Source organism: Streptomyces sp. NPDC006294, from assembly GCF_042870895.1.
Classification (GTDB): domain Bacteria; phylum Actinomycetota; class Actinomycetes; order Streptomycetales; family Streptomycetaceae; genus Streptomyces.
In genome coordinates this window covers 1-55,102 of the sequence record NZ_JBIAHV010000003.1, presented here as the reverse complement: position 1 = coordinate 55,102, position 55,102 = coordinate 1, and the positions used below count along the sequence as shown (strand labels likewise).

The window sequence follows — 55,102 nt, the reverse complement described above, 5'->3', positions numbered from 1 at the left end:
GCCGTTCCTCGCCGGTGACGGTGATGACACCGCGGTGCGACAGGTCGACGAAGCCCTGGCCGGAGGCGAGGGATCGCTGCTCACGGAACAGGTCGCCGTAGTGCGCGGCGACCCCTTCGTCACGCCCTTCGGCGGGGACCGCGCCGGGCAGGGACAACAGAGGGCTGGTCGGTGACATGGCCCCAGCCTACGACTCGGCCCGCGCCGCCTTCACAGTGCAGTCGCGGCAGCGGCCGAAGATCGCGAAATGCTTCATGTCCGTCTCGAAGCCGAAGGTGTCGCGCAGCTTCGCGGTGAACTCCGCGGCGATCTCGACATCCGCCTCGATCACGTCCCCGCAGTCGCGGCACACCAGGTGGAGATGGTGGTGCCGGTCGGCGAGGTGGTAGGTGGGCGCGCCGTGCCCGAGGTGGGCGTGCGAGACCAGGCCCAGCTCCTCGAGCAGCTCGAGCGTCCGGTAGACGGTGGAGATGTTCACACCGGACGCCGTCTTGCGGACCTCACCGAGGATGTCGTCCGGAGTGGCGTGCTCGAGGGCGTCGACGGCCTCGAGGACAAGCTGGCGCTGCGGAGTCAGCCGGTAACCGCGCTGCCGCAGATCGCTCTTCCAGTCGGTGCTCACCACGCCCCCAGTGTAGGCAGCCGGGCCCGCCGCGTCCGGCTGCCGTCCGAAGAAGGGCCTGAAAGAAGGGCCTACTTGAAGAAGGCGATGCCGTCGTCGGGCAGGTCGCCGAGGTCCTTCGCCCACGACTCGACCTGCTCGGGCGTGACGACCTTCTTCAGGTGCGCCGACATGTACGGCCGCAGCGGCACCTCGGGGGTGGCCTTCTCGCCGACCCACATCAGGTCGCTCTTGACGTAGCCGTACAGCCGCTTGCCGCCGGTGTACGGGCCGGAGGCCGCGGTGCGCGCGACGGCGTCGGTCGCCAGGTCGATCTGCGGCTTCTGGTCGGCGAGCTCGCCGTACCAGATCTCCACGATGCCCTGGTCACGGACCATGACGACCTCGACCTTGCGGTCCTTGTCGATCCGCCAGTAGCCGCTCTCGCTCTCCAGCGGCCTGACCTTGTTGCCCTCCGTGTCGAGGACCCAGGAGTGCGAGACGTACTCGACGAAGTCCCGGCCGTCGTGGCTGAAGGTCACGGACTGGCCGAAGTTGCACTTCTCGGCGCCGGGGAAGTCCGAAACACCCGCGCCTTCCCAGGTGCCCAGCAGGAACGCGAGGGGGACGAGGTCCGGGTTCAGGTCGGACGGGATCTCGATCATGAGCAGCTCTGTCGATCTCTAGGGGTCGAGTGGTGCGGGAGGTGGTGACTACCGCTGGCCCTGGTACAGCTTCTTCACGGTCAGACCGGCGAAGGCGAGGACGCCGACGCAGACCAGAACGAGCAGAGCTTCGAAGAAAACGATCACGGGGTGCTCCTCGAATGAGCGTGAAGGCGAAAGCGGGCCGGCCCCCAGCTTAGTGCGCCGGGTTCCGGCCCGTTCCGTGAGGTCGCCCTCGCGTCGATCAGCCGAGCAGCTGGTTCTGCAGGACCACCGTCTGGTGGAAGGGGACGAGCGGCGTGCCGCCCTTCCGGGAGACCACCACCAGCGCGATCGTGTCACCGGCCGTGATGTACGCGTGCCGGACGTGGACCGGGCCGCGGGGCTCGGCCTCGTCGTACACGTAGCGTTCCGTGGACGGCACCTGCGCCGCGCGGTCGTAATCCGTGTCGTACGAGGACACCTCCTCGACACCGGCCGGCCGGACCGACGTGTCGGGCGCACCCCCCAGCCGCTCCGCGAAGAAGCGGCCGGCGAGCGCCGAGGTGTGGAACCGGAGCAGGAAGATCCGTGCCGACGTGCCGTCCGGCATCGACCAGCCGCGCGCCGCGATGTGGCGCAGCCCGCCCTCGGTCAGATGCTCGCGCAGCGCCTCGCGGTCGTCGGCGGCGTACTGCCCGAGATACCGGTCGACCGGCACCCGGGCGCGCTCGCCGCCCAGGTCCGGTTCGGGCGTGGCGCCCGCCGGCGCCGGGAGCAGCAGCTGCTCCAGGCCGGCGTAGTGGATCTCGCCGGGGTTCTCCTGGACGAGGGGCAGCGGGGCGCCGGCCGGCAGCGTGGGCCGGGAGAGCGGCGGGTAGTCCCAGCGTCCGTCGCTCAGCGTGGACAGACCGGGCACGTCGGTGCGCTCCTGCCCGGTGATGCCGAGGGCGGCGCCGGTGCCGACCGCCGCGAAGACGACCGCGGCGGCCGTCCAGCGCAGCACGGCCCGCAGCTTCCGCCGGTCCCGCGGCGCGGACGGGACGGGCTCGGGAGCCGCGGCCGTGGACGGCCCGGCGGGCGGCTCTGCGGGGGCGTCAGGCGGTGTCGTGGTGGCGTTGACGTCGGTCACACGGACTCCCCGGGCGAGGCGATGTGGTCGAGCTGATCGCGGACCATCTCGGCGATCGTCTTCTTGGGCAGCGGCTTGTTGCCGTACGCGTACATCGTCACCAGCACCTCGCCCACGTGGCCGGTGCACATCATGGCGTCGAGTTCGACGTCCTCGGTCTCGGGCATCAGATGGCACTCGGCCCCGGGGTGGCCCTCGACCTTCGGACCCTTGCGGAAGACTCCGAGCGCGTCGGCCAGTGTCTTCTGGAACTCGGCCAGGTCACCGACGGCCTTGGTGTTCGCCAGCTGCGTCAGGCGCGTCTCCACCACGTACTCGGCGTCCCACGGCGGACGGTAGCTGCGCACGGCCAGGCCCTTGATACGAAGCTTCTCGACGGCCTTGTCGTGCTGCTTGCGCTGGGCGCTGGGCAGTCCCCGCGAGCCCTGCTTGAGCAGGGCGACGGCACGCTCCCCAGCGATCACGGTGTCGTTGCCGTGTTCGCCGATGTCCGGTCCCGGCATCGAGAACCCGGGCAGGGGCAGCAGCTGGGCGGCGAGACCGGTGGGCTCGAGCGGCGGGGAGTCCAGCTCGGGGTGTTCGGCGGGCTCGGCCCAGGTGGTGGTGGGCGCGGTGCGGTCCGCGTCCTTCAGGGCCGACCAGCCCCAGGCGCCCGCGCCGGCGGCCAGGGCCAGGCTCAGGACTGCGGCGCAGACCGCGGCCGGGAACCGGCGGCGGCGCCGCGCGGGAGGCTCGCAGAGTCCGTCGGGTGCGCCGGCTTCAGGCCGCCCGGCGTGCTCGTCGTGCTCGTGCTCGTGCTGTCCGGTCACAGTCGCTCCAACTGACGCTTGGCGAGCGACTTCAGTTCTTTCACGTCGATCGGCCCCGAGTTGTTCTGGTAAGTGATCACCATCACGACGTCGCCTCGCCATGCCACCGCCCGGCCCTCGTACAGGGGCTCGTATCCGGCCTCGCGATGCGGCTCGTCGAATACATAGGTGCGGCCGTTCGCGCTGCCGGGAATCGGCTCACCGTCGTTGCCCGCCCAGTCGTCCTCGACCAGGTACGACTGCTGGCCCTCGCCGAAGTGTTCCGCCCCGACCTCGGTGGTCTCCCGGAACTGCACCAGCCTGATGTCGACGTAGACCTTGCCGCCCTTCGACCAGCTGACGGTCGCGGAGCGGCGGAAGTCGTGCTCGGCCAGGTCCCGGAACATCTCGTCCTCGTACTCGAACCACGTCGCGAACGTGTACAGGTCCTTCCAGTCCGGCTTCTCCTCGTGCTTCGCGCCCTTCGGCTTCGGGAGCAGGAGCTCGCGCAGATCACCGTCGGTCTTCACCCAGCGGTTCACCGACAGGGACCGTGCCGTGGTGTTCCCGTCCGTCCGGACCGGCTTCGGCGTCCTGATGTCCGGCTGCGACAGCGCCGGCAGCGGCGTGGGCTCGCGGTGGTACTGGACGGCGTATCCGGTGACCGTCCCGGCCACGGCGCCGAGCACGGCGGCGGCGGCGATCAGCAGCGTTGTCCGGCCGCGACGGCGCACACGCGGTGCCGGTACGGCGGGTACGGCGGCCGCTCCCGGCTCGTCGAGCGGAGGCGTCGGCGGTGCCGGTGGTACCGATGGTGCCGGTGGTGCGTCGGGTGCCGGCTCCGGGTCCGGCGGCACGTTGTCGGCGTGCGTGTCCAAAAGAGGCCCCCCTGAGACCTGAGGCACGGATTCCGTATCCGCGCCTCAGTGCAGACCGCGTGCGGATGACCAGGGTTGTAACGCCGCGCATTACAGTTCGGCATATGGCGAACAAGCTCGTGATCAAGGTGACCGCCGGCGCCGACGCGCCCGAGCGCTGCTCCCAGGCCTTCACGGTCGCGGCCGTGGCCGCGGCCAGTGGCGTGGAGGTCTCGCTGTGGCTGACCGGGGAGTCCGCGTGGTTCGCGCTGCCCGGACGCGCGGCCGAGTTCGAACTGCCGCACGCCGCGCCGCTGCCGGACCTCATCGAGTCGATCCGGGCGAGCGGGCTCATCACCCTGTGCACCCAGTGCGCGGCGCGCCGCGACATCTCGGAGAAGGACGTCCTCGACGGCGTACGGATCGCGGGTGCGCAGGTGTTCGTCAGCGAGATCATGCCGGAGGGCGTGCAGGCCCTCGTCTACTGACGCGACCGGATGCTGCGCCCGCCGGCTATCGGCGCGGCCGGCTATTGGCCCGGCCGGCGGCGCTTGCCGTCGAGCTCGTCCCACCACTCGTCGGACTTCGGGTCACCGGAGGGGTCGTCCCACCAGCGGTCCTCGGGGCCGCGCCGGTTGGCGACCATGGCGGCGACCGGCGGGATGACCATGGCGACGACGCACATGGCGACGGCGGCCGGCACGGACCAGAGCCGCACGACGGCCCAGGCGGACACGAACAGGACGAGGCATCCGCCCATCAGCAGGAAGTAGTTGCGCCGCCGTCGCGCGTACATGCCCCCAGCGTACGACCGAAGGACCGCACCTCGTTCCCGGTAAGCGTCCAACCCCCAGGAGGTGCGGCCCTTCGGCCGGTCAACGGACTCAGACGGCGATCGCGACCTCGGCGAGGCCGCCCGTCTGCGCGACGACGGTACGGTCCGCCGTCCCGCCGGGAACGAGGGCGCGCACGGTCCACGTGCCCTCGGCCGCGTAGAAACGGAACTGTCCCGTCGCGGAGGTCGGGACCTCCGCGGTGAACTCGCCGGTCGAGTCCAGCAGACGGACGTAGCCCGTCACCGGCTCGCCGTCGCGGGTCACCTGGCCCTGGATCGTGGTCTCACCGGGCTTGATCGTCGAGGCGTCGGGGCCGCCGGCCTTTGCTCCACACATGCTGTTCTCCTAGAGGAAGGTCTGGCGGGTTACTTGTTGGCGCCGAGCTCGATCGGCACGCCGACGAGGGAGCCGTACTCGGTCCACGAGCCGTCGTAGTTCTTGACGTTCTCCTGACCGAGCAGCTCGTGCAGGACGAACCAGGTCAGCGCGGAGCGCTCACCGATGCGGCAGTACGCGATGGTGTCCTTCGACAGGTCGACCTGCTCGGCCTCGTAGAGGGCCTTGAGCTCCTCGTCGGACTTGAAGGTGCCGTCGTCGTTGGCGTTCTTGGACCACGGGATGTTGCGGGCGCTCGGCACGTGGCCCGGGCGCTGGGACTGCTCCTGCGGGAGGTGCGCCGGGGCGAGGAGCTTGCCGCTGAACTCGTCGGGAGAACGCACGTCGACCAGGTTCCGGGTGCCGATCGCGGCGACGACGTCGTCACGGAAGGCGCGGATGGAGGCGTCCTGCGGCTTGGCCTTGTAGTCGGTCGCCTCGCGGACCGGCACCTCGGCGACCAGGTCGCGGGAGTCGAGCTCCCACTTCTTGCGGCCGCCGTCGAGGAGACGGACGTCGCCGTGGCCGTAGAGCTTGAAGTACCAGAAGGCGTAGGAGGCGAACCAGTTGTTGTTGCCGCCGTAGAGGACGACGGTCGAGTCGTTCGCGATGCCCTTGGCCGACAGGAGCTTCTCGAAGCCCTCCTGGTCGATGAAGTCACGGCGGACCGGGTCCTGGAGGTCCTTGGTCCAGTCGATCCGGATCGCGTTCGTGATGTGGTTCTTGTCGTACGCCGAGGTGTCCTCGTCGACCTCGACGATGACGACCTTCGGGTCGTCGATGTGGGCCTCGACCCAGTCGGCGTCTACAAGGACGTCGCTGCGGCTCATGGTGGTTCTCCTCCGGGGCAGTGTGCGGCGGTGGTGATGCGCGAGGGGTTGTGCGCGAGGGGTGTGCGGGTACGCGGAACGGCGTCGATCAGCACGGGTCGGCCCCGACGAAGGTCGAAGGGCCTGGGATACGGGGCAGTGCTCCCGCTCAGACAGGGCGACAGAGCATGGCGGCGACGCGGCACAGGTCAACTGCCCGCCGCTTCGTGAGATCCGCCTGTCGCTGCTTCATGGGACCGATCGTAGGGACGAGTCGGGCACCGTGTCACCGGCGTGTCGTATGTTGAGACGCGATCGTCCACATTCCGATACGCGAAGGGGCGCGCGGCCTCCGGGCGAGCGCCGGGGAGTGGCCCGCGTCACGCCGGCTTCTGCCCAGCGGACCAAGTCGTCTCACCATGCGGCCGGGCGGGAGCGCTACGGGGCTCGGAGGGGCTCGCCGGGCCGGTTCAGCCCGCCAGCGAGACGTCCTTGCCGGTGACCGTGATGACGACGCCCTCGGGCGTGGCCTCGACCTTCTCCAGGGTCAGGCCCGCCGGTAGCCCGCCCAGCTTCCGGTCGAAGTCCGTCTTCTTGCGGATCTCGCCCTCGAGCCCGGGAATCCCCTCGCCCGGCACCTTGTCGGCGCGCACCCTGATCGTGTCCCCGTCGACGATGCTCACGGTCGAGACGACACTGCGGGTGATCTTCCCGAAGAGCGGCAGCGTGACCGAACCGGTCACCTTCACCTTGCCGTTCCCGCCGTAGGCGACGGTGACATCGTCGTCGGCGGCCTTCGTCAGATCCTGGTAGGTGATCCGGGCGGTGCCCTCGGCCCGCGCGGCGGTCGCGGTCGAATACCCCTCGTCCACCCGGACGTCGAACAGGTCCGCGGTCATCTCCTCGATCCGTACCGGCCGGCCCGCCGCCCTGGTCTCGATGCCGGTGAGCTTGATCTCGACCTCGTCGAACTCCTTGGCCAGTGCCTGCGTCAGGAACGGGAAGCCCTTGACGGACACGTCCGTCGACTCGGCCGTCCCCTCCTGGACCTTGATCCGGTCCGCGGCCTGGGACTCGGCCACATTGACCGCGATCCGGTCGGCCACGACGAAGAGACCACCGAGAACGACGGCGATGACGATCAGTATTCGCAGTGCACGCATGTGTTCGGTGTCCCCCACCTGTCTGACCACGGACGTCCGTCGCATGAACCAGTCCGGACGACACCTGCGCATTGATCGACGTCCGGCGGACGCCGATGGTTCCGAACCTGCCCGCCGGGCAGCCGGCCATGCGCCCGCCGCTACGCGAGCGCGCGGCCGATCAGATACACCGCGGGAGCCGCCACCGTCAGCGGAAGCGCCACGCCCGCCGTCATGTGGACGAAGCGGGAGGGGTAGTCGTAGCTCGCGACGCGCAGACCGATCAACGCGCAGCCACCGGCGGCGAAGCCCAGCAGGGCGCCGTCGGCGCCCGTACCGGTGAGCGCGCCGGCCACCACGCCCGCACCGGCCGCGGCCAGCAGGGACAGCACGACCGAGACCGCGCCGCCCAGCGGCAGCGCACGGGCGAGGGTGGCCACGGCGACGGCGATCGCGCCGACGACCACCGCGTCGTCCGCCGCGGCGAGATGACCGGTCGCGAGGATGGCGAAGGCCGCGGAGGCGACAGTCGCCATCAGCCCCTGCATCCGCTCGTCGGCCCCCGCGCGGCTGCGCAGCTGGAGGACGAGCGTGAGCAGCACCCACACCCCGAGCGCGCCGATGATCGCGGCGGGCGCGTTCCCGTCGCCCGAGGCGAGCAGCGCGGCGTCGGCGGCGAGACCGCCGAGGAAGGCGAGGGCGATGCCCTGGCGGGCGGGCCACATGCCGTTGAGGCGGAACCAGCCCGCCGCCGTGACGGCCTGGAGCAGCACCAGCGGCACCAGCAGCGCGTACGGCCCGAGGGCCGCACCGCCGGCGAGCAGCAGCGCCAGCGCGGCGGTCAGCCCGGCGGGCTGCATGCCCGGCGCGATGATCGGCGAGCGCCCCTCGGCACGGGCGCGCTGTGCGTCGGTGATCCGGGCGTTGCCGCCGACCGTGGGCGGGCTGTAGCCGTCGGCGGGCGCGGGCGCCGCACCGGCGGGGTCCGCCTGGGCGGGAGCCGCCTCCGGCGGCAGCGGCCGCCCCGCCGTGACGGGCCGCAGATACGCGGTCTCGTCGACGGCGGGACCGGAGGGCACGGACTGCGCCGCGCCGCTCACAACAGGCACGCCGTGCCCGTACGCGGGGTCGGCCCCGGGCTGCCCGTACACCTGCCCGTGCGCCGGGCCGGCCGGGGCTTGCCCGTACGCCGTACCGGTCGCGCCCGGTGCCGGGGCGCCCGGCGCGGGGTGCTCCGGTCGCACCACAGTCGGCTGGTACTGGGTGTCCCAGGTCTCGCCCTGCCAGGTCTGCGGCGCCTCGTCGGCGGGGTGCAGCGGCTGCTGCCCGTACGGGTCCTCGTAGGGCGGCGGGTACGGCGACTGCCCGTACGGGTACTGCTGATCGCTGCTCATGCTGTGCTGTTCACCCTCCTGCGAACGGCGGAAGCACCTCGACCGTGCCGCCCTCGGCAAGCCGTACGGTCTCATGGCTCCGGGCACCGACAGGGTCACCGTCGACGAGGAAGGAACACCGCTGCAGTACGCGCGTCAGCTCCCCCGGATGCCGCTCGCGTACCGCGTCGAGCGCCTCCGCGAGCGTGCCCGCCGCGTACGGCTCCTCCGCGACACCGGCCGCCGCCTTGGCCGCGGCCCAATAGCGGATGGTTCCCGCTGCCATAGCGGCACTCCTCTCGTTCGTGTGCGCGCCGCTCACCATGATGGTCTATCGGGCGGTGAGCCAGTCCCCCGGACGGCGCAGCGACTTCTCGCCCGCCGCGTTCTCCGCGTGCCCCATGCCCGGCTCCAGCCACAGCTCGGCCGCCGCCTCACCGGCCTCGGCTGCCGGCATCCGCGGGTGGTCGAGCGGGAAGTACGGATCGCTGTCACCGTGCACGATCAGCAGCGGCGCCGGCGTGATCAGCGGTGACCACCCAGTGGAGTCGCCGCATCGGCGCGGTACCGCGGTAGTACCAGCGGGCGGGGGCGCTCACCGCGGCGACTGCGTCCGTGCGCGCCTCAGTGCGCCCCTCGTGCTTCTGTGAGCCGTGGAGCGCCGCGTGCCGCAGCGCGACCGAGCCGCCCCCCTCCAGCCTTCGGCGTGGGAGGCGCCCCCAGAAGCCGACCGTCACCACCCGCCGGTGCCCGAGGGAGCGCGCCCACTCGACGGCCGCCGCCAGATCCAGCACCTCCCGGTCGCCCACGGTCGACCGCCCGCCCCTTGGCCTGCGACACGGGGCCCAACGGCCGTGTCCACGGAACGAGAAGGTCACGACCCCGGCGTACCCCTGAGGGTCCGTGCTGCGCGGCGCACCGCGGGCCGGTCCACCGAGCCGGTGAAACCGTGCGCGACGACGATCGCGGTGTCCGCCGGGCCTGCCGTCGACGGCTCGTGGAGCGCCTCGGTCCGGACCCCGTCCGATGTCGTCGGAGTTGCGCGCCGAGGTCCGGAAGTGATCCTTGATACGTCCACAGTGTGAAAACGGCCCTCTCCCACCGAACTCATGTGGGTTATTCTGCTGGGCAGAGGATCCGGGCAATGCAGCCCCCGGGTCCTTTTGTGTTTTCCGGCCGTTGTTACAGGCTGGTGAACAAAGCCTCACAAAGGCTCTCGGGCGCGAGAGAGCCGCCGTACGAAGCAGTGCACGTCCTCGCAGGGACCGAGGAGGAACCGACGTCATGGACGAGCGATCCGACGAGCCAGGCCGATCCACCGAACGCAGGACGAACAGGGCAGGTGAGAGGCGATGAGCTCTCTGCTGCTCCTCACGAACGCACTTCAGCCGTCGACGGAGGTGCTCCCCGCCCTCGGACTGCTCCTGCACAACGTACGGGTGGCCCCCGCCGAGGGGCCCGCCCTCGTGGACACCCCGGGCGCCGACGTGATCCTCGTCGACGGCCGCCGCGATCTGCCGCAGGTGCGATCCCTGTGCCAGCTGCTGCGGTCCACCGGGCTCGGCAGCCCGCTGATCCTCGTCGTCACGGAGGGCGGCCTCGCGGCCGTCACCGCGGACTGGGGCATCGACGACGTGCTGCTCGACACGGCGGGGCCCGCAGAGGTCGAGGCGCGGCTGCGCCTCGCGACGGGCCGCCGGCAGATCACTTCCGACGACTCCCCGATGGAGATCCGCAACGGCGACCTCTCGGTCGACGAGGCGACGTACAGCGCGAAACTCAAGGGCCGGGTCCTGGACCTGACCTTCAAGGAATTCGAACTGCTCAAATACCTCGCGCAGCACCCCGGCCGGGTCTTCACCCGGGCGCAGCTGCTCCAGGAGGTGTGGGGCTACGACTACTTCGGCGGCACGCGCACGGTCGACGTCCATGTGCGACGGCTGCGCGCCAAACTCGGCCCGGAGCACGAGTCGCTGATCGGCACCGTCCGGAACGTCGGCTACCGCTTCGTCGCCCCCGAAAAGGTCGAACGTGCGGCCGAAGATGCCAAGGCGAAGGCGGCGGAGACCGTAGCCCGTACGGATGACGCCGCCGACGTGGAGGAAGCGGCCGTACGCCCTGCCCAGAGGTAGGTCACCACGCGTAGACTTCGCGCGTGGCCAAGGTGACGCGGGACGATGTGGCGAGACTGGCGGGGACTTCGACCGCGGTCGTCAGCTACGTCATCAACAACGGACCCCGGCCGGTCGCCCCGGCCACGCGCGAGCGGGTACTCGCAGCGATCAAAGAGCTGGGGTACCGGCCCGACCGGGTCGCCCAGGCGATGGCGTCCCGGCGCACCGACCTCATAGGCATGATCGTGCCCGACGCCCGGCAGCCGTTCTTCGCGGAAATGGCGCACGCGGTCGAACAGGCGGCGGCCGAGCGCGGGAAAATGGTCCTCGTCGGCAACTCCGACTACCGCGACGAGCGCGAGGTCCACTATCTGCGGGCCTTCCTCGGCATGCGGGTCTCCGGACTGATCCTGGTCAGCCAGGGCATGAGCGAGCGGGCCGCGGCGGAGATCGAGGCGTGGGACGCGCGGATCGTGCTGCTGCACGAGCGCCCCGAGGCGATCGACGACGTCGCGGTCGTGACGGACGACATCGGCGGCGCGCAGCTCGCCACCCGCCATCTGCTGGAGCACGGACACGCGTACGTCGCCTGCCTCGGCGGCGTCGAGTCCACCCCGTCGGTCGGCGACCCGGTGGCCGACCACGTCGAGGGCTGGCGGCGGGCGATGCTCGAGTCCGGCAGGTCGGTCGAGGGCCGGCTCTTCCAGGCCCCGTACAACCGGTACGACGCGTACCAGCTCGCGCTGAAGCTGCTGGCCGGTCCGGACCGGCCGCCGGCGATCTTCTGCTCGACGGACGACCAGGCCTTCGGTGTGCTGCGGGCGGCGCGGGAGCTGCGGATAGACGTGCCGGGGGAGCTGGCGGTGGCCGGCTTCGACGACGTCAAGGAAGCGGCGCTGACGGATCCGCCGCTGACGACGATCTCCTCCGACCGGCCGGCGATGGCGCGCGCGGCGGTCGACCTCGTCCTGGACGACGGGCTCCGGGTGGCGGGCTCGCGTCGCGAACGCGTGAAGCTCTTTCCGTCGGGCCTGGTCATCCGCCGCTCCTGCGGCTGCGGCACGCAGCCGTAACGGAAGCGCGGGCGGGTGCGGGCCGCTGCGCGGGGCTGTTCCCCCTCCCCGCCCCTTCCCGAACCGGGGCAGGCCCCGGACCCCCGTACGGCCTTCGGCCGTGCGCTCAATCGCCGGGCGGGCTGGATTCCGCTCCGCGAAATCAGCCCCGCCGGCGATTGAGGCGCGGGTCCGGGCGGAGCCCGGTTCGGGAAGGGGCGGGGAGGGGAGGGGACAAGCCCGCCGCGGGCGGCATCCACCCGCAGCGCTTACATCGGACATACACGGTTCTGCCGGACTTCTCAGCGCCCCCTCAGACCGTTCTCATCCAAGCCCCCGACAGTCGTCACATGAGCACCCACTACCCGCCCCCGCCCCACTACCCGCCCACACCCGCCGCCGCGACCCCTCACCGCGCCAAGGCCAAGCGCCCCGTCGCTCTCATCGCCGCCGTCGCGATCGTCTCCGCGGCCATCGGCGGTGGCGCCTCCGCGCTGGTCGGTGAGCTGGCCGGCGACACCGGCAGCAGCAGCCACGGCTCCGTCGCGACCGGCACCAACGTGTCGCAGAGCAGCAAGGGCACCGTCGCCGGCGTCGCCCAGGCCGTCTCGCCCAGCATCGTCGAGATCAGCGCCGCCTCGAACACCGGCCGGTCCACCGGCTCCGGCGTGATCATCACGTCGGACGGTGAGATCGTCACCAACAATCACGTCATCTCCGGCGCCTCCGCCGTCAAGGTCCGGCTCAACGACGGCAAGACGTACGAGGCGGACGTCCTCGGCACGGACCCCGCCAAGGACCTCGCCCTGATCAAGCTGCGGAACGCGTCCGGGCTGAAGGCCGCCACGCTCGGTGACTCGAGCAAGGTCGAGGTCGGCGACGAGGTCGTCGCGATCGGTTCGCCCGAGGGCCTCACCGGCACGGTGACCAGCGGCATCGTCTCCGCCCTCGACCGCGACGTCACCGTGGCCAAGGACGAGGAACGGCAGCAGGACCCGCGTCAGGGCTGGCCCTTCGAGTACGGCGGGCAGGAGTTCAACGGGGACACCGGCGAGTCGACGACCACGTACAAGGCGATCCAGACCGACGCCTCCCTCAACCCGGGCAACTCCGGCGGCGCCCTGATCGACATGAACGGGCAGATCATCGGCATCAACTCCGCCATGTACTCCCCGAGCGCCGCCACCGGCTCCACCGCCGGCAGTGTCGGTCTCGGCTTCGCGATCCCGGTGAACACGGTCAAGGCCGACCTGGACAGCCTCCGCGCCGGCGACACAAGCGGCACCATCGGCAATTGAGCGCGTGCGAGGCTTGGCCCATGACTGAAGGCGAGCGCGAGCGCATCCTGATCGTCGACGACGAGCCCGCCGTGCGCGAGGCGCTGCGGCGTTCCCTCGCGTTCGAGGGGTACGACACCCAGGTCGCCGTCGACGGCGTCGACGCGCTCGCCCGGGCGGAGGCGTACGCGCCCGACCTGATCGTCCTCGACATCCAGATGCCCCGCATGGACGGACTGACCGCGGCCCGCCGGATGCGGGCCGCGGGATCGACCGTGCCGATCCTGATGCTCACGGCCCGCGACACCGTCGGCGACCGGGTCACCGGTCTCGACGCCGGCGCCGACGACTACCTGGTCAAGCCGTTCGAGCTGGACGAGCTGTTCGCCCGTATCCGCGCCCTGCTGCGCCGCAGCTCCTACGCGGCCGCGGCGGCCGGCGCGGAGACCGCGGAGGACCAGGTGCTGGCCTTCGCCGACCTGCGGATGGACCTCGCGACCCGCGAGGTCACCCGCGGTACGCGCCGGGTGGAGCTGACCCGTACCGAGTTCACGCTGCTGGAGCTCTTCCTCGCTCATCCGCGCCAGGTGCTCACGCGCGAGCAGATCCTCAAGTCCGTCTGGGGTTTCGACTTCGAGCCGAGCTCCAACTCCCTGGACGTGTACGTCATGTACCTGCGGCGCAAGACGGAGGCGGCCGGCGAGCCGCGTCTGGTCCACACGGTGCGCGGCGTGGGGTACGCCCTGCGGACCGGCCCGGAGTGACCTCGTGACGAACAGGTTCCGCGCGCTGCCCCTGCGGTCCCGGCTGGCGCTGCTGGTGGCGACGGCGGTGACGATCGCGGTCGCGGCCGTCTCGACGGTGTGCTGGTTCGTGGTGCACGACAAGTTGTACGACGCCGTGGACGACAAGCTGCTCACCCGGAGCGAGACCCTGGACCTGCGGGCCGTGGCCGTGGCGGCCACGCTGCGCAGCTGCCCGCGGACGGCCGCGCCGCAGGACCAGTTCGCCCCGCCGCGCGACTACTACTTCCAGCTGGTGCGGACCGCCGACGACCGGCCCTGCGTCTTCCCCGTGGACTCCGTCGGCACGGTCGAGGTCGAGGAGAGCGACCAGCAGGTCGCACGGCAGGCGGATCCGGAGATCCTGAGCTACCGCGACGGCACGGACACCGGGGGGCGGCCCGTACGCGTGCTGACCGTCGCCGCGTCCGTGGACACGGGAAACGCGGTCGTCCGGGACACCGCCCTGATGATCGGCGTGCCGCTCGCCGACACCGAACGCACCCTGAACGACCTGGCCCTGCTGCTGCTCGCCGTGTCGGGCGTCGGCGTGGTGGGTGCGGGGATCGCCGGGCTGGCCGTGGCACGCACCGGACTGCGGCCCGTCGACCGGCTGACCGGCGCCGTCGAGCACGTCGCCCGCACCGAGGACCTGAGCGTGCGCATCCCCGTCGACGGGGAGGACGAGATCGCCCGGCTGTCCCGGTCGTTCAACGCGATGACCGCCGCGCTCGCCTCGTCGCGCGACCTGCAGAAGCAGCTGATCGCGGACGCGGGCCACGAGCTGCGCACCCCGCTGACGTCGTTGCGCACGAACATCGAGCTGCTCGCCCGCAGTGAGGAGACCGGCCGGGCGATCCCGGCGGACGACCGGCGGGCCCTGCTGGACTCGGTCACGGCGCAGATGACCGAACTGGCCGCGCTCATCGGTGATCTGCAGGAGCTGTCCCGGCCGGACGTCGGAGCGAGCGGCCGGGTGCAGGTCGTGGCGCTGCACGAGATCGCGCGGACGGCTCTGGACCGCGCGCGGCTGCGCGGACCCGAACTGACGTTCACGGCCGCGCTGGAGCCGTGGTACGTCCGGGCCGACCACTCCGCGCTGGAGCGGGCGCTGGTGAACGTCCTGGACAACGCGGTGAAGTTCTCGCCGCCCGGCGGCGGGGTCGAGGTGGGCCTGCGGGCGGGCGAGCTGTGGGTGCGGGACCACGGGCCCGGCATCCCGCCGGAGGAACTGCCCCATGTCTTCGAGCGGTTCTGGCGCTCACCGTCCGCCCGGTCGCTGCCCGGTTCGGGACTCGGGCTGTCGATCGTGGCCCGTACGGTCCGGGAGGCCGGCGGCGAAGCCGTGCTGACGCCCGCGGAGGGCGGCGGCACCCGGGTTACGATCCGGCTGCCGGGCGCGTCGAGCCCGCCACCGTCCCTCCCTGATGGGCCCGTCCTTGACGGAGCCCCCTGAGGCGCACCGCCCGGCCCGCCCGCTACGGTCGTGTACATGCAGCCTCAGCAGCCGTACCAGCCCCCCGCCCCGCCGCCTCCGCCCGCGCCGCCCACCGCGCCGGCCCGCGGCAGAGGCCCGCTGGTGACCGCTCTGCTCGTCGGACTGCTGGCCGGGGGTGCGGGCGTGGGTGCGGCCTGGGCGCTGACCGGCGGCACGTCGGGCGGGGGCGACGCCGCCGCCGACGCCCGGGGCGCGTGCGACGCGCTGGCCGGCTTCGACGAGTCGAAGTACCTGGCAGAGGGGAACGAGGGGCTGGTCGCGCTCAACCGGTGGCACGGCGCCGTGACGCTGTCCACCGCGGCGGCCGCGGGCGACTCCTCGTACAAGCCGCTCGCGGACGCCCTCCGGCGTGCTGCGGACCGCCATCAGCGGGACATCGAGTTCAACGCCGAGGTGATGAAGGACCTCACCAAGGCCCGCGACCTCTGCGCCGATCTCTGATCCTCCCCTCAGCCGTTGTGCCGGACGAGTGAATCGACCAGCCCGGCCCGGGTGTTCGGGAAGTCCGTCGCGACGATGCCGAGGCGGCGCCAGCCGCGCGCCTCCGGGCCGTCGAGGAACGCGTGGACGCGCGGGTTGAGATCGTCGGAGTTCCAGCGCGGCGGCAGATACGCGGACGTACTCACGTAGTTGACGAACAGCTTGCCCGGCTGCTGCACCGCCCTGCGGAAATGCGCCTCGATCCTGGGGTACTTGTCCCAGGGCGGCGCGTTCCAGTCGTCCTGGATGTCGAACAGCGCGCCGTCCCCGTAACGGACGCCCGGCAGACCGCCGTTGTCGCCGAGGAGCACCACTCGCCCGCGCGCCTCGCCCAGCGCCGGGATGCCGGGGCCGATCCGGAAGAGCGGACGCCAGCCGCGGGCGTCGAGGTAGTCGTCGAAGACCGCGCGGAAGGTGGCGTCGCCGTCCTGCGAGTACTCCTGCTTGACGCGCATCAGCACCGTCTCCGACGGGTGCGCGGCGAGGAAGTTCCAACAGGCGACGAGGACGTCGCCGAACATCATGTTCTGGTACGACGGGCCGTGGTGGATGGCGAACGAGCCGCCGGTGACCCGGCACCGGATGTCGAGGAAGCGGATGCCGCTGTCGAGCTGCTCCGCGATGGTGGTGTTCTGGCACTCGCTCCACAGCCCACCGAAGCGGGCGCCCGAGTCGTGGGTGCCGGGGATCGTCAGCCGTTGCAGGGGGGTCGAGTCGGCCGCGCCGGCCATCCAGTCCTGTGCGGACAGGACCCGGCGCGGTGCGGCGGCGGCGTGGGGGGCGCCGATGAGGGCGGTGGCGGACAGGGCCGCAGCGCCCACGAGGAATCTCCGTCGGTCCATGGCGCGGAGTATGACGCGAGCACGACAATGAGCGCCAGAGCCCGGACGCCGAACGCTCCCCAAGGTCTGGACCGGCCGAAAACCACCCCCGGGGACGCCGACGGGAACACGGACGCGAACGCCGACGGGGCGGCGGGCCACCGGCCCACCGCCCCGCCCGAACCGCACGTCCTACCGCACGATTCCTACCGCACGATGCCTACTGCACGACCGTGATCCGGTCGGCCTTCGGCGGCGCGATCGGCGCCTGGGCCGAGGAGTTGGCCGCCAGGTAGGCGTTGAAGACGTCCAGGTCGGAAGCGCCCACCAGCTTGTTGGTGTGCTCCTTCAGGACCGAGAAGCCGTCACCGCCGCCCGCGAGGAACTCGTTCATCGCGACGCGGTAGCTCTTCGACGGGTCGATCGCCTCGCCGTTCAGCTTCACCGAGTCCACGACGATCCGGTCGGCGCCGGTCTTCGTCAGGTCCAGGGTGTAGGTGAAGCCCTCGGACACCTGAAGGATCTTCGGCGACGCCTCGTTCGCGCCGCTGACCTGCTGCTGGAGCGCGGTGATCAGCTGAGCACCGGTCAGGTCCACGACGTTCATCATGTTGGTGAACGGCTGGACCGTGTAGGCCTCGCCGTAGGTCACCACACCGTCGCCCTCGCTGCCCGACGCCCGGTAGACCAGGTCCGAGCGGATGCCGCCCGGGTTCATCAGCGCCAGCTGCGCACCGCCCTTGTCGGCCGGGGCGAGGCCCGCGAGCTGGGCGTCCGCGATCAGGTCGCCGAGCGGCTTCTCCGGGGTGGTGGCGCCGCGGCCGTTGATGTCCGCGGCGATGAAGCCCTGCGGACGGTTCGCGATCGGCTCGGCCAGCTCGTTCCAGCGCGCGATCAGGTCGGTCATGTCCTGCGCCTTGGGCTGGTCCCGGCGGACGACGTGGTTGGCCGACTGCACCGACGTGCGGACGATGTCCTTGGTGCGGCGGTCGTAGGTGAGCGTGGTGTCCGTGTAGAGCTTGCCGTACGAGGACGCCGAGGTGACCATGCGCGGCTTGCCGGACGGGTCCGGGATGGTGCACACGTACGCCTGGTGGGTGTGGCCGGTGACCAGCGCGTCGACCCGGGGGGTGACGTTCTTGGCGATCTCCGCGATCGGGCCGGAGATGCCGTCGCCCGCACCCGGCGAGTCGCAGTCGTAGTTGTACGCCGACGACGCCGGCGAACCGCCCTCGTGGATGAGCGCGACGATCGACTTCACGCCCTGGCGGTCGAGCTCACGGGCGTACTTGTTGATCGTCTCGACCTCGTCGTGGAAGGCGAGGCCCTTGATGCCGCCCGCGCTGACGATGTCGGCGGTGCCCTCGAGGGTCACACCGATGAAGCCGATCTTGACGCCGTTCTTCTTCCAGACGGTGTACGGCTTCAGGATCGGCCTGCCCGTCGACTCCTTGGTGACGTTGGCCGCCAGGTAGGGGAAGTCCGCGCCCTCGAACTCCTTGCCCTCCTCGTAGCAGCCGTCCTCCGGATGGCAGCCGCCGTTCTGCAGACGGGCCAGCTCGACCGCGCCCTCGTCGAACTCGTGGTTGCCCACGCCCGCCACGTCGAGGTCGAGCTTGTTCAGCGCCTCGATCGTCGGCTCGTCGTGGAAGAGCCCGGACAGCAGCGGGCTCGCGCCCACCATGTCGCCGGCCGCGGCGGTGACGGAGTACGGGCTGCCGTTGCGCGCCTCGCGCAGCGAGGTCGCCAGGTACTCGACGCCGCCGGCCGGGATCGACCGGACCGTGCCGTCGGGCTGGATCTCGGAGACGTTGCCGGCGGAACCGGCCGGCGGCTCCAGATTGCCGTGCAGGTCGTTGAACGAGAGCAGCTGCACATCGACGGTACGGCCGTGCCCGGGGCCGGTACGGTCGCCGGCGGCCGCACCGGCCGGCAGGGCGGCGACGAGCGCGCCGAGGGTCGCGAGCCCGGCGGCGGCCGCGAGAACCCGGCGGCCCCGTCGGGGCGCGCGGTGGTTGGGAGGTGTCGCTGACATCTGTCCCCTTGTCAGTTCCGGCGTCGGTGAGGGCGGGGCAGCCCCCGCGAGCGGCAGCCTAGAGTCAACGCGCGTAGCGCGACAGGGGGATATGGGTTACGACCTGGTTGCCGTCCTCCGCCAACGGGTGATTTGCCGCCGATCACCACACGACGGTCATACCGTCACATGAACGCCCATCGTTGCCGACGACGATGTGACCGCGTACCCGGAGAAACCGGTGAGCGGCGGCGGCTCCGCCGTACCCTCGAAGCATGACGATCGACGCAGTGATTCCGGAGCCCGGCCGGCAGATCCAGCCCCTCGACGAACTCACCACCGGGCAGGCCGACGCCGTGCTGGACGTGCTCGCGGAGGCCGCGCGGTCCGACGGGATGCAGGCCGTCTCCGAGCAGGGGCGGCTCCAGCTGCGCGGCGGGCGCCGCGAGGGCGTACGGCACTTCCTCCTCACCGTCGGCGACCAGCTCGTCGGCTACGCCCAGCTGGAGGACACCGACCCCGTCGAGGCCCCCGCCGCCGAACTCGTCGTGCACCCGGGCCACCGCGGACGCGGACACGGCCGGGCGCTGGGCACGACGGTCCTGGACGCCTCCGGCAAGCGGCTGCGGATGTGGGCGCACGGCGGCAAGTCGGCCGCCCGGCACATGGCCCAGGTCCTCGGGCTGACCCTCTTCCGCGAACTGCGGCAGCTGCGCCGCCCCTTGAGCCCGCAGGGCGTCGCCGAGCCGGTCTACCCGCCCGGCGTCACCGTGCGCACCTTCGTCCCCGGCCGGGACGACGCCGCCTGGCTCGCGGTGAACGCCGCCGCCTTCGCCCACCACCCCGAGCAGGGCTCCCTCACCCAGCGGGACCTGGACGACCGCAAGTCCGAGCCGTGGTTCGACCCGAAGGGCTTCTTCCTGGCCGAGCGGGACGGCGAGATCATCGGGTTCCACTGGACGAAGGTGCACGCGGAGGAGCAGCTCGGCGAGGTGTACGTCGTCGGCATCCGGCCCGACGCCCAGGGCGGCGGCCTCGGCAAGGCCCTCACGGCGACCGGCCTGCGCCATCTCGCGGCACAGGGGCTGCCCACCGCCATGCTCTACGTGGACGCCGACAACCTGGCGGCCCTGCGCGTGTACGAGCAGATGGGGTTCGTGACGCACGAGGTGGACCTGATGTACCGCACGGAGTCCTGAGTCCCCGACAGACCCGAGAGGGGCGGTGTCCGTTGACACCGCCCCTCTCTTGGAACATGCTTCCACTACTCAACTAGTGAAAGGGTGGTGCAGCGGCATGGTCGAGTTCCGGATCGACCGGCGCAGCGGAGTCGCCACATACCTCCAGATCGTGCAGCAGACCGAACAGGCTCTGCGGCTCGGTCTGCTGGAGCCCGGCGACCGGCTGCCGACGGCCCGCGAGGTCGTCGAGGCCACCGCCATCAACCCGAACACCGTGCTCAAGGCGTACCGCGAGCTGGAACGCGCGGGCCTCGTCGAGGCCCGCCGCGGCCTCGGCACCTTCGTGACCGGCACCCTCGGCGGCCAGGCCGCCGACACCCCGCTGCGGGCCGAACTCGCCGACTGGGTGGCCCGGGCGCGCGAAGCCGGCCTGGAGCGGGACGACATCACCGCGCTCCTCACCTCCGTGCTGGAGGAGCGCCCACAGGACGACACCAAGGGGGACGGCGCATGACCGCGACCGCGATCGAGGCCAGGGGCCTCGGCCGAAGCTACGGGAGACGGGGCCGCCGGGCCCTGCACGACTGCTCGTTCCGGGTCCCGGCCGGGCGCGTCTGCGCCCTCGCCGGACCCAACGGCGCCGGCAAATCGACGCTGCTCGCCCTCGCGGCGGGCCTGCTCCGGCCCACCGACGGCACGCTGCGCGTCCTCGGCGGCGCGCCCTCCGACGTACGCGCAGGCATCGCGTACGTCGCCCAGGACAAGCCGCTCTACCCGCAGTTGACGGTCTCCGAGACGCTGCGGCTCGGCCAGGAGCTCAACCCCGGCCGCTGGGACGCGGCCCTCGCCGAAAGCATCGTCGCGGAGGGCGGCGGCCTCGACGGCGACGCGCGGGTCCGAAGCCTCTCCGGCGGGCAGCGCACCCGCGTCGCCCTCGCCCTCGCGCTCGGCAAGCGCCCCGAACTGATGCTGCTGGACGAGCCGATGGCCGACCTGGACCCTCTGGCCCGGCACCGGCTGATGGCCGCGCTGATGACACAGGCCGCCGACCACGGCACGACCATCGTCATCTCCTCGCACATCCTGTCCGAGCTGGAGACCACCTGCGACTACCTGCTCCTCCTCGACGGCGGCCGCGTCCGCCTCGCCGGCGAGACGGAGGACCTGCTCCTGGCCCACACCCTGCTCACCGGACCGGCCGGCGACCTGCCCGGCGGCACGGTCGTCGAGTCACGCACGACGGGCCGTCAGCTGACCGCGCTGGTACGGGGGTCCGGCGCGGTCGGCGACGACTGGCGAGCCGCGCAGCCGTCCCTGGAGGAACTGCTCATGGCCCATCTGCGCAGCCCCGACGCCCCGGCCCTGCTCACACCGAGCGCGGACCCCGCGACGGAGGTGGCGGCATGAGCGCGCCGGCCACCACCCGTCCGCGGCTGCGCGGCGTCACCTGGGTCGTCGTCCGGCAGCACCGCCGGATCCTGACCACCATGGTCGTGCTGCTGGCCGTCGCGACGCTCGTGACAGGCGGACTGCGGGTCGCGTACGAGGCGACGGCGTACAGCGCGGACACCGGCCTCTTCACACGGTTCGCCTTCCACGGCGGGCTCTCCGCCGTCGCCGACTTCTTCGCCAGGGCCGCCCCGCTGCTGCCGCTGCTCGTCGCGGCCGTCGTCGCGGGGCCGGTGATCGCCCGGGAGCTGGAGAGCGGAACGTACAAGCTGGTCTGGTCGCAGTCGGTGCCGCCCGCCCGGTGGTTCGCCGCGAAGACCGCGGTGCCCGCGGCGGCCGTGGCCCTCGCCGGCGCAGGCGTCGTCGTGCTCTTCCGGGTCCTGTGGGGCCCGACGGCGAGCGACTACCGGCTGAGCTGGCACGAGCGGCAGGTGTTCCTCGCCCTCGGGCCGACACTGGTCGCCCACTGTCTGCTCGCGGTCGCCGTCGGCGCTCTCGTCGGCCTGCTGGTGCGCCGCACCATGGCCGCGATGTCCTCCGCGGGCCTGGTGACAGGGGCGGTCATGCTCGTCATGACCTGGTTGTCGGGCAGTCTGTGGCCGCCCGTCACCGTCGAGCAGCGGGGCCTGCGGCACGAGGGCTGGTGGGACAGATACGTGACCGACGAGGGCCTGCTGACCTCCGCCGGGGAGCGTCTTCCCCCCACCACGTGCTCCGGTCCGGCGTACGAGTACGAGACATGCCTCGCCCGGCACGACGTGGTCGGCCGCTACTGGGACTACCATCCCGACTCGCACCTCTGGCCGCTCCAGCTCGTCGAGAGCGGCGTCGTCCTCGCCCTCGCCGGCGCGGTGGCCTGCGCGGCGTTCCGGATCTTCCGCCGCCGCCACGCCTGACCGGGTCCGACCCGCCGGGAATGGCAGGAACAGGCCCCCGGGACGACTTCCGGGGGCCTCTCCACGCTTCCCCCCACGTCATGTCCTTGTTACCGCGTATTCAGACACCCTTGCGACCCTCGCTCAATGCAGCCTGCTGTGCCAGCCTCACCGAACGGCAGAAAACCTCTCGCCCCGGCCCTTTCCGACGCGCCGGTGACGCCGCACGCGCGGAACAATGGGGCCATGAGCCAGCAGCCCGCCGAGGTCCCGGTCCAACACCCCCAGCCGTCCGTCGCGTCCATAGCCGCGCACCGGCCGCACGCCGTCGCCGCCACGGTCTCCGATCTCGAACCCGATCTCGACTCGGATCTCGACTCCTACGAGGAGGACCCCGGGTCCGCGTACGGCTCCGAGCTGCCCCAGGGACGGTTCCTGGACCGTGAGCGCAGCTGGCTCGCGTTCAACGAGCGGGTCCTCGAACTCGCGGAGGACCCGGCCACGCCGCTGCTCGAGCGGGCCAATTTCCTCGCGATCTTCGCGTCCAACCTGGACGAGTTCTTCATGGTCCGCGTCGCCGGACTGAAGCGCCGGATCGCGACCGGCGTCGCCACCCGCTCGGCATCCGGTCTGCAGCCGCGCGAGGTGCTCGACCTGATCTGGACCCGTTCCCGTGAGCTCATGGCCCGGCACGCCGCCTGCTTCCAGCAGGACGTCTCCCCGGCCCTGGCCGACGAGGGCGTCCACCTCATCCGCTGGCCCGACCTCACCGAGAAGGAGCAGGCCCGCCTCTTCACGCTCTTCCGCCAGCAGATCTTCCCGGTCCTGACCCCGCTGGCCGTGGACCCGGCGCACCCCTTCCCGTACATCTCGGGGCTCTCGCTCAACCTCGCGGTCGTCGTGCGCAACCCGGTCAGCGGCCACCGCCACTTCGCCCGGGTCAAGGTCCCGCCGCTGCTCTCCCGCTTCCTGGAGGCGTCGCCCCAGCGGTACGTACCGCTGGAGGACGTCATCGCGGCGCACCTCGAAGAGCTGTTCCCCGGCATGGAGGTGCTCGCCCACCACATGTTCCGGGTGACCCGGAACGAGGACCTGGAGGTCGAGGAGGACGACGCGGAGAACCTCCTCAAGGCGCTGGAGAAGGAGCTCATGCGGCGCCGGTTCGGCCCGCCGGTGCGCCTGGAGGTCGAGGAGTCGATCGACCCGTACGTGCTCGACCTGCTGGTGCGCGAGCTGAAGGTGTCCGACGCCGAGGTGTACCCGCTGCCCGGGCCGCTGGACCTGACCGGCCTGTTCGGCATCTCGGCGCTGGACCGGCCGGAGCTGAAGTTCCCCAAGTACGTCGCCGGCACCCACCGCGACCTGTCCGAGGTCGAGTCCGCGTCCGCGCCCGACATCTTCATGGCGCTGCGCGAACGGGACGTGCTGCTGCACCACCCGTACGACTCCTTCTCGACGTCCGTCCAGGCCTTCCTGGAGCAGGCCGCGGCCGACCCGGACGTCCTCGCGATCAAGCAGACGCTGTACCGGACCTCCGGCGACTCCCCGATAGTCGACGCCCTGATCGACGCGGCCGAGTCGGGCAAGCAGGTCCTCGTCCTCGTCGAGATCAAGGCCCGCTTCGACGAGCAGGCCAACATCAAGTGGGCGCGCAAGCTGGAGGAGTCCGGCTGCCACGTCGTCTACGGGCTCGTCGGACTGAAGACCCACTGCAAGCTGTCGCTCGTCGTCCGCCAGGAGGGCGAGACGCTGCGGCGCTACTCGCACGTCGGCACCGGCAACTACCACCCGAAGACCGCCCGGCTCTACGAGGACCTGGGGCTGCTCACCGCGGACCCGCAGGTCGGCGCGGACCTCTCGGACCTGTTCAACCGGCTGTCCGGCTACTCGCGCCGCGAGACGTACCGGCGGCTGCTGGTCGCCCCCAAGTCGCTGCGGGACGGGCTGATCTCCCGGATAAACAAGGAGATCGTCCACCACAAGGCCGGCCGCCCCGCGTACGTCCGCATCAAGGTCAACTCGATGGTGGACGAGGCGATCATCGACGCCTGCTACCGCGCGGCGATGGCGGGCGTCCCGATCGACATCTGGGTCCGCGGCATCTGCGCGATACGTCCCGGCGTGGCCGGACTCTCGGAGAACGTCCGGGTCCGCTCGGTCCTCGGCCGCTTCCTGGAGCACTCCCGGGTCTTCGCCTTCGGCAACGGCGGCGAACCCGAGGTGTGGTTCGGCAGCGCCGACATGATGCACAGGAACCTCGATCGCCGGATCGAGGCACTGGTACGGGTCACCGACCCGGGCCACCGCGCGGCTCTCACCAGGCTGCTGGAGACCGGCATGTCCGACACCACCTCATCCTGGCATCTCGGCCCGGACGGCGCGTGGACCAGGCACGCGGCGGACTCCGACGGCCAGCCGCTGCGGAACGTACAGGAGACGCTCATAGACGCCCGGAGGCGCCGGCGTGCACAGCCCTGAACTTCCCCGGCCGGACATCGACCCGGACGGCGCCTTCGCCGGGACGGCGGGTGAGGCGGTGGCCCACTACCTCCACGCCCAGGCCGCCGACTTCCTGCGCAGCCTGCGCCGGCACGGCGAGAGCGGCGCGGAGACGGCGGCGGTCGCGGAGTCGGCCCGCGCGCTGCGGATCGCGTCCCGCCGCATCGGCGGGACGCTGCACACCTTCCGCCCGCTGCTGAACCCGGCGTGGGCGGACGGCCTGCGCACCGAGCTGGTGTGGCTGTCGACGACGCTGGCCCAGGAACACGCCTGCATGTCCCGCCTGTCCCGCCTGCTGGACGCCCTGTCCCGCCTCTCGGGCACGTCACCGCTCCCCCACGCCCGCGGCGAGACGCTTCCGCTGCCGGAACGGGCGGGTGCGGGTACGGACGCCGGCTCCACGGCGTGTGCGGGCTCCACGGCAGTCGGCGCTTCGGCCGCCGAGGCCGGCTCTTCAGCCGGCACGGGCTCCACGGCGGCGGCCGCGGCATCCGCCGCGGGTGCGGGCGGGGCCCACGCGGGCGCGCCGTCCGGCGCCTCTCGCGCCGGCGCGAGCCCTGCTGCGGGCCTCACGGCCGCCCGGCCGGGCGACGCGGGCCCGCCCGCCACGGCCGCCGCCCCCGGGCGCGCCGGCGCGAAGACACCCGGTGGCGCGCTGGCCGTCGGCGCCGCGCGGGCCGGGGCGCTGCTGGAGCGCCGGCTCACGCTGGCCCGGACCCGCGCCCACTCCGCCGCGCTCCAGGCGCTCGGTTCCTCCCGCTTCCACGCGGTCGCGGACGCCGTCGCCTTACTGGCCTCCGAGCTCCCGCTCGGCCCCGCGGCCGCCGGACCCGCCGCGGAAACGCTCGCGCTGCCCGCTCAGGACGCCGAGCGGCGGCTGCTGGCGGCGGTCGCCGAACTGCCGCTGAGCAGGGCGGCCCACCCGTACAACGCCGAGGCGCTGTCCAGCGGCCTCGCCACCGCCTCCCCCGGTGAGGCGCAGGACGCGCCCTGGCACGAGGTCCGCAGTCTGCTGCGGCTGCACCGCTACGCCCAGGAGGTGCTGCGCCCGGGCGGGGACCCGGTCCTGTGCCACGCGGGCCTCCTGCTGGACCGGCACCGCGACGCGGCGGAAGCGGCCGCCGCGGCGGCCGCGGCGGCCCGTACTCCCCGTATCGCTCCGGCCACGGCGTACGCGCTGGGCGTCCTCCACGCCGACCAGCGGCACGAGGTCGAGGCGGCCCGGTTCGCCTTCCAGCAGGAGTGGCGCCACGCCACGGCGCACGCCACCGCGGCGGTCACCGCGCCATGACCGGCGACGACACCGTGTTCGCCGCGGGATGCGTGCTCTGGCGCCGCTCCCCGCGAGGGCCCGGCGGTCTCGAGATCTGCCTGGTGCACCGGCCGAAGTACGACGACTGGTCCCACCCCAAGGGCAAACTGAAGCGCGGCGAGGACACGCTCGCCGCCGCGCTGCGCGAGGTGCTGGAGGAAACCGGCCACCGCTGCGTACCCGGCGCCCGGCTGCCCACCGCCGAGTACTGGGCCCAGGGCCGCCCCAAGCACGTCACCTACTGGGCCGCGGAGACCACCACCGGTTCCTTCGCCGCGGGCGAGGAGGTCGACCGCATCGTCTGGCTCCCCCCGGCCGCGGCGCGCGAGCGGCTCACCCAGCCCCGTGACCGTGAGCTGGTCGACGCTCTGTTGCAGGCACTGCACACCTCATGACTCTCCGGAGTGTGCCGAATGTCCCTCCATGCCCGATTGACACCTCCCTGAATCCCAGGACCATAGCTCCAAACGGGCGACGACCCGTGGAGCACCGGGTCGCCGGTCACGGTTCACCTTCTGTTCACCCTCCCCCGTCGGCCGCTTCATCTCATCTGCCTAATTTCGGCCTTAGACGGTGACCGGCACGGTGCCGGTCCCCCACCCCGACGCACGCCGCCACCGACGGCGGCAACTGGAAGGAACACCAGAAAGTGAAGCTTCAGCGCAAGAACGGGCTTCGCGCCACCGCGCTCGGCGCCCTCGCGATCTCCGGCGCCCTGGTCCTCACGGCGTGTGGTTCGGACGACAACACGACCACCCCCGAGGGCGCGAAGAGCAACGCCGCGTCGAACGTCAAGTGCGACGACGCGAAGGGCCAGCTCCTCGCGGCCGGCTCGAGCGCTCAGAAGAACGCCATGGACCTCTGGGTCAAGAACTTCCAGGCGGCGTGCTCCGGCGTCGAGGTCAACTACCAGGCCATCGGCTCCGGCGGCGGCATCACCCAGTTCACCCAGGGCCGTGTCACCTTCGCCGGCTCCGACTCCGCGCTGAAGCCGGAAGAGGTCGAGGAGTCCAAGAAGATCTGCAAGGGCGGCCAGGGCATCAACCTGCCGATGGTCGGCGGCCCCGTCGCGATCGGCTACAACCTGGAGGGCGTGGACGACCTCGTCCTCGACTCCACCACGATCGCGAAGATCTTCGACTCGAAGATCAAGAAGTGGAACGACCCGGCGATCGCCAAGCTCAACCCCGAGGCGAAGCTGCCGGACTCCGGCATCCAGGCCTTCCACCGCTCGGACGAGTCGGGTACGACGCAGAACCTGCACAAGTACCTCAGTGAGGCCGCCCCGGCCGACTGGAAGCACGACCCGAAGTCGAAGTCGTGGCTGGCCCCCGGTGGCCAGGCCGCCAACGGCTCCTCCGGTGTCGCCGCCCAGGTGAAGCAGACCCAGGGCTCCATCGGCTACTTCGAGCTGTCGTACGCGACCTCGCAGTCGATCTCCACCGTCAAGCTCGACACCGGCGCCGCCGCTCCGGTCGGGGCGACCAGCGAGAACGCCTCCAAGGCCATCGCCGCCGCCAAGATCAAGGGCACCGGCAAGGACCTGGCGCTGTCCCTCGACTACAAGACCAAGGCCGAGGGCGCCTACCCGATCATCCTCGTGACGTACGAGATCGCCTGCGACAAGGGCAACAAGGCGGAGACCCTGCCGACCCTGAAGGCGTTCCTCGACTACACCGCGAGCGACGAGGGCCAGAAGGTCCTCACGGACGCCGGCTACGCGCCGCTGCCCGCCGAGATCGCGGCCAAGGTCCGCGAGATCGTCCCCACCCTGTCCTGATGTCCGGCCGGGGCCGGTCCGCACGGACCGGCCCCGGCATCCGGTGCACCGCCGCCTGGAGCCTGACGGCTCCGCAGACCGGAGACCCCGATGGATACAGCAACCGCCACACCGCCCCCAGCGCCGCGTGCGCAGGCCGCAGAGCGCTCCATGCGCGGCAAGCCGCGCCCCGGTGACCGCATATTCCTGGGCATGTCCCGGGGAGCCGGCATCACCCTTCTGGTGATCATGGCCTCGATCGCGGGATTCCTCGCGTACCGCGCCGGGACAGCCATCTCGAAGGACGAGGCCAACTTCCTCACCGCCTCGGAGTGGAACCCGGCCGGCGACCCGCCGGTCTTCGGCATCGCCGTCCTCGCCTTCGGCACGATCGTCAGCTCCGTCATCGCGATGCTCATCGCCGTGCCGGTCGCCATCGGCATCGCGCTGTTCATCTCGCACTACGCGCCGCGGAAGCTCGCCTCCCCGCTCGCCTACGTCGTCGACCTGCTCGCCGCCGTGCCCAGCATCATCTACGGCCTCTGGGGCGCCCTCTTCCTGGTGCCCTACCTCGACGGCCTGAACCGCTGGCTCGACGAGTACCTCGGCTGGACGTACATCTTCGAGAAGTCGGGTGAGGGCGCCGCCCGCAATCTGTTCACCGTGGGCATCCTGCTCGCGATCATGATCCTGCCGATCATCACCAACGTCACCCGTGAGGTCTTCCTCCAGGTGCCGAAGATGCACGAAGAGGCCGCCCTGGCGCTCGGCGCCACCCGCTGGGAGGTCATCCGCATGTCGGTGCTGCCCTTCGGCCGCTCCGGCATCATCAGCGCCTCCATGCTGGGCCTGGGCCGCGCCCTCGGCGAGACGATGGCCGTCGCCGTCGTCCTGTCGCCCAGCTTCATCATCTCCGGGCACCTGCTGGACCCGGGCGGCGGCACGTTCGCGCAGAACATCGCCGCCAAGTTCAACGAGGCGGACAAGTTCGGCCGTGACGCACTGATCGCCTCCGGCCTCGTGCTGTTCGTGATCACCCTGCTGGTCAACGGCGCTGCCCGCCTGATCATCGCTCGCCGCAAGGAGTACTCGGGGGCCAACGCATGAGCCAGCTCGTCAAGGACGCGCCCGCGGTGACCCCCGTGCGCACCGGCTCCCTGTCCCACGCGCGCCTCCCGCGCTGGGCCCCGGCCGCCATCGCCGCCGGCTCGATCGCCGCGGGCTGCGGCATCGGCCTGGCCGCCGGCTGGCACAGCCGCGTCCAGTGGGGCATGATCGCCGCCCTGGTCTTCGTCCTCGCCACCTACGGGATCACCACCAAGGTCGAGAACTCGCGCCAGGCCAAGGACCGGGTCGCCACCAGCCTCGTCTGGGTGAGCTTCGTCCTGGCCATCGTGCCGCTGTTCTCGCTGGCGTGGGTCACCGTCGGCGAGGGCCTCGAAGTCGTCGACGGCTACTTCCTCGGCCACTCCATGAACGGCGTCCTCGACGCCCAGCCCGGCGGCGGCATCTACCACGCGCTGCTCGGCACCGTCGAGCAGGTCCTCATCGCCGCGGTGATCGCCGCCCCGATCGGCCTGCTCACCGCGGTCTACCTGGTCGAGTACGGAAGCGGCAAGCTCGCCAAGGCCGTCACCTTCTTCGTCGACGTCATGACCGGCATCCCCTCGATCGTGGCGGGCCTGTTCGTCCTCGCCACGTGGAACCTGATGCTGGGCTTCGGCCCCTCCGGCTTCGCCGGCGGACTCGCCCTCGCCATCCTGATGATGCCGGTGGTCGTCCGCTCCACCGAGGAAATGCTGAAGCTGGTCCCGAACGAGCTGCGCGAGGCCTCCCTCGCCCTGGGCGTACCGAAGTGGCGGACCATCCTGAAGGTGGTCCTGCCCACCGCGATCGGTGGCATCACCACCGGTGTGATGCTCGCCGTCGCGCGAGTCACCGGTGAGACCGCCCCGGTACTGCTCCTCGTTTTCGGCACGAGGCTGATCAACCCGAACCCCTTCGAAGGCGCCCAGTCCTCCCTGCCGCTCTACGTGTACGAGCAGTACGCGGTCGGCACGGACGCCTCGATCGCGCGCGCCTGGGGCGCCGCGCTGGTTCTGATCGTCTTCGTCATGCTCCTCAACCTGGTGGCCCGCGGCATCGCCCGCTGGAAGGCCCCGAAGACCGGAAAGTAGATCCACCATGGCCAAGCGAATCGATGTATCGGGCCTGACCGCCTACTACGGCTCCCACAAGGCGATCGACGACATCTCCATGACCGTCGAGCCCCGCTCCGTGACGGCCTTCATCGGCCCGTCCGGCTGCGGCAAGTCCACCTTCCTGCGCACCCTCAACCGCATGCACGAGGTCACCCCCGGCGGCCGGGTCGAGGGCAAAGTCATGCTGGACGACGAGGACCTGTACGGCTCCCACGTCGACCCGGTCGCCGTGCGCCGCACCGTCGGCATGGTCTTCCAGCGCCCGAACCCCTTCCCGACCATGTCGATCTTCGACAACGTCGCGGCGGGCCTGCGGCTGAACGGCTCGTACAAGAAGAACGAGCTCGCGGACGTCGTCGAGCGCTCCCTCAAGGGCGCGAACCTCTGGAACGAGGTCAAGGACCGCCTCAACAAGCCCGGCTCCGGCCTCTCCGGCGGCCAGCAGCAGCGCCTGTGCATCGCCCGCGCGATCGCGGTCGAGCCCGACGTGCTGCTGATGGACGAGCCCTGCTCGGCGCTCGACCCGATCTCGACGCTCGCGATCGAGGACCTGATCGGCGAGCTGAAGGAGCGCTTCACGATCGTCATCGTGACGCACAACATGCAGCAGGCGGCGCGCGTCTCCGACCGCACGGCCTTCTTCAACCTCTCGGCGGTCGGCCAGCCCGGCAAGCTCATCGAGATCGACGACACCGAGCGGATCTTCGCCAACCCGTCCGTCCAGGCGACCGAGGACTACATCTCGGGCCGCTTCGGATAAACACGTCTGCGGGTGCTGCATGGCGGTGCCACCCGCAAGACGACGGGCCCGCCCCTCTCCCAAGGGGCGGGCCCACTCCTTTTCCGGCCCGGTCCCCCCTCGGCCCCGGGCCGCGTCGGCACCCAGCCGGTACCACTCCAGCCCGGCCGGCGTTTGAGGCCACCGCGCGAAGCGCGGTACCGGGCCGGGGCGAAGCCCGGCCCCATCGCCCGGAGGGCGGTCCGGGGTCCGGGGCTCGCCCCGGTTCCGGGAAGGGGCGGGTAGGGGAACACGCTCCCGCGCAGCGGACGCCCCCAACGCAACGGCCCCCGCCGCCCACCAGGGCACCAGGGGCCGTGCACCAACCCGCGGCGTCAGCCGAAGATCACGTACACCACGCCATAACTGAGCGCAGCGACAAACGCCGCGGCCGGCATCGTGATGAACCACCCCATGATGATGTTCTTCGCGACCCCCCACCGCACCGCGTTCACCCGCTTCGTCGCGCCGACGCCCATGATCGCCGACGTGATCACATGCGTCGTCGAGATCGGCGCGTGGAACAGGAACGCCGAGCCGAACATGATCGACGCACCCGTCGTCTCCGCCGCGAACCCCTGCGGCGGGTCCAGCTCGATGATCTTGCGGCCCAGCGTCCGCATGATGCGCCAGCCGCCCGCGTACGTACCCAGCGACAGCATCACCGCACACGCGATCTTGACCCAGGTCGGGATCGGGTCGCCCGCGTTCTCGACGTCCGCGATGACGAGGGCCATCACCACGATGCCCATGGTCTTCTGCGCGTCCTGCAGACCGTGCCCGAGCGCCATGCCCGCCGCCGAGACCGTCTGCGCGATACGGAAGCCGCGCTTCGCCTTGTGCGGGTTGGACTTGCGGAAGATCCACATGATGCCGACCATCACCAGATAGCCGACGAGCAGGCCGACCACCGGCGAGATGAACATCGGGATGACGACCTTCTCGAGCACACCGGTCCAGATGACGTCCGTCCCGCCGGCCAGCGCCGCACCGACCATGCCGCCGAACAGCGCGTGCGACGAGGACGACGGCAGGCCGAAGTACCAGGTGATCAGGTTCCAGACGATCGCACCGACCAGCGCGGCGAACAGGATGCCCATGCCGCGCGCGCCGACCGGCGTCGCGATGAGCCCCTCGCTGACCGTCTTGGCGACGCCCTGCCCGAGGAACGCGCCGGCGAGGTTCATCACCGCGGCCATGGCCAGCGCCGCGCGCGGCGTCAGGGCCCGTGTGGAGACGGACGTCGCGATCGCGTTGGCGGAGTCGTGGAAGCCGTTGGTGTACGTGAAGAAGAGCGCGACCCCGATGGTCACGACCAGGGCAAAGGTGTCCACGTGGTTCAGGACTCCTTGACCGCGATGGTCTCCACCGTGTTCGCGACGTGCTCGAACGCGTCCGCGGCCTCCTCGAGCACATCGACGATCTGCTTGAGCTTGAGGACCTCGATGGCGTCGTACTTGCCGTTGAAGAGGTGGGCGAGCAGCTTGCGGTGGATCTGGTCAGCCTGGTTCTCCAGCCGGTTGACCTCGATCCAGTACTCGGTGAGGTTGTCCATGGTGCGCAGATGCGGCATGGCCTCGGCGGTCAGCTCCGCGGCCCGCGCCAGGACCTCGATCTGCTGCTCGACGCCCTTGGGCAGTTCTTCGACGTTGTAGAGGACGACCAGGTCGACGGCCTCCTCCATGAAGTCCATGATGTCGTCGAGGGACGATGCGAGGGAGTAGATGTCCTCGCGGTCGAAGGGCGTGATGAACGAGGAGTTCAGCTGATGGAAGATCGCGTGGGTAGCGTCGTCACCCGCATGCTCCGCCGCCCGCATCCGCTCCGCGATCTCGGCCCTGGCGGAGGACTCCGCCCCGAGCAGTTCCATCAGGAGCTTCGAGCCCGTGACGATGTTGTCCGCGGAGGCGGCGAACATGTCGTAGAAGCTCGTCTCCCTGGGGGTCAGACGAAATCGCACGTGGGGTCCTCGGGGTGCTGGGATTCGGTCAGGCTGATGCTAGGCGCATCATCCGGCCACGGCTAACGGCAGGCAGTATCCCAGTGTCGCCCATGCGGCAAGAAGATCAGCACGGGACCCCCACCACTTTCCGCACGATTCGTTACCATATACCCACGAGGGGTATACACCCCTTTCTGGACAACGGGAGGACGCGATGACGACCACCGAGGCGGCCGGCCTTCCGGTCACGGAGCACGAGACCGACCACGACCGCGGTATCCACGGGTACCACAAGCAGAAGGACGAGCACCTCAAGCGCCTGCGGCGGATCGAGGGCCAGATCCGCGGGCTGCAGCGGATGGTCGACGAGGACGTGTACTGCATCGACATACTCACCCAGGTCTCGGCTTCCACCAAGGCCCTGCAGTCCTTCGCGCTCCAGCTGCTGGAGGAGCACCTGCGGCACTGCGTCGCGGCCGCGGCGGTCAAGGGCGGCGAAGAGGTCGACGCGAAGGTGGAGGAAGCCACGAAGGCCATCGCCCGCCTGCTGCGCACCTGATCGCGCCGGCCCGCACGGGTCGCCTCCGGACGACCTGCGGGCCGTCGCGCGCCGGTGGCTTGATCTCGCCGGTCGGGGCCCCGGGGGCCGGTCAGGCTCTTCGGCGGCCGGACGGCTGCTTGATCCCGGGACCCGGCGACCGGGAGGCGGTCACTCTCGACGACGGCGGCCTGGGCGACGGCAGCTCCGGGCGGTCGGCGCGCACGGTGCGGTCCGTACGGTCGGCACGGTCCGCGCGGTCGATACGGTCACGGTCGATGCGGTCCGCCGTCACCATCAGGACCTCGTCGATACGGTCCGGACTGAGCCGCTCCCCGACCGCGGCCGACGCGGCGATCATCAGCTCACCGCACAGTTCGATCTCGGCGAGGGCCACGTGGTCTTCCTGGACGGTGGTCGTACTGGGCGGAGCCACGTGCAATCACCTCTTCCGGCCGATGTCGGTCTCCTAGCGTAAAGAGCGGCGCACGCCCCGCGCATGGCACGTCCGGACCATTTGGATTCTGACTCTCCCGGCCCAGGCCCCCTCCGGGCATCCCGGACCGTCCGCTCAGAGCTCGACCTTTCCGGTGTAGATGTCCCGCTTGTCCGGAAGCCGGACGACCACCCTGGTCCCGAAGTCGAAGAGGACCGTGGTCGATGTGACGTCGACCGTCCGGCCCTCGTTGGCGAAGGTGAAGCGGTGCCGCACCTTGCGGAGCCTGCCCGCCTCGTCCAGATAGGCGTCGAACGGAACCACGTCCTGGGCGAACCCTTTCGCCGCCGCGGTCAGTGACGCCTTCGTATGCGGAGCCGCGGCCAGCGCCGCCCGCCCGATGTCGGTCGTGCCGCTGAAGTGCCGCACCGTCACCCCCGACAGCTCCACGTCCCCGACGTACCGCACCCCGTCCGCGCCGCGCAGCAGTTCCGCGGCGGCCAGCGGATCGGTCGCCCCGCCGGTGACCAGGTTCCCGTCGTCCAGCGTGGTCGTGTCGACGCGGACCCACTTGTCGGCGGGCACGCCCGCGCCCCGGTTCTTCATATAGAGGGCGCCCGGCGTCAGCAGTTCGGTGATCGGCTCGTGCTCCTCCGCACCGGCGGCGTCCGGCGGCAGGACGACCTTCAGGCTGCCCATGCCCCGTGCGAAGTCGTACCCGCCCTCGCCGCGGATGGTGATCCGCGTGCCGCCGGACGCCATCTCCATCGACGTACGCGCCTTGGCGCTGCGGGCCCCCGCCAGCGTGTCCGCGGCCCTGCGCACCTCGTCGGCCGAGCCGCCGGGCCGGACTCCGCCGCCCTCACCGTCCACGGCCGCGGCGCCTGGGCCGGAGCATCCGGCGGCCGCGGCCACCGCCACGGCGGTCACGACGGCGACCGCCCCGCCCCTGCGCCTGTGCTGCACCACCATCGCCTGCCAACCCCCAACGCCGGACCGCTGCTTGATACGGGACTCACCGCCCTTCGGCCCTGGGGGCCTGGGACACCCATTCGCATAACGACGGCCCGGGCACGCCGTCACGCCGACCACCCGGGGTTTACTGCCACTGCCACCGCAGTACCTTTGTCCTGTGCCCCAGCAGGACCTCTCGACCGGTGATCCGGAAACGCACGTGACCACGACCGTCGAGCGCGGGTCCTTCGCCATCGCCCGCTGCAGTTGTGGCTGGTCGGGACCGGCGAGGCGGTCCCGCGACAAGGCCCGTACGGACGCCAGGTCGCACGCCTCGGCGCCATGACCCGCCGCACCCCGGCGAGCAGCCCGCGACGGGAACCCGCCGGCCACCGTGGCCGTCTCGTTCCACAGGAGGTTCCATGGAACTGGACCGGCGGTCACTGCTGACCACCGCCGTCGCCCTCGCCGCGAGCGCCGCCACCGCGAGCTGCACGGGCCAGGAGGACGGCGCCCCGCCGCGTACCCCCACCCCCACCCGGCCGGCACCGTCCGCCGGCACGACCGCCGCCGCCGACTGGGCCGCTCTCGCCCGCAGTCTCGACGGCCGGCTGATCCGCCCCGGGGACGCGGACTACGCGAGCGCCCGGCAGCTGTACAACACGCGCTTCGACTCACTGAAGCCGGCGGCCGTCGCCTACGTGGCGGGCGAGGACGACGTGCGCGAGTGCCTCGCCTACGCGAAGGCGCACGGCACGCCGGTGTCGATCCGCAACGGCGGCCATTCCTACGGCGGCTGGTCCTCCGGGAACGGACGCCTGGTCATCGACGTGTCCTCGATGGACCGGGTCGCCGCCGACGGCACGATCGGGGCCGGCGCCAAGCTCGTGGACGTCTACAACACCCTTGCCCGGCACGGCCGTACGGTCCCCGCCGGCTCCTGCCCCACCGTGGGCGTCTCCGGCCTCGCGCTCGGCGGCGGTCACGGCGTCACCTCCCGCGCCTACGGGCTGACCTGCGACAGCCTGACCGAGGCGACCATCGTCACCGCCGACGGCAAACGGCTGACCACGAGCGCGGACGAGAACAAGGACCTCTTCTGGGCCCTGCGCGGCGCGGGCAACGGCAACTTCGGCGTCGTGACCGGCTTCCGCTTCCGTACGCACCCCACGCCCGACACCGTCTCCGCGTTCCTCAACTGGCCGTGGCGGAAGGCGGAGCCGGTGCTCGCCGCCTGGCAGCGCTGGGCGCCCGACCAGCCGGACGAGATCTGGTCGTCGCTCCACCTCGCCGCCGGCCCCGGCGGCTCCCGGCCCACCCTGTCCGTCACCGCCTTCACCCTCGGCTCCGAGAGCGACCTGCGCAACGCGCTCGACCGGCTCGCGGACGCGGCCGGCTCCTCCGCGGCCTCCGTCGCGCTGCGCCCGCGCAGCTACCGCGACGCCATGCTCGGCTACGCGAACTGCCTCTCCCTCACCGAGGAGCAGTGCCGCCTGCCGGGCACCACCCCCGGCCGCGGCCGCGAGGGCGCGCTGCCCCGGGAGACGTACGCGTCGGCCTCGGACTTCTACGACCGCGACATACCGGAGGGCGGGCGCCGCGCCCTGATCGCGGCGGCGGAGGCGTTCACCCGCATCCCGTCCGACGCGAGCGGCGGCGGCGGTTCGATCGCGCTCACCGCCCTCGGCGGCGCGATCAACCGGGTCGACCCGGTGGCGACGTCGTTCGTGCACCGGCGTTCCCGGATGCTGGCCCAGTACATCGCCGCCTGGCGTCCGGGCACGGCGGGAGCCGCCCAGCAGGCGTGGCTGAAGGACACCCACGCGTCGATGCGCCGGTACGCGTCGGGCGCGGCGTACCAGAACTACGCCGACCCGAACCTGGCCGACTGGCGCCGCGCCTACTACGGCCCGGCCCTCGACCGCCTCACCCGCCTGAAGCACCGCTACGACCCCGACCGCCTCTTCGACCACCCGCAGGCGCTGTGACGCCGGCCCCCGCGGACGGCGGCCGAGCCCCGCGCGGCGATTCCCTGGGCACGGAGAACGTGTGCATCACCTCGGGGAACCGGAACCACTGGACCCGGCCGCCCGGACCCGTTCCCCTCACCGGTCCGCCCGGTCATCGAGGACTGACGCGCCACGCCTGCGGACACACGGGGACCGGGACCGAGGCGGGACCGGGCGGAGGCGGAACAGGTCCGTGGTCGCGGGACCGGCGCGTGGACGCGGGACCGGCGCGTGGACGTGGGACGCGTCCGTCGCCGCAGGTCAGGCGGCGAGGCCGTTCTCGCCGTGGCCCTCGGCCCTCGGCTCCGGAACGCCCAGGTTCTCCGCCCGCAGCGCGGCGCCGGCCGGGGCGTGCTTCGACCGTACGACCCACCCGAAGGGGCGCGAGGCCGCGATCGCCGACACCAGCGGGGTGAGCAGCGCGAGGGCGAGCGGCGCGAGCAGCAGGGCCACCGCCGTGCCGAGCGCGAACCCGCCGATGACGTCGGTCGGGTAGTGCACGCCCATGTAGACGCGACAGAAGCCCGCGACGACCGCGAGGCCGAGAGCGGCGAGCCCGAATCTACGGTGCGCCACGAAGAGCCCGGCGGCGATCGCCATGGCCAGCGTCGAGTGGTCGCTCACGAACGAGTAGTCCGTCTTTCCCTCGACGAGGACCTCGAGGCCCGCATGGTCGAGGAACGGACGGGGTCGCTCCACGAAGCCCCGGATGGGAATGTTGATCAACAGCGCGATCCCGGCCGCGAGCGGGGCCCAGATCAGTCCGGCGACCGCGGACACCGACTCCTCCGGGGTGCCGCGCCGGCGCACGCTCCACCAGCACCAGAGCACCACCAGCACCATGGCGAACATGGTCCCGTACTCGCCGACGAACTCCATGATGCGGTCGAACCAGGTGGGCGCGCCCTTGGCGAGGCCGTTGATGTCGTAGAGCAGGCCTACATCCGGGTTCAGCCCGTCTGCTGCGAGTCCAGCCATCTGCCACGGCCCCTTGCCTTGTGCTTGCCGGCGCACCTGCCTGTGCGCCGCTCATCAACCCCCGTGGTGGTGCGGTGTCTGCTGCATGGTCAGTGCGGCCTGTTCTGCACAGGGAACGACGTGATCGGTGGCCACGTTCCCCTCTCCACCGAACGAACACGATCACGTTATCGAAGGGTGACACTCCCCCAGAGCTTCGCATGGGAGGTAACCCCGTCGCAGCTCAGAGCCCTGCGGCGAGAGTCGCTTTCCGGCCACTCTCCCTCCGGCAACTCACGCTTCCGGAGCCTTCGGCAGGTCCGTCGGCAGTGCCCGCGCGCCGTCCTCGGTCACCCGGGTCGCGCCGAAGTAGTCGGGCGTGTCGATCTTGTCGAACCGGATCACGGCGCCCGTGTACGGGGCGTTGATCATGTACCCGCCGCCGACGTACAGCCCGACGTGCCGGATGGCGCGGGAGTTGGTCAGATCGTCGGAGAAGAAGACCAGATCGCCCGGCAGCAGCTCGTCACGGGACGGGTGCGGCCCCGCGTTGTACTGATCGTTCGCCACCCGCGGCAGCTCGATCCCCACCGTGCGGTAGGCCGCCTGCGTCAGTCCGGAGCAGTCGAACCGCCCGTCCTGCTCGGGCGTCCCGTTCCCGCCCCACAGATACTTGGTGCCCAGCTTCTGCTGCGCGAAGTAGATGGCCCCGGCCGCCTGCCGCGACGGCTCGACCCGCCCCACCGGCTTGGCGAAGCTCTTCGCGAGCGTCCGGATGACCTTCACGTAGTTCTGCGTCTCGCGGTACGGAGGAACACCGCCGTACTTGATGACCGCATACGCGCCCGCGTTGTACGCGGCAAGCATGTTGTCGGTCGGATCACCCGGCGCCTTGCGAACATATCCAGCCAGTTCACAGTCGTACGAAGCCGCCGACGGAATCGCGTCGGCCGGGTCCCACACGTCCCGGTCGCCGTCCTTGTCCCCGTCGATGCCGTGCGTCGCCCAGGTGCCCGGGATGAACTGCGCGATGCCCTGCGCCGCGGCATGACTCTGCGCCCTCGGGTTCCAGCCGCTCTCCTGGTACAGCTGGGCGGCGAGCAGCGCGGGGTTGATGGCCGGACAGAGGTTCCCCCATGTCTGCACCAGCGACTGGTACTTCGCGGGCACGGCCCCCTTCGCCAGCCCCACGGCCCCGCTCTTCCCGTTCCCGCCGAGAAGCCCGGCGGCGGCGGAGTACGTCCCCACGACGAGCAGCGCGACGAAGCACAGACAGAACCCGACCGAGAGCCCAGCGACCAGCCACGCCTTACGCACCGTCAACCGCCTCTCGACGCCTGGTAGTCCACCCGAACGTCAGTGTAGGCGGCGGCCCTCCTCCCGTGGAGGCGCTCACCGGGAGCGGACCCGCGCGCCGCCGGGCCGCCCCCGCGCCCCCGGCCTCAGGCCTTGCGGGCCACTCCGCCGTACATCGCCACTTCCGCCGGGGCCGACTGGTTCTTCTCGTCGGCCCGCCAGCGGTTGCACGAGACGACGCCCGGCTCCAGCAGCTCCAGCCCGTCGAAGTAGCGCCGCACCTGCTCCGGCGTCCGCTGGGTGAGCCGGGGAGTGCCGTGCTCGTTCCAGAAGGCGACCGCCGCGTCCACGTCCGGCATCGTCGGGCTGGTGATCGTGTGCGACAGCGCGAGATGGCTCCCGGACGGCAGCGCGTCCATGAGCCGTCGCACCACGGCGTACGACTCCTCGTCGTCCTCGACGAAGATGACGACGCCGAGCAGCATCAGCGCGACCGGCTCGGAGAAGTCGAGCGTCTGCGCCGCCTGCTCCAGGATCGCGTCGGTGTCTCGCAGGTCCGCGTCCAGATAGTCCGTCCGGCCCTCGAGCGTGCCGGTGAGCAGCGCCCGCGCGTGGACGAGGACCAACGGATCGTTGTCCACGTACACGATGCGGGCGTCGGGCCGGATGCGCTGCGCCACCTCGTGAGTGTTGTCCGCGCTCGGCAGTCCGGTACCGATGTCGAGGAACTGCCGAATGCCCGCCTCGGTAGCCATATGGCGCACGGCCCGGCCGAGGAATCGCCGGTCGGCGAGCGCGTAGTCGCCGATGCCGGGGTGCAGCGCCCGGATCTGGTCGCCGGCCTCCTGGTCGACCGGGTAGTTGTCCTTGCCGCCGGTCCAGTAGTTCCAGATCCGGGCGGTGTGCGGGCGGGTGGTGTCGATCCGGTCATGGATCTGCGCATGGTCAGTCACGGTCGGAACCGTAGTCAACTCCTCCGCCCAGCAACAGGGTTCAGCCCTCGGCTCAGCCTGCCGCCTTCGGCTCGTACGGGGTGGTCCGGACGACCGTGGGCGCGTTCCGCCTCGTCGCGGCCCTGATGGCACAGGTCGTACGCGCCACCCCGCGTCCCGCCCAGCCTGTTCAATCGGCCCGTCCGGCCTCCCCGTACACGGGAAGCGCCCCCGTGGCGAGGTCGAACACCGACGGCTCGGGAAGCGGGACGGCCTCGCCGTACGTGCCGGGCAGCGTGTGCCGGTAGCGGGCCCCGTCGGGTGCGGTGTGCAGAGCCCAGGTGCCGTGGCGGGGATCGACGACCAGGAGGGCGGGCACGTAGGCGACCGCGTACCAGTCGGGCTTACTGCCGAGCGCCCGTGCCTTCTCCTGCCGGGGCACGACCTCGACGGCGAGTGCGACGTCCCGCGTGCGTACGGTCCGGTCGGCGGCGTCCACGCCGTCGCCCAGGGCGACGACGTCCGGCACGGCGAAGTCGTCGAGGTCCATCGGCATCCGTACGGACGGGGCTTCGACGACGGTGGCGTACGGGGCGATCCCGGTGACCAGGTGCCGTACGACGGCCGCACGGGTCGCGCAGTCGGTGCGCGACAGCACGAGGCTGCCGGCGAGGATCTCCACGCGTAAGTCCGTGGCCCGGGAGATCAGGCGCGCCACGTCGCGCGGGCTGCGCGGCAGGACGCGTCCGAGCAGGCCGCGCCGCGTCAACGGGCACCGCCCAGCTCGACCCAGAGCAGCTTGCCCTGCGGCAGCCGCGTCGCGCCCCACGCGTCCGCGCACACGGCGACGAGGCAGAGCCCGCGCCCGCCCGGCGCCTCCGGCCCGGGTCGGCGCGGCAGTCCCTCGAAGGGCGGCGGCACATCGGGGTTCGAGTCCCACACCCCGAGCCGCAGCCGCCCCCGTTCGGGCGCGCGCAGCCGGAGGCCGTACGGGCCTTCGGTGTGCACGAGCGCGTTGGTCACGAGCTCGGAGGCGAGCAACTCCGCGGTCTCCGCGAGACCGGCGAGGTGGTGGGCGTGGAGGACCGCCCGCAGAATGTGCCGGGCGATGCCGGGCGCCCGGGGATCCTGCGGCAGTTGAAGGGCGTAGGTCCAGGGCGGGGCTACGGTGGTCATGGAAGTCCCCTCGTCGGAGGTCGCGTTGAGGCTGCGGTGGTGGTTGCCCGGTGACCAGGTCGCTCCGTCGAGCGGGGTTCTTCCAGGCGGGTGGCCTGAGAGACACCGTAGGGTGCTTCATGGAATGCATTCCATGAAATCCACCGAATCAATTCCAGTTGCCCTCGTGTGGGTGACACTGTCCGGGAGAGTTGATGACGCCGAGCTCCACTCCAACCGCCCGCCGTCAGCGGCTCGGTGCCGAGCTCCGCAAGCTGCGCGAGCGGGCGGGCCTCACCGCGACGCAGGCCGCCGCCCTGCTGGGCGGCAACCAAGCGCGGATCAGCAACATCGAAGCCGGCCGTTACGGCGTCAGCGCTGCACGGGTACGTACCTTGACCTGCCTCTACGAGTGCTCGAACGCCGACCTGACAGAGGCCCTCGCGGCCATGACCGGGGACCGTAGACGCGGCTGGTGGGAGGAGTACCGCGAGATCCTCTCCAGCGGACTACTGGACCTGGCCGAACTTGAGCACCACGGACAGCGGTTGCGCACCGCGCACACCTCCGGCATCCCCGGCCTCCTCCAGACCCGGGAACACACCCTTGAGGTCATGCGCCAGGTGGTGCCTTCCCTGCCGCCGCCGGACGTGGAACACCGCCTGTCGTTCCGCATGAAGCGTCAGACGGTGCTCTTCCGGGAGGACGCCGCGCCATACCAGGCGATCATCCACGAGGCCGCCCTGCGGATGAGATTCGGCGGACCTTCCGTGGCCGGTCGTCAACTCCAGCACCTCTTGGACATGGGGCAACATGCCCACATCACGATCCTGGTCCTCCCCTTCGAGGCAGGCGCGTTCCCGGGTTCCGGCCAGCCGCTCTACTACGTACACGGCCCGGTGCCGCAGTTGGACACGGTCCAACTGGACCAGGCGCACGGGATCGTCCTCCTGGACGCAGAGGCGCAGCTCGACAAGTACCGCCAGGTCTTCGCACGGCTGGAGAGCCTCGCACTGGGCGCGGCCGCCTCCGCGAACCTCATCCACACCATCGCCAAGAGCCTGTGAAGGGACCGGATGTGCTTGTAGACAGCTGGCAGAAGTCGTCGTACTGCGGCGAAGGCGAGTCCTGCGTACACGTCGCCGCCGAAAGCGGCTCGGTCAGCGTGACCGAGAGCAGCGATCCGGACGGGCTCATACTCCGCACCACCCCCGCCGCCTTCGCGGCCCTGACCCACGCGCTCAAGACCGGCACCCCGAGCCCGGACATAGCCGTCACCCGCACCCCCGACGGGGTCCGCGTCGGCGGGGTCGTCACGACGACGCCCGAGAAGTGGGACGCGTTCGTGCTCGGCGTACGAGCCGGCGAGTTCGACCACTTCGGCCGCCAGCCACGCGTCCCGGCCTGACCACGCCCGCAGGCGCGGCGTGGGGCCGATTGGCCGGGGCTCATGCCTCGCTGGTCACCGTCAGGGCCACGGTCACAAAAGGGGTGAATCGCCCCCATGTTCAAGTTGCCAGCGGTTAGGGCCACTTCGACGCCCGATTCGCGCTGCAAGGGTGTCCGTAACCGCTCACAACTTCGGCAAGCCGCCCCCGACCTCCCTGGCCACGCCCCCACTCCAACGGACAGGGACCAGCGGGGCATGAGCCTGCGCCGAACGGTTACCGCTCGCCGCCGAGCCGGCGCCCGGCCGCCCCGCACCACCACCGCGCCCCGCAGGGCCCACCGGCCCGCAGGCCGGGAACCGGCCCCGGCCACGACCCCACCTCGGGACCCCTCCCCCCGGCCGCCCTCCCAAGAGCGTCACCAGCGGGGACGGGGCGGGAGTCCAGGGTGGAGCGAAGCGCAATCGCCGCAGGCGACGCGAGGGAGGAACGACCGAGCGCCCTGGACGCCCGACACGGCCCCGCGCACCATCAAGACCAAGAGGGCGGCCCTGCACCAACCGGACAACCGGGCCGCGCCCCGGAGCCGTACCCCCGAAACTGGTCTGGACCTCTGTCCGCTACTCTGTGTCACACAGCCCAGAAGGCTGAAGTCGACCCCCAGCCCCATCCCCTTCCGTTGACCACGGCAGGGGCCGGCAACACAGCACCACAGGAGCACCACGTGAAGAACGCTGCGAGCGTGACGGACACAGCCGACACGAAGGACGCACGCAACGGGGAGAAGCCGGGCCGCCGCAAGGGTGACTCCGGCGGCATGATCGCAACGCTGACCTTTGTCGTACTGCTCGCCGTCGCCCTGGGCCTCCTCGGCTACATGGTGGTCAGCGGCTGACCCGACAGGGCCAGGCAGAAGAACCAAGGCGGTGCGGGTCCGGTCTCGGACCCGCACCGCCTTCGTCGTACCCCCACACGCCCACCCAGGACGAACCACCCCAAAGGTGGAACAACGACAGTCGTTGCCCGAGGTCACCCTCCGTGATACACAGAGTGACCATGCAGACAGTCGCACCGACCCGAACCGCGCCGCCGCAGGTCAGGGCGGCTGGTTCGGTCATACGTGCGGAGATCGGGTAAAGAGACCCTCCAAGTCGGCATACGCGGGCGGTTTCATCAGCGAAGATAGAACCAAGGGCCTGTGCCGAGGGGCGCGGGCGGCTAACAACCCAACAGGGGCGGTGAGTTACATGATCCTGGCAGCGGAAAAGGGCGACATCACCACCATCATCGGCGGAATCGCCCCGAACTGGGGGCCGTTCGGAAGCCTGGGCAACGAGGCTCGGGTGATGATCGAGGTCGTGATGGCCATTGCCATCCTCCTCTGCCTCGGCATCGCGATCTGGGGAGCGGCCAAGCAGCGCATCGGCGCGACGGCGCTGCGCGACACGTTCAGTGCCGAACAGGGCAAGGGCCTGATCGTCGCCGGCCTGACCGGCGTCTTCATCATCGGGTCGCTGGGGACCTTGTTCACCATCGTCTACGGGATGGCTGTCTAAGCGTCCGTCAGTCCTCCGGGCTCGCCCCGGGCCCACCCTTCGAGGTTGCGTCTCCCTGATGTCGAGTCACCACAGCATGTCCGCGCGGCAAGCAGTACGTCCACCACTGGTTGAGGGGGCCTGGGCGACATGAGCCTCGGCGACGATCACGGCTACGGCGGCGAGCCGGGCGGCCGTACGAGCGAGGGCTTCGGCGGCTCGGGCCAGACCCGTACCCGTCTCCCGGGCAGCGGCGACGCGGACATCTACGGAGGCGCGCGCCGCCCGGCGCGCAGTGGCTCCCGCTCACTCATCACCGTGGTGGGCGTGGTGGTGCTGCTGATCGCGGCGATCGCCTTCGCCAACCGGGGTGGCGGAGGCGACGACGACGCGCCGGGCAGCGCGAAGGAGCCGGCGGCCCAGCCGACGGCTCCTTCGGGCGTCCGCCCGGTCAAGGGCGACACCGGCGGCATCCCGACGGGGTACGCGCAGGACCAGCAGGGGGCGCAGAGCGCAGCCGCGAATTACGCGGTGGCGCTCGTCTCGGCGGAAATCCTCAAGCCCGACCGGCGAAGCGACATCGTGCGGCAACTGTTCGTCGCGGACAAGGTCCAGGAACTCGAAGGCAAGCTCGATCGAGCCTACGACAAGACGTTCCTGGACAAGCTCGGTCTCGACGCGAACGGCAACGCCGCTCCCGGCATGACCTATGTGTCGCGCACCGCGCCCGTCGGAACCAAGGTCACCAAGTACGCCGGCACCAGCGCAACCGTCGAAGTGTGGTGCACAGGCGTGTTCGGTACCGCGGGGGTCAGCTCCACGAACCCGGTGACCAACGATTGGTTCACCATGACTCTGGAGCTGCGGTGGGCCGACACGGACTGGAAGGTCGCAAGCTTCTCCCAGAAGGACGGCCCCGCACCGGTGAACGCTGACCGTACAGCGTCCAGCGCCGACGAAATCGCCAAGGCAGTCGAGCAGTACGGAGGGTTCACCTATGCCCGGTAGCCCGCGCCGCGCATTCACTGTCGCCTCGGCGCTTGCCGCTGTGCAGGCAGCGGTGTTCGTGGGAGCGACGAGAGCCTTTGCCGAACCGACGCCCACTCCGTCCGACGAGGACAAGTGCGACCTCATCGTCGGCCCCGCCCGCGACTACTGCGAAGACGGCGAAGGCGCCTCCACCCCCGGCCGGTCGGGCCTCGACGCCGACCCCGGGGCCGCGCTCGATCCGCTGTCGTCGCTCGCGCGCGGCTGCGCCGATGCCGCGTCGTGGACGATCGGGAAGTTGTCCGAGGCCGTCGAGTCGACGGCCACCGTCGACTTCACGAACCTGACGTTCCTCGCGCACTACGCCATCGTCTTCGCCGCCGCCTCCATCCTCACGCTGCTCCTGTGGCTGCTGGCCGTCGCCAAGCGGGCCGTCCGGGGCGTGCCGCTCATGACCGCGGTCTCGGAGGCCGTCGGGTTCCTCTGGCTCAGCGTGCTCGCGTCCGCCTTCACGCCCCTGATCCTCTTCACGCTGGTGTCCGTCACCGACAGCGTCACCGAGGTCATCGCGGGCGGTACGGCGCAGCAGACGGACATGTTCTTCGGGAACTTCTCCAAGGCGCTCGCCAAGGGCGACGACATCGGCGGCGGGCCGATCATGCTGATCGTCGTCTCGCTGGTCACGATCCTCGCCGCCGGCGTGCTCTACCTCGAGCTGTTCATCCGCGCGGTGCTCCTCTACGTCGGCGCGCTGCTCGGCGTCGTCGTGTACGCGGGCCTCGTCGACAAGAACATGTGGGGCCACGTCCGCCGCTGGGCCGGGATCATGATCGCGATCATCCTGGTCAAGCCGGTGATCGTGATCGTGCTGGGCCTCGCGGGCGCGCTGTCCGCCGACGACGGGCCGGACTCCTTCTCCGCCGTCGTGTCGGGACTGGCGATCATCCTGCTCGCCATCTTCGCGTCCGCGATGATCTACCGCTTCGTCCCCGGTTTCGGCGACGAGATCGCCTCCTCCCGCAACAACCGCATCCAGAACGGCGCCGAGAACAAGGCGGCGGCCGTCATCAGCTCCCCCGCGGCGCTCGTGTCCCAGGGCATCAAGACCCACAGCACCCGCGGCAACCAGAACACCGGCGACGGCGGCGGCAGCAGCCCCCGCCCCGCCAACCCCGCCTCCGGCGGCATGGCGGCCCACGGCAGCCGTGGGTCGGACGGGGCGGCGGGCGCGGCGCCCGCGCCCCGTAACAGCAGTCCGACCAGCGGGACCCCGCACGGCAATCGCAACAGCACAGGAGGTGGCCGGCGTTGACGACCCAGTCCCATCCGATCACGCCCCGCCGCACGTACCTCATCGGCCGGGCCCGGCCGAACGCGGTCATCGGCAAGAACCGTGAGACCGGCGAGATCGCGCTGATCATCGCCGGCGCGTTCCTCGGCATGATGAGCGGGCTGCTGGTCCCCGTCCTGTCACTGCGCATCGTGCTGCTGATGGGCTTCCCGATGCTGGCGCTCGCCGCCGTCTACGTCCCGTACCAGCAGCGCACCTTCTACAAATGGTTCGAAATCAACCGCAGCTACAAGCGGTCCCTGCGCAACGGCGGCACCCTCTACCGTTCGGGCGCCGTCGAGGCGGGTACCCGGCTCGACGGCCGGGAGGTCGAGGTCGGGCCGCCGCCGGGGATCGGGCGCATCAACTGGCTCGCCGCGCCGTTCGGCCCCGACGAGATCGCCGTGCTGCTGCACGCCGACCGCCGGACCGTGACCGCCGCGATCGAGATCGAGGGCCCCGGCGTGGGCCTGCGGGACAGCGAGGACCAGGAGGCCCTGGTCGACCGTTTCGGCACGCTCCTGAAGCATGTAGCCAACGGCGACGGCTTCGTGACGCGGATTCAGATGCTGGCCCGTACGCTGCCCGCCGACCCGGACGCCCACGCCAAGGACGTCGCCCAGCGCGGCGACCGGACGGCCCCCGGCTGGCTCAAGGAGTCGTACGACCAGCTCCAGTCCATGGTGTCGACCTCCAGCGAGCAGCACCGCGCCTACCTGGTGGCGTGCATGCACTACTCGCGCGAACTGGCCGCGGAGGCGCACACCATGGCCCGCGCCGCCAAGGCGGCGTCCGGGGCGCGACGGCTCGACAAGGACGCCGGTCTCGCCGTCGTCATGGCCCGTGAACTCACCGACATCTGCGCCCGGCTGGCGGAGGCGGACATCCGGGTGCGGCAGCCGCTCGGCCAGTCCCGCCTCGCGTCGCTCCTGCACTCCATGTACGACCCGGACCACCCCATCGACCACATCCAGGCGATGACGAAGCGGAACGCCTGGCCGGCCGAGCTGGACGCCGTCGAGCCGACCTATCTCCAGGCGAAGACACGCGAGTCGTCGACCCGGGCTCCCTGGTGCCACTCGACCGCGTGGGTCAAGGAGTGGCCGATGACGCCCGTCGGCGTCAACTTCCTCGCCCCGCTGCTGGTCCACACCCCGGACGTGATCCGCACGGTCGCGGTCACCATGGACCTCGAGCCGACCGAGGTCGCCATCGAGCGGATGCTGACCGAGAAGACCAACGACGAGGCGGACGCCAGCCGCGCCGCCAAGATGAACCGGACCATCGACCCGCGCGACATCGCCGCGCACGGCCGGCTCGACCAGCGGGGTGAAGATCTCGCGAGCGGTGCGGCGGGGGTCAACCTCGTCGGGTACATCACTGTGTCGTCGCGCTCCCCCGAGGCCCTGGCCAGGGACAAGCGCACGATCAGGGCCTCCGCCGGCAAGTCGTACCTGAAGCTGGAGTGGTGCGACCGCGAGCACCACAGGGCCTTTGTGAACACCCTGCCGTTCGCGACCGGCATCCGCCGATAGGGGCCCGTGTGATGCGAGATCCGCTGTCCGTCCTCACGGATGCCTTCACCTCCTTCCTCTTCGGGAAGGTGGAGACCACCCGTCAGCCCGTCCGTACGTCGACGGGCCAGGCCCAGGCCGTCTACCTGCCGACCGCCGCGCCCGGCCTCGGCGACTCGGGTGTGATCATCGGCCGCGAGGTCTACAGCGGCAAGGGCTACATCTACGACCCCTTCCAGCTGTACGGTCAGCAGCTCCCCGCTCCCCACTGGCTCGTCCTCGGCGAGTCCGGCAACGGCAAGTCCGCCCTCGAGAAGACATACGTGCTCCGGCAGTTGCGCTTCCGCGACCGCCAGGTCGTGGTGCTCGACGCCCAGGGCGAGGACGGCGCCGGCGAGTGGAACCTCATCGCGCAGGAGCTGGGGATCACCCCCATCCGCCTCGACCCGATGACCGCCCTCGACGGCGGCATCCGCCTCAACCCGCTCGACCCGTCGATCACCACGACCGGCCAACTGGCGCTGCTCCGCACGATCATCGAGGTCGCCATGGGGCACGGCCTCGACGAGCGGGCCGGCTTCGCGCTCAAGGTGGCGCACGCGTACGTCAACACGAGCATCACCGACCGGCAGCCGGTCCTCACCGACATCGTGGAGCAGCTCCGGCACCCGAAGCCGGAGTCCGCGGAGGCCATGAACGTCGACATAGACGACGTCCGCGCCTGGGGCCTCGACGTGGCGCTGGTCCTGGACCGGCTCGTCGACGGCGACCTGCGCGGCATGTTCGACGGACCGACCACCGTCGGCATCGACCTCGACGCGCCGCTGATCGTCTTCGACCTGTCGCACATCGACCGCAACTCCATCGCGATGCCCATCCTGATGGCGATCGTCGGCGTCTGGCTGGAGCACACCTGGATCCGCCCCGACCGCAAGAAGCGCATCTTCCTGGTGGAGGAGGCGTGGCACATCATCAACAGCCCGTTCGTCGCCCAGCTCTTCCAGCGGCTGCTCAAGTTCGGGCGGCGGCTCGGCCTGTCGTTCGTGGCGGTGGTCCACCACCTGAGCGACGTGGTCGACGGGGCGGCGGCGAAAGAAGCAGCGGCGATCCTCAAGATGGCCTCGACGCGCACGATCTACGCCCAGAAGGCCGACGAGGCACGGGCCACCGGAAAGGTGCTGGGGCTGCCACGCTGGGCCGTGGAGATCATCCCGACGCTGACGCCCGGTATCGCCGTGTGGGACGTCAACGGAAACGTCCAGGTGGTCAAGCACCTGATCACCGAGGCGGAACGGCCCCTGGTCTTCACCGACCGCGCCATGACGGAGTCCTCGGTCCCCGCGGTACCGGAGCACGTTCAGGCCGCGGAGTGGGAGGCGGAACAGCGCGCGCGGCTCATCGAGCAGCAGCAGCTCGGCGAGTCGTCAGAGTCGACGGTGGCGTGAGATGTACGAGGGCGGCCGTGAGGGCCAGGCGCGGCGTGCGGGAGGCGTGCCCGACGGTCTGCTGGTCGGGCTGCTGGCCTTCCTCCTCGGCCTGACGCTGCTCGTCTGGTCGGCGACGGGCCTCGCCGGTCTGTTCACGCACGGCTCCTGGCCCTCCGGGGTCACCTTCACCAACACCCCGGCGGCCGTACGCTCACTCGCCGGCGCCCCGCAGGACCTGGCCGCCGCCTGGCCCGCCACGCCGCCGGGCGAGCTCTCCGGGTACGGGCTGTTCTGGGGGCTGCTCATCGGGCAGCTCATGGTGCTGATCGTGCTGACGGTGTTCACGCTGGGCACGGTGGCGCGCTGGCGCGCGGTACGGGCGGCGGCGCGTGCCGAGGCGCGTGGCCCGGGACGCGCCGAGGCGCGTGAGCCCCGGCGCGTACGGAGCCCGGAGCGCGCGCCGGAGCCGCCCGTACAGGAGGTGGCCGTACCGGAGGCCCCCGTACAGCCGGTACCGCAGCCCGCGCCCGCCCCCGTTGCGGACGCGGCCCTTGAGACGCCGCCCCTCGCCCCGCCGCCCGCCGTCCCGGCGCCCCGTGCCCGAACCCCCCGTGTCCTGTACGCCGATCCCGCCGGCCGGCGGCCCACCGCCGTGCAGGCGCTCTTCGACGCCGAGGGCCCGGCGCTCGTCGTGACCTCCGACCCCGCCGTGTGGGCCGAGACCAAGGACGCGCGGGCCAAGCTCGGGCCCGTACTGGTCTACGACCCGGGGCACCTGTGCGACACCCCCGCCCGGCTGCACTGGTCCCCCACGGCCCACTGCGAGGACGACCGTACGGCCGCCGCCCGCGCCGGCGCGCTTCTCGCGCCCGTACGCCCCCGGGCGCTCATCGACGCCGCCGTGGCGGACACCGCGGAAACACTCATGCGCTGCTGGCTGCACGCCGCGGCCGTGGACGGACGCCCGTTCCGCCAGGTCCACCGCTGGGCGCAGGGCAGCGGCGCCCACGAGCCCGTACGCATCCTCCGCACCCACCCGAAGGCCGCCGGCGGGCTCGCGGGGTTGCTCGAGTCGGCGCTCACCGCCCATCCGGAACGGCGCGAGATCGCCCAGGAGTTGACCGCACGCGCGCTGTCGGCGCTCTCCTCCGTCCACATCCGCGAGGCGTGCACCGCGAATCGAACGGATCTGCTCGCCCTGGAATCATTCGTGAACGAAGCGGGCACGCTTTATGTCGTGGGTGAACCGATCGAAGATCCACGCACCCACCCCGGCGCGATGCCGCTCCTCACGGCACTCGCCGCAGACGTGGTCGAGCACGGCCGCCGCATGGCCGCACGGTCATCCGACGGTCGGCTCGACCCACCAATGACCCTCGTGCTGGACGACGTCGCGGCCGTCGCCCCGTTCCCCGGACTCCCCGAACTGCTGGCCACCGGAGATGTCCTGGGCATGCCGGCGCTCGCCCTGCTCCGCTCCCCCGAACAGGCCCGCGCCCGCTGGACCGCCCCCCTGCCCCAGTCCTGACCTCTGCGTCTCAGGCGTTGAGCGCCCGTCAGTCCTGGGACGGACGCCGGATCTCGTACTCCGACGCCCTCTCGTCGTCCGGCACCGGCGCACTCACGCCGCTCGGTACGAAGCCGACCTTGCGGTAGAGCGCGGCGGCCCTGGCGTTGTCCGAGTGGAACAGCAGCCGCACCCGCTCCACAGGCGGCGAGTCCAGGGCCCACGACCACTCCAGCGCCCCACGGAACAGCGCCTCCGCCAGCCCGCTGCCCCGCGCCTCCTGCCGTACGAACACGCCCACCACGTGCGTCTGCTCGACCGGGGCCGGCCTGCCGATCAACGCGCTGCCCTCGTGCTCGACCAGCACACTCGCCGTACCGTCCCACCGGCCGTCCGGCGCCTCGGCCACGAACTGGACGACGTCCACCCCCGCGGCGGCACTCGCCGTGCGCTCCTGCCAGAACGAGTCGGGCCGCTCCAGCGCCTGCTCGTACGACTCGTAGAAGGCTATGGGGGCGAGCGGGTCCTGAAGGGCGTCGAGCCGCAGGTCACGGGCCTTGGCCCACTCCTCGGCACGCACGCGCCGGATGACGTATTCCATCCCCCGATACTGGCGTCGGCCAGCACTCCTGAGCAACGCCATTTTCCCGTCGTACCCCGGTACTACGCCCGCTCCCCGACTGCCGCCCACGGTCGGACGCCCGGCCCCGGCCGCCTCCGTAGCGTCGACGTCATGACCAGGCCACACGGCATCGAAGCCGTCCACCTCACCAAACGCTACGGCGCCAAGACCGTCGTACAGGACCTCACCTTCAGCGTCAGGCCCGGCTCCGTGACGGGCTTCCTGGGACCGAACGGTGCCGGCAAGTCCACCACCATGCGCATGCTCCTCGGCCTCGACGCGCCCACCCGCGGACGCGCCACGATCGGCGGCCGGCCCTACGCGGCCCACCCGGCGCCCCTCACCGAGGTCGGCGCCCTGCTGGAGGCCCGCTCGATCCACCCCGGGCGCACCGCAAGGAACCACCTGCTCGCCCTCGCCCACACCCACGGCATCCCGCGCTCCCGCGTCGACGAGGTCATCGCCCTGACCGGCCTCACCGATGTGGCGGGACGCCGGGTCAAGGGCTTCAGCCTCGGCATGGGCCAGCGTCTCGGCATCGCCGCCGCCCTGCTCGGCGACCCGGCGACCCTCATCCTCGACGAACCCGTCAACGGCCTCGACCCGGAAGGCGTCCTGTGGATCAGGACGCTCCTGAAGTCCCTGGCCGCGGAGGGCCGTACCGTGCTCGTCTCGTCCCACCTCATGAGCGAGATGGCCCTCACCGCCGACCACCTCGTCATCATCGGCCGCGGCCGGCTGCTCGCCGACACGACCGTGGAGGCGTTCGTACGGGACTCCGGCGCGAGCGCCGTGAAGGTGGTCTCGCCGGAAGCGGCCACGCTGGTCACCCTGCTGGACGGCCCGGGCATCGACCTGGAACGGACCGCCCCCGGCGAACTGCTGGTACGCGGCACGGACAGCGAGACCGTCGGCCGCACCGCCGCCGCGCACGGCATCCCGCTGTACGAACTCACCCCGGTCACCGCCTCGCTGGAGCAGGCTTTCATGGACCTCACGCACGACGCGGTCGAGTACCAGACCACCCCCCTCGAAGGAGCTGCGGCATGAACGCGTACGCCCTGACCCCGAAGCGGGTGCTGCGTGCCGAGTGGCACAAGCTGTGGACGCTGCGCTCGACGTGGATCACACTTCTGACGGCCGGCGTCCTGACCCTGGGCATCGGCCTGCTGATGGGCGCCACGTACGAGACGGGCGGCGGCGACGGCGACGTGGACGTCGTCGTACTGACGCTCATCGGCGTCCAGTTCGCGCAGATCGCCTTCGCCGTGCTCGGCATCCTCGTCACCGCCGGCGAGTACTCGACGGGCATGATCCGCGCCTCGATGACCACGGTGCCCCGCAGGCTGCCGGTCCTGTGGTCCAAGGCGGCGGTCTTCGGCGCGGTCACCCTCGCCATCACGCTCCTCACGGCCTTCGTCACCTTCCCGGCGGCGCAGCTCTTCTTCGCCGGCACCGACCAGGAGGCGTCGCTCGGCGATCCTGGCGTGGTCAGGGCCCTGTTGGGCAGCTCGGCCGGGCTCACGCTGCTCGGGCTGATCGCCCTCGGGCTGGGCGCGCTCGTGCGGTCCGTCCCGGGCGCGATCGGGGTGTTCATCGGCGGCGTCATGATCCTGCCGGAGGTGATGGGCATGCTTCCGTACGACATCGCGGCGGACGCCGTGGAGTACTTCCCGGCGAAGGCCCTGGAGTCCCTGATGTCGGCGGAGCCCGTCCCCGGGGCGGCATCGCCGGGCGGAGCGCTGCTGGCCCTGACGCTGTGGGCGGCTGCGACGCTGGCCCTCGCGGGTGCGACGCTCAAGCGCCGGGACGTCTGAGACCGTCGTGTACGAGGATGTGGGGGTGCGCATCGCCCAGCAGCAGAACGACCAGTCGTCGGCCCGCCCCGCGCAGCAGGGCTGGTCGACGGGGGCCCGGCCGCTCACCGGCCGGCTGCACCACCTCACCGAGCGGATACGCTCCCTCGATCGCCGCCGCCCGCTGCTGTGGGACCTGCATCTCACCGGCATGGTCGCGTTCGCCGCACTGGTGGACGCGGCGGGCGGCTGGCGAAACGTCGCCTTCAACGACGAGGTGCCGCTCTGGCTCGTCGTTCTGATGAGCCTGGGCTTCTCGGTCCCGCTGCTGTGGCGGCGCGGTCACCCGCTCGCCGTGCTGCTGGTGATGCTGCCGTTCTCACTGGTAAACGCCGCGAGCGGGGCACATCTCCAGGCGTCGTTCCTGCAGATGATCGCCGTCTACAACATCGCGCTGCGGCTGCCGCTGCGGACCCTGGTGTGGTCGTTCGGCACGGTGCTCGTGCCGCTGGCGGTAGGGGCCACGGTCTACCCGGTGGGCAGCTGGGACCAGCAGTTCGTGCCGATGCTCTACAGCTTCGCCCTGGTCGCGCTGTCGGGACTGGTGGTCCGCTCCCGCAAGGAGTATCTGGCGTCCCTGGTGGAGCGGGCACGGCAGCTCGAGGTGGAACGGGACCAGCAGGCGCAGCTGGCGGCGGCCGCGGAACGGGCCCGTATCGCACGGGAGATGCACGACATCATCGGCCACAACCTGTCCGTCATCACCGGCCTCGCCGACGGCGGCGCCTACGCGGCCGCCGGCTCCCCGGAGCGCGCCGCCCAGGCGCTCGACGCCATCGGCACCACCAGCCGCCAGGCGCTGACGGAACTGCGCCGACTGCTCGACGTACTTCGTGACGAGGCCGAGTCCCGGCCCGTCGCGAAGCTCGCGCCACAGCCCGGCCTGACCGACCTGGACCGGCTGGTCGAGGGGGTCTCGCGAGCAGGACTGCCGGTCGCCCTCACCGTCGGCAAGGCCCCCGAAACCTTGTCGGCGGGCCAGCAGTTGACGGTGTTCCGGGTCGTCCAGGAGGCCCTGACCAACACCATGAAACACGGCGGTCCGGACGCCACGGCCACGGTCGACGTGCGGCACGCGGCCGACGGAGTCACCGTCACGGTCACGGACACCGGCGACGCCCCGTCCAGTTCCGCGGGCGCGGGCCGCGGTCTGACAGGAATGCGGGAACGAACCGCCCTGTACGGCGGCACACTTGAGGCCGGCCCGCTGCGCCGGCCCGGTGGCGGCTGGCGCGTCCGTCTCACTCTCCCGAAGGACATCGACCAGTGACGACCGTGCTCATCGCCGACGACCAGCCCATGCAGCGTTTCGGCTTCCGCATGCTGCTGGAGAGCCAGGACGACATGACGGTGGTCGGCGAGGCGGGGAACGGAACGGAGGCCGTCCGCGCGGCGGGCGAACACCGCCCCGACGTCGTCCTGATGGACATCCGGATGCCCGGCCTCGACGGTATCGAGGCGACTCGCCGCATCGTCGCCTCCGGCGCCCGCACCCGCGTCCTGATCGTGACGACGTTCGACCTCGACGAGTACGCGTACAACGGGCTGCGGGCCGGCGCGAGCGGCTTCCTCGTCAAGGACGCGATGCCGGAGGAGCTCCTCTACGGCATCCGCGCGGTGGCGGCCGGAGACGCGGTCGTCGCACCGAGCCTCACACGCAGACTTCTCGACACCTATGTGCAGCATCTGCCCGAGACGGGGGACGGTGTGGGCCCGACGGCTCCGGACGAGCGTCTGGCGCGGCTGACCGAGCGGGAGCGGGAGATCCTGACGGTCATCGGCCAGGGCTGGACGAACACCGAGATCGCGGCGCGGCTGCATCTCGCCGAATCGACGGTGAAGACGCATGTGAGCCGCATCCTGGCGAAGACGGGCGCGAGGGACCGGGTCCAGGCCGTCATTCTCGCGTACGACACCAGGCTGGTGAATCCGTCGTGAACGGGCCCGGAATCGGTCCGGTCGTGAATGGGTCCGGAACGCAGAAAAGCCCCGCACCAGAGGTGCGGGGCCTTCCCACAATAATTGTTCGGCGGCGTCCTACTCTCCCACAGGGTCCCCCCTGCAGTAC

58 protein-coding genes and 1 pseudogene (1 of these 59 cut by a window edge) are annotated in these 55,102 nt (G+C 71.2%); 33 read left to right on the top strand and 26 right to left on the bottom strand.

What is annotated here, in order from left to right:
- From ACFYOP_RS05705 to ACFYOP_RS05680, 6 genes are all read right to left on the bottom strand, one after another.
- Nucleotides 1–178: the 5' portion of a folate-binding protein gene (locus ACFYOP_RS05705; RefSeq protein ID WP_356898691.1), read on the bottom strand. Its footprint begins 794 nt before the window's first position; only the first 178 of its 972 coding nucleotides appear in the window; it begins with the start codon at nt 176–178; the stop codon falls past the left edge of the window.
- 9 nt (nt 179–187) lie between these two features.
- The gene (locus ACFYOP_RS05700; protein WP_356898690.1) at nt 188–625 is read right to left on the bottom strand and encodes a transcriptional repressor; all 438 of its coding nucleotides are present in this window, start codon (nt 623–625) and stop codon (nt 188–190) included.
- A 68-nt stretch (nt 626–693) separates the two neighbouring features.
- A complete protein-coding gene (locus ACFYOP_RS05695; RefSeq protein ID WP_356898689.1) occupies nt 694–1,266 on the bottom strand; it encodes an FABP family protein in 573 nt (190 codons plus the stop codon).
- 244 nt (nt 1,267–1,510) lie between these two features.
- Nucleotides 1,511–2,377: a hypothetical protein gene (locus tag ACFYOP_RS05690; RefSeq protein WP_356898688.1), complete on the bottom strand. Its 867-nt coding sequence runs from the start codon at nt 2,375–2,377 to the stop codon at nt 1,511–1,513.
- Complete coding sequence (locus ACFYOP_RS05685) at nt 2,374–3,186, bottom strand: hypothetical protein (RefSeq protein WP_356898687.1); 813 nt, start codon at nt 3,184–3,186, stop codon at nt 2,374–2,376. The genes ACFYOP_RS05690 and ACFYOP_RS05685 overlap by 4 nt, the downstream gene beginning before the upstream one ends.
- Nucleotides 3,183–3,899, bottom strand: coding sequence for a hypothetical protein (locus tag ACFYOP_RS05680; protein ID WP_356898686.1), 717 nt, complete (start codon nt 3,897–3,899; stop codon nt 3,183–3,185). Before ACFYOP_RS05680 ends, ACFYOP_RS05685 begins: the two co-directional genes overlap by 4 nt.
- 248 nt (nt 3,900–4,147) lie before the next feature.
- Between ACFYOP_RS05680 and ACFYOP_RS05675 the strand changes: the two genes are divergently transcribed.
- The gene (locus tag ACFYOP_RS05675; protein ID WP_356898685.1) at nt 4,148–4,510 is read left to right on the top strand and encodes a DsrE family protein; all 363 of its coding nucleotides are present in this window, start codon (nt 4,148–4,150) and stop codon (nt 4,508–4,510) included.
- A 41-nt stretch (nt 4,511–4,551) separates the two neighbouring features.
- Here the strand turns inward: ACFYOP_RS05675 and ACFYOP_RS05670 are convergent, their stop codons facing one another.
- From ACFYOP_RS05670 to ACFYOP_RS05635, 8 genes and pseudogenes are all read right to left on the bottom strand, one after another.
- On the bottom strand, nt 4,552–4,818 hold the full coding sequence (locus tag ACFYOP_RS05670) for a DUF3099 domain-containing protein (RefSeq protein WP_356898684.1): 267 nt from the start codon (nt 4,816–4,818) through the stop codon (nt 4,552–4,554).
- Between the two features lie 88 nt (nt 4,819–4,906).
- Nucleotides 4,907–5,194: a DUF1416 domain-containing protein gene (locus tag ACFYOP_RS05665; RefSeq protein WP_054232391.1), complete on the bottom strand. Its 288-nt coding sequence runs from the start codon at nt 5,192–5,194 to the stop codon at nt 4,907–4,909.
- A gap of 29 nt (nt 5,195–5,223) precedes the next feature.
- Nucleotides 5,224–6,063, bottom strand: coding sequence for a sulfurtransferase (locus tag ACFYOP_RS05660; RefSeq protein ID WP_356898683.1), 840 nt, complete (start codon nt 6,061–6,063; stop codon nt 5,224–5,226).
- A gap of 148 nt (nt 6,064–6,211) precedes the next feature.
- Nucleotides 6,212–6,295 (bottom strand): Ms5788A family Cys-rich leader peptide, encoded by an 84-nt coding sequence (locus ACFYOP_RS05655; protein ID WP_353850233.1) that lies wholly within the window; start codon nt 6,293–6,295, stop codon nt 6,212–6,214.
- A gap of 217 nt (nt 6,296–6,512) precedes the next feature.
- Nucleotides 6,513–7,205: a DUF2993 domain-containing protein gene (locus tag ACFYOP_RS05650; RefSeq protein WP_356898682.1), complete on the bottom strand. Its 693-nt coding sequence runs from the start codon at nt 7,203–7,205 to the stop codon at nt 6,513–6,515.
- Nucleotides 7,206–7,345: 140 nt separating this feature from the next.
- The gene (locus ACFYOP_RS05645) at nt 7,346–8,578 is read right to left on the bottom strand and encodes a hypothetical protein (protein WP_356898681.1); all 1,233 of its coding nucleotides are present in this window, start codon (nt 8,576–8,578) and stop codon (nt 7,346–7,348) included.
- A gap of 10 nt (nt 8,579–8,588) precedes the next feature.
- Nucleotides 8,589–8,843 (bottom strand): MoaD/ThiS family protein, encoded by a 255-nt coding sequence (locus tag ACFYOP_RS05640; RefSeq protein WP_356898680.1) that lies wholly within the window; start codon nt 8,841–8,843, stop codon nt 8,589–8,591.
- Between the two features lie 45 nt (nt 8,844–8,888).
- Nucleotides 8,889–9,668 (bottom strand): annotated as a pseudogene (locus tag ACFYOP_RS05635) (alpha/beta hydrolase).
- Nucleotides 9,669–9,909: 241 nt separating this feature from the next.
- On the opposite strand from ACFYOP_RS05635, the gene ACFYOP_RS05630 reads away from it, so the two are divergent.
- The 6 genes from ACFYOP_RS05630 (at nt 9,910) to ACFYOP_RS05605 (ending at nt 15,721) form a co-directional block, all read left to right on the top strand.
- Nucleotides 9,910–10,689, top strand: coding sequence for a response regulator transcription factor (locus ACFYOP_RS05630; protein WP_356898679.1), 780 nt, complete (start codon nt 9,910–9,912; stop codon nt 10,687–10,689).
- 23 nt (nt 10,690–10,712) lie between these two features.
- Complete coding sequence (locus ACFYOP_RS05625; protein ID WP_356898678.1) at nt 10,713–11,744, top strand: LacI family DNA-binding transcriptional regulator; 1,032 nt, start codon at nt 10,713–10,715, stop codon at nt 11,742–11,744.
- Between the two features lie 329 nt (nt 11,745–12,073).
- Entirely contained in the window at nt 12,074–13,021 is a 948-nt protein-coding gene (locus ACFYOP_RS05620) for a S1C family serine protease (protein WP_388450916.1), read from the top strand.
- A 20-nt stretch (nt 13,022–13,041) separates the two neighbouring features.
- On the top strand, nt 13,042–13,764 hold the full coding sequence (locus ACFYOP_RS05615; protein WP_356898677.1) for a response regulator transcription factor: 723 nt from the start codon (nt 13,042–13,044) through the stop codon (nt 13,762–13,764).
- A gap of 4 nt (nt 13,765–13,768) precedes the next feature.
- Entirely contained in the window at nt 13,769–15,238 is a 1,470-nt protein-coding gene (locus tag ACFYOP_RS05610; RefSeq protein ID WP_356898676.1) for a HAMP domain-containing sensor histidine kinase, read from the top strand.
- Nucleotides 15,239–15,274: 36 nt separating this feature from the next.
- Complete coding sequence (locus ACFYOP_RS05605) at nt 15,275–15,721, top strand: hypothetical protein (protein WP_356898675.1); 447 nt, start codon at nt 15,275–15,277, stop codon at nt 15,719–15,721.
- An 8-nt stretch (nt 15,722–15,729) separates the two neighbouring features.
- Here ACFYOP_RS05605 and ACFYOP_RS05600 read toward each other — a convergent pair whose 3' ends face one another.
- Both ACFYOP_RS05600 and ACFYOP_RS05595 read right to left on the bottom strand, forming a co-directional pair.
- Entirely contained in the window at nt 15,730–16,602 is an 873-nt protein-coding gene (locus ACFYOP_RS05600; protein WP_356898674.1) for a phosphatidylinositol-specific phospholipase C, read from the bottom strand.
- A 199-nt stretch (nt 16,603–16,801) separates the two neighbouring features.
- Nucleotides 16,802–18,616 (bottom strand): bifunctional metallophosphatase/5'-nucleotidase, encoded by a 1,815-nt coding sequence (locus ACFYOP_RS05595; RefSeq protein ID WP_356898673.1) that lies wholly within the window; start codon nt 18,614–18,616, stop codon nt 16,802–16,804.
- A gap of 254 nt (nt 18,617–18,870) precedes the next feature.
- Between ACFYOP_RS05595 and mshD the strand changes: the two genes are divergently transcribed.
- From mshD to pstB, 11 genes are all read left to right on the top strand, one after another.
- A complete protein-coding gene (gene mshD, locus ACFYOP_RS05590; RefSeq protein WP_356898672.1) occupies nt 18,871–19,794 on the top strand; it encodes a mycothiol synthase in 924 nt (307 codons plus the stop codon).
- Nucleotides 19,795–19,891: 97 nt separating this feature from the next.
- On the top strand, nt 19,892–20,290 hold the full coding sequence (locus ACFYOP_RS05585; protein ID WP_356898671.1) for a GntR family transcriptional regulator: 399 nt from the start codon (nt 19,892–19,894) through the stop codon (nt 20,288–20,290).
- Nucleotides 20,287–21,183, top strand: coding sequence for an ABC transporter ATP-binding protein (locus tag ACFYOP_RS05580; RefSeq protein WP_356898670.1), 897 nt, complete (start codon nt 20,287–20,289; stop codon nt 21,181–21,183). The genes ACFYOP_RS05585 and ACFYOP_RS05580 overlap by 4 nt, the downstream gene beginning before the upstream one ends.
- Nucleotides 21,180–22,121 carry an ABC transporter permease gene (locus ACFYOP_RS05575; protein WP_356898669.1) on the top strand — a complete coding sequence of 314 codons (942 nt, stop codon included), beginning with the start codon at nt 21,180–21,182 and terminating at the stop codon, nt 22,119–22,121. The genes ACFYOP_RS05580 and ACFYOP_RS05575 overlap by 4 nt, the downstream gene beginning before the upstream one ends.
- A 225-nt stretch (nt 22,122–22,346) precedes the next feature.
- Nucleotides 22,347–24,578 carry an RNA degradosome polyphosphate kinase gene (locus ACFYOP_RS05570; RefSeq protein WP_356898668.1) on the top strand — a complete coding sequence of 744 codons (2,232 nt, stop codon included), beginning with the start codon at nt 22,347–22,349 and terminating at the stop codon, nt 24,576–24,578.
- The gene (locus ACFYOP_RS05565; RefSeq protein ID WP_356898667.1) at nt 24,565–25,890 is read left to right on the top strand and encodes a CHAD domain-containing protein; all 1,326 of its coding nucleotides are present in this window, start codon (nt 24,565–24,567) and stop codon (nt 25,888–25,890) included. The genes ACFYOP_RS05570 and ACFYOP_RS05565 overlap by 14 nt, the downstream gene beginning before the upstream one ends.
- Nucleotides 25,887–26,306: an NUDIX hydrolase gene (locus ACFYOP_RS05560; RefSeq protein ID WP_356898666.1), complete on the top strand. Its 420-nt coding sequence runs from the start codon at nt 25,887–25,889 to the stop codon at nt 26,304–26,306. Before ACFYOP_RS05565 ends, ACFYOP_RS05560 begins: the two co-directional genes overlap by 4 nt.
- A gap of 254 nt (nt 26,307–26,560) precedes the next feature.
- Nucleotides 26,561–27,691 (top strand): phosphate ABC transporter substrate-binding protein PstS, encoded by a 1,131-nt coding sequence (gene pstS / locus ACFYOP_RS05555; protein ID WP_356898665.1) that lies wholly within the window; start codon nt 26,561–26,563, stop codon nt 27,689–27,691.
- Nucleotides 27,692–27,781: 90 nt separating this feature from the next.
- Nucleotides 27,782–28,777: a phosphate ABC transporter permease subunit PstC gene (pstC, locus tag ACFYOP_RS05550; RefSeq protein WP_388450911.1), complete on the top strand. Its 996-nt coding sequence runs from the start codon at nt 27,782–27,784 to the stop codon at nt 28,775–28,777.
- The gene (gene pstA, locus ACFYOP_RS05545; RefSeq protein ID WP_356898664.1) at nt 28,774–29,847 is read left to right on the top strand and encodes a phosphate ABC transporter permease PstA; all 1,074 of its coding nucleotides are present in this window, start codon (nt 28,774–28,776) and stop codon (nt 29,845–29,847) included. Before pstC ends, pstA begins: the two co-directional genes overlap by 4 nt.
- 7 nt (nt 29,848–29,854) lie before the next feature.
- Entirely contained in the window at nt 29,855–30,631 is a 777-nt protein-coding gene (gene pstB, locus ACFYOP_RS05540) for a phosphate ABC transporter ATP-binding protein PstB (RefSeq protein ID WP_356898663.1), read from the top strand.
- A gap of 353 nt (nt 30,632–30,984) precedes the next feature.
- Here the strand turns inward: pstB and ACFYOP_RS05535 are convergent, their stop codons facing one another.
- Both ACFYOP_RS05535 and ACFYOP_RS05530 read right to left on the bottom strand, forming a co-directional pair.
- A complete protein-coding gene (locus ACFYOP_RS05535) occupies nt 30,985–31,983 on the bottom strand; it encodes an inorganic phosphate transporter (protein ID WP_356898662.1) in 999 nt (332 codons plus the stop codon).
- Between the two features lie 5 nt (nt 31,984–31,988).
- The gene (locus ACFYOP_RS05530; RefSeq protein WP_147987079.1) at nt 31,989–32,609 is read right to left on the bottom strand and encodes a DUF47 domain-containing protein; all 621 of its coding nucleotides are present in this window, start codon (nt 32,607–32,609) and stop codon (nt 31,989–31,991) included.
- A gap of 196 nt (nt 32,610–32,805) precedes the next feature.
- Here ACFYOP_RS05530 and ACFYOP_RS05525 point away from each other — a divergent pair, with 196 nt between their 5' ends.
- A complete protein-coding gene (locus ACFYOP_RS05525) occupies nt 32,806–33,150 on the top strand; it encodes a metal-sensitive transcriptional regulator (RefSeq protein ID WP_356898661.1) in 345 nt (114 codons plus the stop codon).
- 91 nt (nt 33,151–33,241) lie between these two features.
- On the opposite strand, the gene ACFYOP_RS05520 is transcribed toward ACFYOP_RS05525, so the two are convergent.
- Entirely contained in the window at nt 33,242–33,565 is a 324-nt protein-coding gene (locus ACFYOP_RS05520; RefSeq protein WP_356898725.1) for a hypothetical protein, read from the bottom strand.
- Nucleotides 33,566–33,700: 135 nt separating this feature from the next.
- The gene (locus tag ACFYOP_RS05515; protein ID WP_356898660.1) at nt 33,701–34,537 is read right to left on the bottom strand and encodes a hypothetical protein; all 837 of its coding nucleotides are present in this window, start codon (nt 34,535–34,537) and stop codon (nt 33,701–33,703) included.
- A 410-nt stretch (nt 34,538–34,947) separates the two neighbouring features.
- Between ACFYOP_RS05515 and ACFYOP_RS05510 the strand changes: the two genes are divergently transcribed.
- Nucleotides 34,948–36,507: an FAD-binding oxidoreductase gene (locus ACFYOP_RS05510; RefSeq protein WP_356898720.1), complete on the top strand. Its 1,560-nt coding sequence runs from the start codon at nt 34,948–34,950 to the stop codon at nt 36,505–36,507.
- 282 nt (nt 36,508–36,789) lie between these two features.
- On the opposite strand, the gene ACFYOP_RS05505 is transcribed toward ACFYOP_RS05510, so the two are convergent.
- From ACFYOP_RS05505 to ACFYOP_RS05485, 5 genes are all read right to left on the bottom strand, one after another.
- On the bottom strand, nt 36,790–37,506 hold the full coding sequence (locus ACFYOP_RS05505; RefSeq protein ID WP_356898659.1) for a phosphatase PAP2 family protein: 717 nt from the start codon (nt 37,504–37,506) through the stop codon (nt 36,790–36,792).
- 273 nt (nt 37,507–37,779) lie between these two features.
- A complete protein-coding gene (locus ACFYOP_RS05500) occupies nt 37,780–38,802 on the bottom strand; it encodes a bifunctional lytic transglycosylase/C40 family peptidase (protein WP_356898658.1) in 1,023 nt (340 codons plus the stop codon).
- Nucleotides 38,803–38,927: 125 nt separating this feature from the next.
- Nucleotides 38,928–39,734: an SAM-dependent methyltransferase gene (locus ACFYOP_RS05495; RefSeq protein ID WP_356898657.1), complete on the bottom strand. Its 807-nt coding sequence runs from the start codon at nt 39,732–39,734 to the stop codon at nt 38,928–38,930.
- Between the two features lie 169 nt (nt 39,735–39,903).
- On the bottom strand, nt 39,904–40,431 hold the full coding sequence (locus ACFYOP_RS05490; protein WP_356898656.1) for a Uma2 family endonuclease: 528 nt from the start codon (nt 40,429–40,431) through the stop codon (nt 39,904–39,906).
- Between the two features lie 47 nt (nt 40,432–40,478).
- Nucleotides 40,479–40,889 (bottom strand): ATP-binding protein, encoded by a 411-nt coding sequence (locus ACFYOP_RS05485; protein WP_356898655.1) that lies wholly within the window; start codon nt 40,887–40,889, stop codon nt 40,479–40,481.
- A gap of 194 nt (nt 40,890–41,083) precedes the next feature.
- Here ACFYOP_RS05485 and ACFYOP_RS05480 point away from each other — a divergent pair, with 194 nt between their 5' ends.
- From ACFYOP_RS05480 to ACFYOP_RS05440, 9 genes are all read left to right on the top strand, one after another.
- Nucleotides 41,084–41,935: a helix-turn-helix transcriptional regulator gene (locus ACFYOP_RS05480; RefSeq protein ID WP_356898654.1), complete on the top strand. Its 852-nt coding sequence runs from the start codon at nt 41,084–41,086 to the stop codon at nt 41,933–41,935.
- A gap of 11 nt (nt 41,936–41,946) precedes the next feature.
- Nucleotides 41,947–42,276: a DUF397 domain-containing protein gene (locus tag ACFYOP_RS05475; protein ID WP_356898653.1), complete on the top strand. Its 330-nt coding sequence runs from the start codon at nt 41,947–41,949 to the stop codon at nt 42,274–42,276.
- Nucleotides 42,277–42,998: 722 nt separating this feature from the next.
- Nucleotides 42,999–43,151 (top strand): hypothetical protein, encoded by a 153-nt coding sequence (locus ACFYOP_RS05470; RefSeq protein ID WP_356898652.1) that lies wholly within the window; start codon nt 42,999–43,001, stop codon nt 43,149–43,151.
- A 352-nt stretch (nt 43,152–43,503) separates the two neighbouring features.
- The gene (locus ACFYOP_RS05465; RefSeq protein WP_005315450.1) at nt 43,504–43,812 is read left to right on the top strand and encodes a hypothetical protein; all 309 of its coding nucleotides are present in this window, start codon (nt 43,504–43,506) and stop codon (nt 43,810–43,812) included.
- Nucleotides 43,813–43,941: 129 nt separating this feature from the next.
- The gene (locus ACFYOP_RS05460; protein WP_356898651.1) at nt 43,942–44,799 is read left to right on the top strand and encodes a hypothetical protein; all 858 of its coding nucleotides are present in this window, start codon (nt 43,942–43,944) and stop codon (nt 44,797–44,799) included.
- Nucleotides 44,789–46,090: a hypothetical protein gene (locus tag ACFYOP_RS05455; protein ID WP_356898650.1), complete on the top strand. Its 1,302-nt coding sequence runs from the start codon at nt 44,789–44,791 to the stop codon at nt 46,088–46,090. The genes ACFYOP_RS05460 and ACFYOP_RS05455 overlap by 11 nt, the downstream gene beginning before the upstream one ends.
- Entirely contained in the window at nt 46,087–47,643 is a 1,557-nt protein-coding gene (locus tag ACFYOP_RS05450; RefSeq protein ID WP_356898649.1) for an SCO6880 family protein, read from the top strand. Before ACFYOP_RS05455 ends, ACFYOP_RS05450 begins: the two co-directional genes overlap by 4 nt.
- 11 nt (nt 47,644–47,654) lie before the next feature.
- Complete coding sequence (locus ACFYOP_RS05445) at nt 47,655–49,067, top strand: ATP-binding protein (RefSeq protein ID WP_356898648.1); 1,413 nt, start codon at nt 47,655–47,657, stop codon at nt 49,065–49,067.
- Nucleotide 49,068: 1 nt separating this feature from the next.
- Nucleotides 49,069–50,577, top strand: a complete 1,509-nt coding sequence (locus ACFYOP_RS05440) for a type VI secretion protein (protein ID WP_356898647.1) — start codon at nt 49,069–49,071, stop codon at nt 50,575–50,577.
- A 28-nt stretch (nt 50,578–50,605) separates the two neighbouring features.
- Here the strand turns inward: ACFYOP_RS05440 and ACFYOP_RS05435 are convergent, their stop codons facing one another.
- Complete coding sequence (locus tag ACFYOP_RS05435; RefSeq protein WP_356898646.1) at nt 50,606–51,157, bottom strand: GNAT family N-acetyltransferase; 552 nt, start codon at nt 51,155–51,157, stop codon at nt 50,606–50,608.
- Between the two features lie 132 nt (nt 51,158–51,289).
- Here ACFYOP_RS05435 and ACFYOP_RS05430 point away from each other — a divergent pair, with 132 nt between their 5' ends.
- From ACFYOP_RS05430 to ACFYOP_RS05415, 4 genes are read left to right on the top strand one after another with little or no spacing between them, the layout of a single operon-like run.
- Nucleotides 51,290–52,228, top strand: a complete 939-nt coding sequence (locus tag ACFYOP_RS05430) for an ATP-binding cassette domain-containing protein (RefSeq protein WP_356898645.1) — start codon at nt 51,290–51,292, stop codon at nt 52,226–52,228.
- The gene (locus tag ACFYOP_RS05425) at nt 52,225–52,995 is read left to right on the top strand and encodes an ABC transporter permease (protein WP_356898644.1); all 771 of its coding nucleotides are present in this window, start codon (nt 52,225–52,227) and stop codon (nt 52,993–52,995) included. The genes ACFYOP_RS05430 and ACFYOP_RS05425 overlap by 4 nt, the downstream gene beginning before the upstream one ends.
- Nucleotides 52,996–53,020: 25 nt before the next feature.
- Entirely contained in the window at nt 53,021–54,304 is a 1,284-nt protein-coding gene (locus ACFYOP_RS05420; protein WP_356898643.1) for a histidine kinase, read from the top strand.
- Nucleotides 54,301–54,972, top strand: coding sequence for a response regulator transcription factor (locus ACFYOP_RS05415; RefSeq protein WP_356898642.1), 672 nt, complete (start codon nt 54,301–54,303; stop codon nt 54,970–54,972). The genes ACFYOP_RS05420 and ACFYOP_RS05415 overlap by 4 nt, the downstream gene beginning before the upstream one ends.
- The last annotated feature ends 130 nt before the right edge of the window (nt 54,973–55,102 follow it).

Excerpts from the sequence above, each read along its gene's own strand:
- ACFYOP_RS05595 (WP_356898673.1), bottom strand. The coding sequence starts at position 18,616 with ATGTCAGCGACACCTCCCAACCACCGCGCGCCCCGACGGGGCCGCCGG.
- ACFYOP_RS05580 (WP_356898670.1), top strand. The coding sequence starts at position 20,287 with ATGACCGCGACCGCGATCGAGGCCAGGGGCCTCGGCCGAAGCTACGGG.
- ACFYOP_RS05660 (WP_356898683.1), bottom strand. The coding sequence starts at position 6,063 with ATGAGCCGCAGCGACGTCCTTGTAGACGCCGACTGGGTCGAGGCCCAC.
- ACFYOP_RS05585 (WP_356898671.1), top strand. The coding sequence starts at position 19,892 with ATGGTCGAGTTCCGGATCGACCGGCGCAGCGGAGTCGCCACATACCTC.
- ACFYOP_RS05630 (WP_356898679.1), top strand. The coding sequence starts at position 9,910 with ATGAGCTCTCTGCTGCTCCTCACGAACGCACTTCAGCCGTCGACGGAG.
- ACFYOP_RS05675 (WP_356898685.1), top strand. The coding sequence starts at position 4,148 with ATGGCGAACAAGCTCGTGATCAAGGTGACCGCCGGCGCCGACGCGCCC.
- ACFYOP_RS05505 (WP_356898659.1), bottom strand. The coding sequence starts at position 37,506 with ATGGCTGGACTCGCAGCAGACGGGCTGAACCCGGATGTAGGCCTGCTC.
- ACFYOP_RS05525 (WP_356898661.1), top strand. The coding sequence starts at position 32,806 with ATGACGACCACCGAGGCGGCCGGCCTTCCGGTCACGGAGCACGAGACC.
- ACFYOP_RS05670 (WP_356898684.1), bottom strand. The coding sequence starts at position 4,818 with ATGTACGCGCGACGGCGGCGCAACTACTTCCTGCTGATGGGCGGATGC.
- ACFYOP_RS05650 (WP_356898682.1), bottom strand. The coding sequence starts at position 7,205 with ATGCGTGCACTGCGAATACTGATCGTCATCGCCGTCGTTCTCGGTGGT.
- ACFYOP_RS05695 (WP_356898689.1), bottom strand. The coding sequence starts at position 1,266 with ATGATCGAGATCCCGTCCGACCTGAACCCGGACCTCGTCCCCCTCGCG.
- ACFYOP_RS05440 (WP_356898647.1), top strand. The coding sequence starts at position 49,069 with ATGTACGAGGGCGGCCGTGAGGGCCAGGCGCGGCGTGCGGGAGGCGTG.
- ACFYOP_RS05560 (WP_356898666.1), top strand. The coding sequence starts at position 25,887 with ATGACCGGCGACGACACCGTGTTCGCCGCGGGATGCGTGCTCTGGCGC.
- ACFYOP_RS05600 (WP_356898674.1), bottom strand. The coding sequence starts at position 16,602 with ATGGACCGACGGAGATTCCTCGTGGGCGCTGCGGCCCTGTCCGCCACC.
- pstC (WP_388450911.1), top strand. The coding sequence starts at position 27,782 with ATGGATACAGCAACCGCCACACCGCCCCCAGCGCCGCGTGCGCAGGCC.
- ACFYOP_RS05455 (WP_356898650.1), top strand. The coding sequence starts at position 44,789 with ATGCCCGGTAGCCCGCGCCGCGCATTCACTGTCGCCTCGGCGCTTGCC.
- ACFYOP_RS05425 (WP_356898644.1), top strand. The coding sequence starts at position 52,225 with ATGAACGCGTACGCCCTGACCCCGAAGCGGGTGCTGCGTGCCGAGTGG.
- pstA (WP_356898664.1), top strand. The coding sequence starts at position 28,774 with ATGAGCCAGCTCGTCAAGGACGCGCCCGCGGTGACCCCCGTGCGCACC.
- ACFYOP_RS05645 (WP_356898681.1), bottom strand. The coding sequence starts at position 8,578 with ATGAGCAGCGATCAGCAGTACCCGTACGGGCAGTCGCCGTACCCGCCG.
- ACFYOP_RS05485 (WP_356898655.1), bottom strand. The coding sequence starts at position 40,889 with ATGACCACCGTAGCCCCGCCCTGGACCTACGCCCTTCAACTGCCGCAG.
- ACFYOP_RS05655 (WP_353850233.1), bottom strand. The coding sequence starts at position 6,295 with ATGAAGCAGCGACAGGCGGATCTCACGAAGCGGCGGGCAGTTGACCTG.
- ACFYOP_RS05615 (WP_356898677.1), top strand. The coding sequence starts at position 13,042 with ATGACTGAAGGCGAGCGCGAGCGCATCCTGATCGTCGACGACGAGCCC.
- ACFYOP_RS05640 (WP_356898680.1), bottom strand. The coding sequence starts at position 8,843 with ATGGCAGCGGGAACCATCCGCTATTGGGCCGCGGCCAAGGCGGCGGCC.
- ACFYOP_RS05445 (WP_356898648.1), top strand. The coding sequence starts at position 47,655 with ATGCGAGATCCGCTGTCCGTCCTCACGGATGCCTTCACCTCCTTCCTC.
- ACFYOP_RS05515 (WP_356898660.1), bottom strand. The coding sequence starts at position 34,537 with ATGGTGGTGCAGCACAGGCGCAGGGGCGGGGCGGTCGCCGTCGTGACC.
- ACFYOP_RS05665 (WP_054232391.1), bottom strand. The coding sequence starts at position 5,194 with ATGTGTGGAGCAAAGGCCGGCGGCCCCGACGCCTCGACGATCAAGCCC.
- ACFYOP_RS05605 (WP_356898675.1), top strand. The coding sequence starts at position 15,275 with ATGCAGCCTCAGCAGCCGTACCAGCCCCCCGCCCCGCCGCCTCCGCCC.
- ACFYOP_RS05620 (WP_388450916.1), top strand. The coding sequence starts at position 12,074 with ATGAGCACCCACTACCCGCCCCCGCCCCACTACCCGCCCACACCCGCC.
- mshD (WP_356898672.1), top strand. The coding sequence starts at position 18,871 with ATGACGATCGACGCAGTGATTCCGGAGCCCGGCCGGCAGATCCAGCCC.
- ACFYOP_RS05430 (WP_356898645.1), top strand. The coding sequence starts at position 51,290 with ATGACCAGGCCACACGGCATCGAAGCCGTCCACCTCACCAAACGCTAC.
- ACFYOP_RS05460 (WP_356898651.1), top strand. The coding sequence starts at position 43,942 with ATGAGCCTCGGCGACGATCACGGCTACGGCGGCGAGCCGGGCGGCCGT.
- ACFYOP_RS05480 (WP_356898654.1), top strand. The coding sequence starts at position 41,084 with ATGACGCCGAGCTCCACTCCAACCGCCCGCCGTCAGCGGCTCGGTGCC.
- ACFYOP_RS05465 (WP_005315450.1), top strand. The coding sequence starts at position 43,504 with ATGATCCTGGCAGCGGAAAAGGGCGACATCACCACCATCATCGGCGGA.
- ACFYOP_RS05570 (WP_356898668.1), top strand. The coding sequence starts at position 22,347 with ATGAGCCAGCAGCCCGCCGAGGTCCCGGTCCAACACCCCCAGCCGTCC.
- pstB (WP_356898663.1), top strand. The coding sequence starts at position 29,855 with ATGGCCAAGCGAATCGATGTATCGGGCCTGACCGCCTACTACGGCTCC.
- ACFYOP_RS05435 (WP_356898646.1), bottom strand. The coding sequence starts at position 51,157 with ATGGAATACGTCATCCGGCGCGTGCGTGCCGAGGAGTGGGCCAAGGCC.
- ACFYOP_RS05575 (WP_356898669.1), top strand. The coding sequence starts at position 21,180 with ATGAGCGCGCCGGCCACCACCCGTCCGCGGCTGCGCGGCGTCACCTGG.